We start from the raw sequence: 57671 nt of genomic DNA, 5'->3' as shown, positions 1-57671 counted from the left end.
AAATGTTGTGCAAACGTGACCGGGTCTTTTAGCATGTCCTTGACCGCTAGGCCGCGCCCGGGAACATGCTGGTGTCGTTTGAAAGTTGATGTATGCCTCCCTACTCGACCGGCTCTTGGATGCCTGTTGCCCTCTCTGATGACTTGCCGGCGGGAACCGTGATGCCAGCGCAATCCCCAGCCGGGCCGATTGCCCTTTGGCGAAGCCGCTCCGGCCGCGCAGCGGCCTTTGCCGACAGATGCCCTCATCGCGGCATGCGCCTCTCCCACGGCTTCGTGCGCGGTGAGACCCTATCCTGCATCTATCACGGCTGGAGCTATGCCCAGGCGGGAAACTGCCTGCGCATTCCGGCCCATCCGGCGCTGACGCCGCCTGACACGATCCGTGTCGCGACACAGCCCGTCGAGGATGGCGGGGGCATCATCTGGATTCCGGTTGGCGAACCCGCCGCCGGGCCGCCACGGTTCGACGGCGTTATCCCCCTGCGCTCAATGGTGGTGGAGGCCGACGTCGCCGCGCTGGAGTCGGCCGCAGGGACGAAGGCCGGCGAAGGCCTGCTCGACTACACGCATGATGGCCGCACCGTGCGGCTGCTTCTTGCTTCCAAAGGCAAAGCGCGGACGCTGATGCATGTTCTGGTGGACGAGGACAGCAATCCGAGCGAGCGTATCGCCGCGTCGAGGGCCGCCGAGGCGCTGCGGCGGGCGGCCGAGCAGGTTGCGGCCAGCGGGACCGCCCGATGACCCGCAACGCGATGATCGACGAATGGTATCCGGTCGGCCTTGCCAGCCAGCTTGATGCGCATGGACGCAAGACCGCCCTCATGGGCGAGCCGATCGAGGTGAGGCTCGGCGAGGACGGGAACGCCGAGGTCACCGGCGGCAACGGACGTGTTCTGCCCGCCTGTATCCGCTATGGCCATGTCTGGGCGTCGCTCGGCGATCCGCAAAAGCCGCTGTTTGCGATCCCCGAGGCCGACCAGCCCGGCCGCCGGCTCGTCGATGTCGGGGTGGTGCGCGTGCGCTGCTCGCCGCTGCGCGCGGTGGAGAACTTCCTGGACATCGCGCATTTTCCGTTCGTCCATACCGACATATTGGGAGCCGAGCCGCATACGGAGGTGCAGAACTACAAGGTCGAGATCCGCGAGGACGAAGACGAGGTCTGGGCGACCCAGGTGCAGTTCTACCAGCCGCAGGCCGCCAAGTCGGCGGAAGGTGGCATCACCACGCAATACATGTATCGCGTGCCCGCGCCGACCTGCTCGATCCTCTATAAGACCTGCCCGCCGCGCCCGGGTGAATGGGACGTCATCACCCTTTTCGTGCAGCCGCTTGCCGAAGACCTGTGCGACGTCTGGCCATGGATGGCGCTGTTCGACGACGAAACGCCGATGACGGACCTGATCCATTTCCAGCAGACGATCTTCGTCCAGGACCGCTCGATCCTTGAAAACCAGATCCCGGGGCTGCTGCCGCTCGATCCCGGCATGGAGATTCCCACGCGGGCCGACCTGACTTCGGTTGCCTACAGGCGCTGGCTGAAACGCCATGGCTACACCTACGGCGCGCAACTGGTGGCGCAATGAAGCTCTACGACTACGTGCTGTCACCGAGCTGCTACAAGGTGCGCCTGATGGCGGCGCTGACCGGTGTGGCGCTCGACATCCGCCCCGTCGACTTCCATCCCGGCGCCGAGCATCGCGGCCCCGAACTCCTGGCGCTCAACCCGGCGGGCTCGATCCCCATTCTGGAGGATGGCGACCTCGTCCTTACCGAATCCTCGGCCATGCTGGTCTATCTGGCCGCGAAGGCGGCGCCGCAATGGCTTGGCAACGATGCGGCCGGACCGGCGGCGAGCGTCCAGCAATGGCTCTCCTTCTCGCATCGGCTGACTGCCAGCCTGGGAGCGGCGCGCCTGCACGAGATGCTGCTGCGTCCGGGCAATATCGATGTGCTTCGCGCGCAGGCCACGGCGGCCCTGCGGGAACTGGAAGCCGGCCTCGTCGAACAGCGCATCCGCGGCCAGTGCTTCCTTGCGTCGGACCGGCCGACGGTCGCCGATATCGCCTGCTTTCCCTATGTCGCGCTGGCGCCCGACGGCGGCGTTTCGCTCGATCCCTATCCGGCGATCCGGCTATGGTCGCGGGCGATCCGCGCCATCGACGGTTTCATCGAGATGCCCGGCATCCACCGGCTGCACGAGCTCAAACCCGAGCCCGTCCTCGAAGGCGGCGAAGCCTGACATGGCGGGTTATCTGTTGAAGAACTGCGCTGCGGTCATCGTCGACGATGGCGACGGTCCGCGCGTCCGTCGCAATGTCGATGTCTTGACCGACGGCCCGGCGATACGGGCCATCGGCGAAGGCCTCGACAAGGGAGAACTGCCTGTCGGCACCGTCGCGCAGGACGCCGCCGGCTGGTTCGTCTATCCCGGCCTCGTCAACACCCATCATCACTTCTTCCAATGCTTCGTGCGCAACCGCGCCGACCTGGACTGGACGAAGCTGTCGGTCATCGAATGGCTCGACCGCATCTACCCCATTTTCTCGCGTCTGACCGAGGAATGCTTCTACCACGCGTCGGTCACGGCGATGGCGGAGTTGATAAAGCACGGCTGCACGACGGCTTTCGACCATCAATACTGTTTTCCGCGGCACGCCGGCAAACGGCTGATCGACCGGCAGTTCGAAGCGGCCGAACTGCTCGGCATGCGCTTCCATGCCGGACGGGGCGGCAACACGCTGCCGAAATCGGAAGGCTCGACCATCCCCGACGCCATGCTGGAAACGACGGACGAGTTCATCGCCGACTGCGCCCGGCTGATCGACGCCTACCATGACACCGGTCGCTTCGGCATGCGCCAGGTCGTCGTCGCGCCCTGCCAGCCCGTCAACTGCTATCGCGACACCTTCGTGGAATCGGTGGCGTTGGCGCGCGACCGCAACGTGCGCATGCACACTCATGTCGGCGAGGGCGAAAGCCCGGTCATGCAGGCCCGTCACGGCCTGCGCACGGTCGACTATTGCGCCGAGATCGGCTTCTGCGGGCCGGATGCCTTCTATGCCCATTGCTGGGAGCTGACCCACGACGAGCTGCGCAAGATGGCGGCGAGCGGCACCGGCGTCTCGCATTGCCCTGAGCCGGTCTACCTCGTCGGCGCCGAGATCACCGACATACCGGCGATGTCGGCCCTCGGGCTCAGTGTCGGACTGGGCTGCGACGGCGCCGCCTCGAACGACAATTCCAACCTGATGCACTGCATACATTCCGCCTACATGCTGCAATGCCTGGCGGCGTCGACGCGCGACCATCCGGTGCCGCCGCCGGCCGATTTCCTCGGCTATGCGACGACCGGGGGCGCGGCGCTGCTCGGGCGCGGCGACATCGGCAGGCTGGCGCCCGGCATGGCCGCCGACCTCTTCGCCATCGACACCCGGCGCATGGACTATGTCGGCACCAGGCATGATCCGCTGAGCCTGCTGGCCAAGGTGGGCATCGGCGCGCCGACCGACATGACCATGATCAACGGCCGGGTCGTTTGGGCCAAGGGAGAATTCCCGGGACTCGACGAGGCCAGGCTGTTCGCGCAAGCCGAGGCGGCGCTGGCGACCGTGCAATTCTAGCAACCAAAACCAAAAGCAAGGGGAACCGACATGCTAATAAATCTTACCCGCAGAACATTGATGAAGGGCGCCGCCGCTTCCGGCCTCGTTGCCGCGGTGGGCAGCCGCGCGCTTGCCGCCGACGAGCCGCTGGGCATCGCGCTGGTGGTCCCGTCGCCGGTCGGCGACGTCGGCTGGGGCCGCGCGCTCGCCGACGGGCTCGAGCCGGTGAAGGCAACCTACGGCGACAAGGTTAAGGTCACCATCATCGAGAACATACAGGAGGGACCCGACGCCGACCGCATCATGAACAAGGCGGTCGCCGACGGGAACAAGTTCCTCATCGCCGGCTCCTTCGGATACCAGAACGGCGCCCTTCAGATCGCGCGGCGCAATCCCGACGTCACCGTGCTGCATGCTTCCGGTTTCCAGGTGGCGCCGAACTTCTCGCCCTTCGCGGCCCAATATTCGCAGGGCACCTATCTGATGGGCATGGCCGCAGCCGCGCTTTCGAAGACCGGCAAGCTTGGCTCCGTCTCCGCCTTCGCCATCCCCGAGCTGATCACCTCCATCAACGCCTTCACCTTGGGCGCGCAGGCGGTTAGGCCCGATGTCGAGGTTTCGGTCGTATGGGTGAACTCCTGGTTCGACCCGGCCAAGGAGCAGGAAGCCGCCAAGGCGCTGCTGGCGCAGAAATGCGACGTCATCTTCTCCAACGCGCAGGACACGCCGTCCGTCATTTCGGCCTGCGAGGAGGCCGGCGTCCCCGCCTTCAACCTCAACTCGTCGATGAAGAAATACGCGCCCAAGACCTATCTCGGCTGCGTGGCGACCGACTGGTCGCCCTTCTTCAAGGCCTCGGTCGACGCCCACCTCGCCGGCACCTTCAAGGGCGGCAACGCTTTCCTGGGCGTCGGCGACAAGGTTGTCGAGGTCGTTGACTGGAACCCGGGCATCCCGGCCGACACGATGGCCAAGATCAAAGCGGTTGAAGCCAAGATCGCCGACGGCAGCTTCTCGCCCTTTACCGGTCCGATCGCCAAGGCCGACGGCGCCGAGGGCGTCCCCGCCGGCAAGACGATGACCGAGGCCGAGATCGTCGCCATGGACTGGCACGTCAAGGGTGTAACCACGCCGCTGCCCAAGTAACCATGACCGCCCCGCTTCTGTCGCTGCGCGGCATGTCTAAGAGCTACGGCCAGATCCATGCCAATCGCGACATCGATCTGGACGTGGCTCCGCGCTCGATCCATGCGATCCTCGGAGAGAACGGGGCGGGCAAGTCGACGCTGATGAAGCTGATCTACGGCGTCGAGCAGCCCGACGCCGGATCGGCGACCTGGAAAGGAGAACCCCTGGCCCTCGCATCCCCGGCGGGTGCGAGGGCCAAGGGGATCGGCATGGTCTTCCAGCATTTCTCCTTGTTCGAGACGCTGACGGTCGTCGAGAACATCCGGCTGGTCGTGCCAGGGGCCAAATCGGATCTTGCGCAAGGCATCCGCAAGCTCGGCCGTGACTTCGGCCTGGAGGTCGATCCGCTCGCCCACGTGCATGCGCTTTCGGTCGGTGAGCGGCAGCGGGTGGAAATCATCCGCTGCCTGATGACCCGACCGGAGCTCCTGATCCTTGACGAGCCGACTTCCGTCCTGCCGCCGCAATCCGTGGACAAGCTGTTCGAGACGTTGCGGCGGCTGCGCGATGGCGGCGTCTCCATCCTGTTCATCTCGCACAAGCTGGAGGAGATCCGCGCGGTCTGCGACCATGCGACCATCCTGCGCGGCGGGCGCATCACCGGCCACGTGGATCCGCGCGACCACGACGCGCACGACCTCGCCCGCATGATGATCGGCCGCGACATGCCGCAGCCCATGCCGGCGGTTGCCCATTCCGGCGGGGAGAAGCGCCTCGAGATCATCGGCCTCGACCATCGGCCCGACGATCCCTTCGCCGTGACGCTTTCCGACGTCAGCCTGACGGTCCGGGCAGGCGAGATCCTCGGTATTGCCGGCATATCGGGCAACGGCCAGAGCGAACTCGCGGCGCTGATCTCGGGCGAGACAGTGCTGCCGCGGGAAAAGTCCGAGCGTATCTTCATGATGGGCAAGGACGTCGGCGTGCTCGATGCGGCCGCCCGCCGCCGGCTGGGTTTCGCCTTCGTCCCCGAGGAACGGCTGGGCCGCGGCGCGGTGCCGGAAATGTCGCTCGTCCTCAACAGCCTTCTGACCGCCCATCCCTCCGGCCTCCTGAAACGCGGGCTGGTCGACACGCCCCGGGCGAAAGCTTTCACCGCAGACTGCATCCGGCAGTATGACGTACGCACGCCGGGCCCTGAAACGGAGGCCGGGGCGCTTTCGGGCGGCAACCTGCAAAAGTTCATTGTCGGCCGCGAGATCATGCTGTCGCCGAAATTGCTGTTCGTGGCGCAGCCCACCTGGGGCGTGGACATCGGCGCCGCGGCAGCCATTCGCCGGCGCCTCGTGGCCCTGCGCAACGAAGGCATGGGCATTCTCGTCATCTCGGAGGAACTGGAGGAGCTGTTCGAGCTCTGCGATTCCATCCAGGTGATCCATCAGGGCCGGCTCAGTCCGCCGCTGGTGACGCGCGACACCAGACCCGAGGAGATCGGCCGCTATATGATCGGTGCGCATACGGCCGCCGAAAAGGTCCCCGCATGAGCGCTCTGTCCCTGCGGTTCCTTCCCGTTCTGGTTCGCCGCGAACATGCCTCGCTTGCAATCAAGCTGCTCGCCCCGCCCGTGGCGCTGGGCCTTGCGACACTGCTCAATCTCGGGCTCTACCTGCTGATGGGTCGCAATCCGGTGGCCGTTTTCCACGCGATGCTGCTCGAACCTTTCCTGTCCTGGGCTTCATTCTCGGAGGTCCTGCTGAAGATGGGACCGCTGCTGCTCATCGCGCAGGGGCTTGCGATCGGCTTTCGCGCCAAGGTCTTCAACATCGGCGCCGAGGGCCAATTCATCCTCGGCGCAATCTTTGCGTCGGCCATTCCCATCTGGCTCCCGCAGGCGACGGGGCAGTGGATATGGCCCTCCATGCTCGTCCTCGGCGCGCTGGGCGGCGCGCTTTGGGCTTCGCTCACGGCGTTCTGGCGCGTGCGGCTCAACGCGAACGAGATTCTCGTATCGCTGATGCTGGCGCTCGTTGCCGCGCAACTGCTCAACTACCTGCTCCTCGGCCCGTGGAAGGACCCCGCCGGGTTTAACTTCCCGCAGTCGGTCATGTTCCAGTACGACGCGATGGTGCCGATCCTGATCCCCGGCACCCGCGTCAACGTCTCGCTGCTTATCGCCTGCGCGCTGTCCCTCGCGGCCTGGCTGTTCATGCAGAGGAGTTTCGCGGGCTATAAGCTGCAGGTCGGCGGCCTCGCGCCGCGCGCGGCCGCATACGCCGGCTTCAACGAAGGCCGTGCAATCTGGATTTCCCTCCTCATCGGCGGCTTCGCGGCCGGCCTCGCCGGGGCGGCGGAGGTGGCCGGGCCGCTCGGCCAGCTGCAGCGCTCCATCTCGACCGGCTACGGCTACGCGGCCATCATCGTCGCTTATCTCGGTGGCATTCATCCGATAGGCATCGTCTTTTCCGCGCTGCTCATGGCGGCCCTCTATATCGGCGGCGACAACGCCATGGTTTCGGCAAATCTGCCGGTCGCCGCGGTCCGGGTCTTCCAGGGCAGTCTGCTGCTCGCCTATCTCGTCGCCATCGCCTTCGTCCGCTACCGGCTCGAATGGCGCCATGCCGCCCAAGGAAGCGTTCCATGAATGCCCTCGAGTTCATCGTCGCCGGAATGCTGGCGGCGGCCACGCCGTTCCTTTTGGCGGCGCTCGGCGAAATGGTGGCCGAGCGGGCCGGCGTCCTCAATCTCGGCGTGGAGGGACTGATGGCCCTGGGGGCGGTCATCGCCTTCATCATCGTCTATCACGGCGACGGCCACCTCCTGGGTTTCCTCGCCGCGGGCCTAGCCAGCGCGGCTCTTTCCCTTGTCTTTGCCGTGATCGCGCTGGGGTTCCGCGCGAACCAGGTCGCGGTGGGACTCGCCATAGGCATACTCGGCCAGGGCCTCTCGGCACTGTTCGGCAAGACCTATGAGAGCCTCACGGTCAAAGGCCTTCCGAAGCTTTCATTGCCCTGGCTTTCAGACATCCCGGTCATCGGCGGCCTGTTCGCTCAGGACGTCGTCGTGTGGTTCTCGCTGGCTGCGACCGTCGCCATCTGGGCAATATTCGCCTACACCAAGACCGGCCTTGTCGTTCGCGCCGTCGGCGAGAATCCCAAGGCGGCCCATGCGCTCGGCTATCCGGTGATCGCCGTGCGCTTCGCCGCTGTCGCCTTCGGCGGCGTGCTGGCGGGTTTCGCCGGCGCCTACGCGGCCGTGGTCTACACGCCGCTCTGGGCCGATGGCATGATTGCCGGACGCGGCTGGATTGCGATCGCGCTCGTCGTCTTCGGCACCTGGCTCACCAGCCGTATCTTCCTCGGCGCCTGCCTCTTCGGCGCCGTCTCGCTGGCAAGCCTGGCCGCCCAGGCGACCGGACTGGACGTCTCTTCGCAACTTCTATCGAGCCTGCCCTATATCGTGACAATCGTCGTGCTGGGCATCATTTCTTCGAACCGGCGTCTGCTCAAGCTCAACGGCGTGGCTTCGCTCGGAGAGCCTTTCGAACAATAGTGTCGCTCGCCGCAAACCCGACATCTGAGCGCAGGCCTCCCACAAGGGGGAAGGTGAGGCGCTCAGCCCTCGGTCTATTCGAACGAGTAGGTGAATCCTTCCGGCGAGGCGCCGACGATGACTTTCGCCATCTTCTTGCCCTCGAGCGAGCGGTTGAGCACGCCCCGGCTCAGTTCGGGCAGCAGCGTGTTGGTGAGGATGGCGTCGATCATGCGGCCGCCGGATTCAATCTCCGTGCAGCGCGCCTTGACCAGGTCCATCACGCCGTCGCCGATCACCAGCTCGGCGTCGTTGGTTGCCTTGAGCCGGCGCGCGATCTTGCCGAACTGATGGCGGGCGATCGCCTCGATCATCGCATCCGAGAGCGGATAATAGGGAATGGTCACCACCCGGCCAAGGAAAGCGGCCGGGAATACCTTCAGCAACGGGGCGCGTAGCGCGGTATCGAGATCGTCGATGCCGGTGCGCACGGTGCCGTTCTTGGTGCGGTCCATGATGACGTCGGAGCCGACATTCGAGGTGAGCAGGATCAGCGTGTTCTTGAAGTCGATCCTGCGCCCTTCGCTGTCATCCATCATGCCCTTGTCGAAGACCTGGAAGAATATCTCGTGCACGTCCGGATGCGCCTTCTCGACCTCGTCGAGCAGGATCACCGAATAGGGTTTTCTGCGCACGGCCTCGGTCAGGATACCGCCCTTGCCGTAACCGACATAGCCGGGCGGCGCGCCTTTCAGCGTCGAGACCGTGTGCGCTTCCTGGAATTCCGACATGTTGATCGAGATCAGGTTCTGCTCGCCGCCATAGAGCGTCTCGGCCAGCGCCAGCGCGGTCTCGGTCTTGCCGACGCCGGAGGGGCCGCAGAGCAGGAACACGCCGACCGGCTTTTCCGGCGCGCCGAGGCCGGCGCGGCTGGTCTGCACACGCCTGGCGATCATCTCCATGGCGTGATCCTGGCCGACCACGCGCTCGGACAGGGTGGCGGCGAGCTTCAACGCCTTCTCGGTCTGGCTGGACAGCATGCGTCCGGTCGGGATACCAGTCCAATCCTGCACCACGGCGGCAACGGCGTTGCGATCGACCGACGGCAGGATGAGCGGGGTCTCGCCCTGCGCTGTAGCCAATTCCGCCATCAGTTCGCGCAGCCGCGCGAGATCGGCGGCGGCTTCATCCGCCGGCTCGGCGGAAACTGCTTCGGCCTTTGCGGCCTTTGCCCCTTTGGCCTTCGAGGTCTTGGCCTTCTTTGCCCCAGCAGCCGCGCCGTCGCCAGTCTTGCTCTCGGGAGCCTTTTGCCTGGGCGCCGTTGCCGCGCCCTCCCCGCTCTCGGTCCCGGCAGCAATCTCCTCAGCCGCCGCCTCGTCGAGCGGCACACCCTCGCCACGCAATTTTGCACGCAGGTCGAGGATCTCGGCCACCAAAGCCTTCTCCCGGTCCCACCGCGCCTGGGCAGCGGCTAAAGCGGTCTCGGCTTCCGCCAACCCCGCGTCGACACGGGCCTGCCGGTCGGCCACGTCGATGCCGATCGCCGCCTCGCGGCCGATGATGCCATTCTCCACTTCCAGCGCCTGGCGGCGGCGCAGAATGTCCTCGACCTCGGCCGGCGTCGCATGCTGCGAGACCGCGACGCGGGCGCAGGCGGTGTCGAGCAGGCTGACCGCCTTGTCCGGCAATTGCCTGGCCGGGATATAGCGGTGCGAAAGCGAGACGGCCGCCTCGATCGCCTCGTCCAGGATCTGCACCTTGTGGTGCTGCTCCAGCACGCCGGCGACGCCCCGCAGCATCAGCACGGCCACGGCTTCCGACGGTTCGTCGATCTTGACCACCTGGAAGCGGCGGGTGAGCGCCGGGTCCTTCTCGATATGCTGCTTGTACTCGGCCCAGGTCGTGGCGGCGATGGTGCGCAACTCGCCACGCGCCAGCGCCGGCTTCAGGAGATTGGCGGCATCGCCGGTTCCGGCGGCGCCGCCGGCGCCGATCAGCGTGTGCGCTTCGTCGATGAACAGGATGATCGGCACCTCGGAAGCCTGGACCTCGTCGATGACCGCCTTCAGCCGCTTCTCGAACTCGCCCTTGACGCTGGCGCCGGCCTGCATCAGCCCGACATCGAGCATGCGGACGCTGACATTCTGAAGCGTCGGCGGCACGTCGCCCTGGGCGATGCGCAGCGCAAATCCCTCGACCACCGCCGTCTTGCCGACGCCGGCCTCGCCGGTCAGGATCGGGTTGTTTTGCCGGCGTCGCATCAGGATATCGACGATCTGCCTTATCTCCGGATCGCGGCCGACGACCGGATCGATCTTGCCGTCACGGGCGCGCTGGGTGAGGTCGGTGGCGTATTTCGCCAACGCCGAATCCCCGCCCGGGCCGCGCCTGACCGGTGTCTCCGCGGCGGCCGCCGCGGGAGGTGAGCCGGCTTCGAGCGAGCCCTCCGTGACATCGGCGAAGCGGGAAATGACGCCATCGGCGTCGATCTTGTCGAACTGGCCGCTCATCTTCGACACCATGCCTTCCAGCGCCGGCGTCTTCAGACAGGCAAGCAGGATATGAGCGCTTCGCACTTGTTCTACACCGAACTCCAGCGTCGCCAGGCTCCAAGCATCGTGAATGGCCTGAAAGATATGCTCGGACATTTCCTCCACGGACGTGGCGCCATAGGGCAGCTTGTCAATCGCGCGGGTGAGATCGGCGGTCAGCCGGCTCGTGTCCAGCCCGGCGTCAGCGACGATCATCTGAACATCTGAACGATCGGATAAAAGCAGTTGCTCGATGAAATGGACGAGCTCGACATAAGGGTTGCCGCGCAGCTTGGCTGCACTGGCAGCTGCCATGAAGGCACGCTGACAGAGAGGATTTAGCTTGGCTACCAGTTCCTTACGCTTGAAGCTCTGCGATGACCGGCGCTGTTCCATCGAACCTGCTCCCGCGACCTGCCGACCATACCCTGCCATATAAGCGGCTGCTTGACAAAGCCGCGTGGCGGATAGGGCCTTTGAATCCATCCGGGCGGCACCGCCCGGTTACACAAGCCTTGCAAACTCGTGGCAGCAAACATGGATTGCCGTCCGGACTATGCGAGCCATTTCACATACCGGGTCCGACAATCGCGCAATGGGTTTCGCCGAAGAGAACGGCTGCGTTTAGCTTCCGTTAGTTTTTGCGCAGGTGCTCAATTGTCGTCGCGCGAGGCCGGTGATAACGTTACGTCACATAGGTCTCAGGGCCGCTGGCTGGGGGTTAGTGTGATTGATCTCGCACTCTGGCTGAATCCTCTGAACGGTGCGAATCCGTCGGGAGAGGACTTGCGCAACGACCCGGCCTTTCATGAGCTGGAGCGCCTGACGGAGTCCCAGAAAAAAGTCGAGTACGAAGGCAACAACAAATCGGAAGTAGAAGTCCCGATCGACTGGGACTCCGTGCTCGCCAAGGCGGAAGAGCTGCGTTCCCACGGTCGGGACCTGCGCCTTCTCGTCATCGTCACGCGTGCCCTGACCCATGAAAGCGGCCTAGCCGGACTCGCCCAGGGGCTGACGCTCATTGCGCAAACCTTCGACCGGCATTGGGATACGATGCATCCGGCCTTGCGGAGCGGCGCACCGCGAGAGGCCGCCTTGCGGCGTATCAATGCGCTGATTGACCTGCAAAACAGCCAGGATGGCCTGCTCAAGGACCTGCGAGGCATCGTTTTCTTTGCGCCACGCACGGTCGGGCCGATCAAGGGTAGCGACCTGGAAGAAGGCTCCCTCGACGAGCACGCCCTGATGCAGGAGGCCAAGTCAGGGCTGAGCACGGCCGAAAAGGCGGCATTGGTCAGCGCCCACAACCAGTTGGTGAACCGGGTACGGACTGGGTGCAAGGCGCAGCTCGACCAGGACGGTGAGGCGATGACCTCGCTAATTGCCGACGCGCGGGCGGTGATCGCGGCGCTTGAGACGGTAGATGTCGCGCTCAACGCCCGCATGGAAGGCAATGGCGCCACCGTCCCGGAATTGAAGAAGTTCCTGCAGCGTTTGCTGACGACGCTGGAGCGGAATTCCAGCGTCGGCGCCCAAGTGGCGAATGGTGCCGCGAAACCCTCCCCACAGCCGGCGCAGCCGGCATCGACGCCCGCCCGAAACGGTCATGGAGCCGAGCCGATGGCAAGTGTGGCAAGCCCAGTGGAAGCGAGCACCGGCCTGCCGGACCGGATCAACTCGCGCGACGAAGTCGTCAAATGCCTGGACCTCGTCGTCGCCTTCTACGACCGCACGGAACCGTCCAGCCCCATCCCGCATCTGGCGCGCCGCGTGCGCCGGATGGTGCACATGGATTTCGTGGAACTGATGGAAGATCTCGCCCCGTCGGGGCTGAAGGAATTCCGGCTGCTTGCCGGTGTCCCGGATCCCAAAAAGCCGGCCCAGAAGGATGAAAGGTAACAAGCATGCCAGCAGAGAGCAAAGCGAAGGTCATCGAAAGAAACCGCGCGCCGCGCGTGCAGATCGCCTACGACGTGGAAACCTACGGCAGCCCGACGACGATAGAACTGCCGTTCGTCATGGCCGTGATGGCCGACCTTTCCGGCGCTTCACAGACCAAGGAAGCGTCGAAATCGGTCCTCGACCGAAACTTCGTCGAAACCGACGCCAACCGCTTCCCGAAATTCATGGAAGCGATGGGGCCGCGCGTGAAGGCGCGGGTGAAGAACACGCTACCACAGGCCGAGGGCCAGGAGCGGGACGAAGAGCTCGCCATCGACCTCACCTTCTCCAAGATGGGCGACTTTGCGCCGGACAAGGTCGCCGCGCAGGTCCCGCAACTGGCCGAGATCCTGAAGATGCGCCGTCAGCTCGAGGAGCTGCTGGGCTTCATGGACGGCCGCGTCGACGCGGAAAAGCGCATCGCGCAGCTTCTGAACAACGAGCCGCTGCTGAGCAAGATCGCCAGCCAGGCGATGGATGACGGCAAGGGCGAGGAGTAAGTCATGGCCGAACAGCAAAAGACCGCAGCCGCCACCGCCGAGGCGGAAGCCATTGATCTCGGCGAATTCAGCGGACTCCTTGAAAAGGATTTCAAGGTCAAGAAGGACGACAGCGAGAAGCTGCAGCAGCTGGTGCGCAATCTGGCTTTGGCCGCGCAATCGCGCTCCGAGACCACGACCATCTCGTCCAACGCGATCAAGTCGATCAAGTCGCTGATCGCCGGCATCGACAAGATGCTGACCACGCAGGTCAACGAGATCCTGCACGCGCCCGAGGTGCGCGAGATGGAAGGCACGTGGCGCGGCCTCTGGTACCTGATCAACAACACCGAGACGGATACCAAGCTGAAGATCCGGGTGATGAATATCTCCAAGGAGCAGCTGGCCGACACGCTGGAAGACTATGAAGGCCAGATGTGGGACCAGAGCCCGATCTTCAAGAAGGTCTATACGGACGAGTACTCGATGCTGGGCGGCGAGCCGATCGGCTGCATCATCGGCGCCTACGAGTTCTCCAACCATCCTCGCGACGTCGGCCTGCTGCGCAACATTTCCGGCGTCTGCGCCTCGGCGCATACGCCGTTCATCGCGGCCGCCTCGCCGCGGCTGTTCCGCATGGACAGCTGGCAGGAACTGCCGAACCCGCAGGACCTGCAGATGATCGTGAACAACCCGGCCTATGCCTCCTGGCAGTCGCTGCGCGAGAGCGAGGACGCCCGCTATATCGGGCTCACCATGCCGCGCGTGCTGGCGCGCCTGCCCTATGGCTCGGAGACCGTTCCGGTGAAGGGTTTCACCTTCGAGGAAGAGGTGGGCGGCGACCACAACAAATATGTCTGGATGAACGCCGCCTTCCCGATGGGGGTGAACATCAACCGCAGCCACAAGCTCTATGGCTGGGGCACGCAGATCCGCGGCGTCGAGAATGGCGGCACGGTTATCAACCTGCCGGTGCACGCCTTCCCTACCGATGACGGCTCGATCGCGATGAAATGCCCGACCGAGGTCGCCATCGACGACCGGCGCGAGGCGGAGCTGGCCAAGCTCGGCCTGATGCCGATCCTGCACCGCAAGAACACCGACCTTGCGGCCTTCATCGGCGCGCATTCGCTGCAGGACGACGAGACGCGCGCCGGGCGTCTGGTCGACCCCGACGCGCAGTCGAACGAGCGGCTGTCCGCCAACCTGCCCTACCTGTTCCCGGTCTCGCGCTTCGCGCATTACCTCAAGGCGATCGCGCGCGACAAGATCGGCTCGTTCAAGGAACGCACCGACATGGAGATCTGGTTGACCGAATGGATCAACCGGTACGTGCTGGCCAACCCTGCCTTTGCCGACGACAAGGCGCGCGCCAAGCGCCCGCTCGCCGCGGCCGAGGTCCAGGTCGACAGCGTCGAAGGCCGGCCCGGCTACTACAATGCCCGTTTCTACCTGCGTCCGCACTACCAGCTGGAAGGCATCAACGCCTCGCTCCGGCTGGTGTCGGAACTGCCGTCGGTGAAGGGCTGAACACGTTAAGCAAAGTCATCTTGTTTCGTAGCGGTGGAGAAAGACAATGCCAGACAGAACCGATGCGCCCTCGACGAAAATCGACGGCTTCCTGAAAGTCCCGGACATCAAGGGCCCGAGCAAGCGCGACGGCCATGAAGACGAAATCGAGATCCACGGCGTCGATTACAAGATGATCGCGCCCTACGACCCGAATTCGCTGTCGCGGCGCGGCCGCGTATCGATGGGCATGATCAAATTCATCAAGCACTACGACAAGTCGTCGCCCTACCTGAAGAAGGCGCTGTTCGAGAACAAGGCGCTCGACGAGGTGGTGTTTTCGGCACGCCGCACCATCGACGGCGAGACAAGCGACTACCTGGTCGTCACGCTGACCGACGCCTCGATCATGGAATACGACATGCGGCAGGCGCACGACGAGCCAGACCTGATCGAGGAAGAGGTCAGCTTCGCCTACAAGAAGATCAAGTTCGTCTACGACAAGGACGACGAAATCGAAATGGACGTCTATGTCGGCAAGTGAGGCCAAGCGGCCCGGCGCGAAGGCGCAGCTCGCCGGCAGCTCCCGGGCAAAGCGCGAGGCGGTTCAGCCCTCCCTCTGGGACCGCCTTGTCAACGATTTGCCCGGGCTGACGTCGGAGATCGATGGGCTGCGTCGCCTGCTGGATGAAGAACTCGGCGCCGAGCGCGTCGAGGCTCTTCTTGCCGGCAGCGCCCGGGCCATCGATGCCGATCCGGAGCTTACGGCCGAGCAGAAACGGCGACTGCACAGGCTGATCTTCCAGACCGAGCATCGCGCCGAGATCGAAAGCCGCGGCGTGGTGGTGTCGGCGCGCGTGCTGCGCGAAGCCGTCCGCCGCGACATCGAGGCGCTGTTCAACACCGAGCGTTTCGAGTCCGTGCCGATGCTGTCCGATGCCGAGCACGAACAGCCCTTGGACGAACTGCCGCCGCTCGCCGATTTTCCGGAAGTGCGCCGCAGCGTCGTCAACTACGGCGTGCCGTCCTTTTCGGGCCGCTCGTCGCGGGATTTCGACCGCGATACGCTGGCGCGCGAGATCCGCGCGGTGCTCGCCACCTTCGAGCCGCGTCTCAAGGAGAGCGCGACGACCGTGAACGTCACGCTCGGCGACAAGAGCGTCGGCCTAAAGATCGAGATCGACGCGGTCCTGATCATGACGCCGACGCCGGAACGCATGCGGCTGCGCACCACGATCAATCTCGACAACGGCCTGGCGCGAACCGAATTCCGGGAGACCTGAGATGGATCGGGTCTTCGTGGAGTATTACGAAGAGGAACTGACCCATATCCGGGCGCTGGCCGCGGAATTCGCCGACATGCATCCGGCGGTCGCCCGCAATCTTTCCCTCGACACGGTCCCTTGCCCGGACCCCTATGTCGAAAGGCTGCTCGACGGCGTTGCCTTCCTTGCCGCACGCACGCGGTTGAAGGTCGACGCCGAACGCTCGCGCTTCTCGCGCGCCGTGCTCGACGTGCTCTATCCGGACCTGGTGACGCCGGCGCCGGCGACGGCGATGGCCGTGCTGAAACCTGGACAGCAGGTGCAGTCGATGATCGCCGGCCATGCCGTCGCGCGCGGCACGCGGCTGGTCTCGGGCCTGCATCCCGGGCTCTCGACGCGCTCGACCTTCACCACCGCGCAAGAGGTCACGCTGTGGCCGATCGCGATCAATTCGGTCGGCTATTTCCAGGACCGCAGCGCGCTGGCCGCCGCCGGCATCGCGCCGGTCGGCGGCGTGCGCGGCGAGGCGGCGTTCCGCATCGCGCTGGCGCGGACCGGAAAGGGCAAGCTCAGCGAATTGTCGCTCGACCGCCTCGACCTCTATTTCCCCGGACGCGCCAAGGCGCCGCTCATCTTCGACGCGATCTTCGGCGCCTGCTCGGCCGTCGGCGCGCGGGCGGAAGGCAAGACAAATCCGCTCACCGCCCTGCCCGAGCCCGAAATGATCGGCATCCACGACGATGAAGCGCTGATGCCGCGCACCCGCCCGACTTTCGAGGGATACCGGCTGCTGCGCGAATATTTCATGATCCCCGAGCGCTTCCACTATGTGCGGGTCGCCGGCCTGCAGCCGGTGGTCCGCAAGTGCGGCGGGGCAATGGAGGTCATCTTCCTGTTCCGGCGGCCGGTGCCGGAGCTCGCCGATGTGACGGCGGCCGATTTCGAGCTGTTCGCGACGCCGATCATCAATCTCTTCGAACGCGAATGCAACGTCGTCGAGATCGATCCGCGCCGGACGCGCCAGGTGCTGCACGCCGACCGTACCAGGGCGCGCGACTTCGAGATCTTCCGCGTCACCCGGGTGGAAGACGCCGACGCCGAAGGCAGCGAAGCGATCATTCCCGAATTGTTCAGCCTGGGGCAGAACCGCGGCAGCGGCTGGGTCTATTCGACCGAGCGGCGGCCGCGCCGGGCGACGGAGGACGAGCGGCGCGAAGGCCTGACCCGCACCTCCTATACCGGCGACGATGTCTTTATCGCGGTCTCGCGCCCGGCGGGGAGCCCGGCGAACCGGCCGCTCAAGCGGCTCGACGTGATGGCGCTTTGCACCAACCGCGACCTGCCGATCCTGGACGACACGCCGACGCTGACGCTGGAGACCGCCGATCCGGTGGAATCAGTGCGGCTGCTAGGCGCGCTCCGGCCACCGCAGCCGGCGATCCCGGCAGCGCTGCCGGCCGGCGCCGAAGGCGAATCCCGCGCCGACAATCTCGCCTGGCGGCTGGTGGCGCAGCTCTCGCTCAATTTCCTCAGCCTCGCCAAGGAAGGCCGCGGCGTCGACCCGCTGCACGCGCTGCTCGACCTTTACGCCGACCGCGGCGATCCGAGCCTTGCCCGCAACGTGCATTCGATCACCCGCATCGACTCGCGCCCGGTGATCGAGCGGCTGCAGATCGACGGGCCGATGTGTTTCGGCCGCGGCACCGAGGTGACGCTGCATGTCGACCAGTCGGTGCTGGCGGGTCAGAGCACACTGCTGCTTTCGGCCCTGCTGGCGCGGCTGTTCGCCCGCCATGCGGGGATAAATGGTTTCGTGCGGACGCGGACGCGGTTGCTGCAGAAGCAGGAGGATGTGCCATGGCCGATGACGCCCGGCAATCGCTACCTGATCTAGCGCAACCGGCCCCAACCGAAGCGGAGCCGCTGTCGGAGGGGTATGATTTCTTCGAACTGCTGCGCCGGCTGGAGCAGCGGCGCGGCCTCTTCGGCCATTCCGGAACCGCCGAGCGGGAACCGGCAAGGCTCGGCCAGCATGTGCGCCTGAGCTTCTCGGCCAGGGACGTGGTCAAATTCCAGGCTGCGGGCGACAAGGCTCCGGCGCGGGTGACCGTCGCCAATCTCGGCCTGCTCGGGCCGGAAGGGCCGATGCCGCTGCATCTGACGCGCTGGGTGCTCGACCGGCTGTCGCAGCGCTGGTTCACCGGCGTCGACGCCGAGCAGACCAGCGACACGACCTTCGTCGACTTCGTCAACATCCTGCAACACCGCATGATCGCGCTCTACTACCGCGCCTGGGCCGACGCGCATCCGGCGGTGCAGGTCGAACGTTCGGTCGGCGGGCGTGTGCGCGCCATGCTGGAAGCCATCGCCGGCATCGGCCTGCCCGGAACGCAGGATCCCGAGCTCGACACGGTGCGGCTGCGCCAGGCCGGATCGCTGGCCAACCAGGTTGACGGCGCCGAGCGGCTGACGCTGTTCCTCGCCACCGCCTTCAAGGTGCCGGTTGAGATCAAGGAATTCGTCGCCGCCTGGATCACCATTCCGAAGGCGCTGCAGAGCCAGGTCGGCAAGGCCTACGCGGCGCTGGGCGGCGGCGCAACGATCGGTCCGCGCGTCTTCAGCCGGCAGAGCCGGATCGAATTGCGCGTCGGACCGCTCAGCCTCGACGACTTCAAGTCCTTCCTGCCCGGGGAGCGGCGCCTCGCCCTGTTCAAGAAGGCTGTGCGCGACATGATCGGCGAAGCGCTCGATGTCGATCTCAGGATCGTGCTGGCGCGTGGCGCCGTGCCGGCGCCGCGCATGGGAACCATCCAGCTCGGCCGAACCTCCTGGCTCTCACGTCCAGCCGAAAAGGGCGACGCCGACGATCTCAGGCTGCGCACCATCGTCGGCTGGCGCCCGGACATGGCGGAGGCAGCCGCATGAGCCTGCTTCTGACCCTGGAACAAGGCCCGCGCTCACAGGCGGTCAGGCAGACCCGGCTGGACGAGGGCGAGTTGGTGATCGGCCGCAGCGCCGACGCCGGCTGGCAGATCGACGATCCGGACATGTTCGTCTCACGCGCCCACTGTAAGATCAGCGGGGGTCGCGACGGCTACTTCGTCACCGACACGTCGAGCAGTGGATTGTTCATCGACGATTCCGACAGCCCACTCGGCACCGGCAGGTCGACCCGCCTGCAAAGCGGCATGCGGCTGCGCTTGGGCGACTACGTGCTCCATGTCGAGGTCCAGCCAAGCGCCGGCCGCACGTCGGTCGGCCAGGCGCCGATCGCCAATCATGCGGCGCCGGCATGGTCATCGCCACAATCGCGAACGCCGCCCAGCATCGGCGGCGACGACTTCTTCTCGGCCAAGGTCGAGGAGGAGCCCCAGCGGCCCCGCCCGGCCGGGCTGCCCGATCCATTCGAGCAGCCTGTGCCCGGAGCTTACGATCGCGCCTCGAACCAGCGCAGCTCGCCGGCCTTCGACGATCCGTTCAGCCTCGATCCGGTGGCGACGCCGGCCTCGAACCACGAGCCCGCCACCGGCCGAGCGGACCCGTTTGGCTTTGGCGACATGCCAGAGCGCAACGACATGCCCGAGCCCTCGCCTAAAGCCGCCGGCTTTGACGATTTCAGCTTCGGGCCGGCCGCGACGCCCGCTTCCGGCAACAGCGGCGCGCCAGTTGGTCGGGACGAGCGGCCGGCCGAAAAGCCGAAGGCGGCACGTCCGTGGGAGATACCGGCGCAGGCTTCCGAACCACCGCAACCTCGCCCTGCTTCCGCGCCGCGGCCAGCGCGTCCAATCCAGCCCGCGCCGAGCGACATGGCGCTGCGCGCCGCATTCTTGCGCGGCATGGGCGTCGAGGAGGCCGATTTTCCCGGGCGCGACGCGATCGCCGAAATGGAGAAGTTCGGCCGTGAGTACCGGCTGATGCTCGACGGCCTGATGCAGCTGTTGCGCAAGCGAGCAGAAGAAAAGGGAAGCGCGCGCGTAGCACAGACGGTCGTCGGATCTTCGGAAGTCAACCCGCTCAAGTTCCTGCCGACGGTCGAGGATGTCATCGTCACCATCATCGCGGAGCGCAGCCCGGGCTTCCTCTCCGGCGAGGCGGCGATCGGCGACGCGGTCAAGGACCTTGCGCAGCATCATGTGCGCGCCTGGCGCGGCGTTCAGGCAGCGCTGCGGCGCATGATCGACCGTTTCGATCCGGCCGCGATCGAGGAAGAGCTCAAGTCCAATTCCGCGATCGGCAATCTGCTCGCCGGCGGGCGCAACGCCAAGCTGTGGGAGCTCTATCAGAAACGCCATCGCGACATCGCCCAGAGCGCGGAATCGAGTTTCCTGGGCGAGATCGGCGCAGACTTCAGGGATGCATATGAAGAGGAGTGAAGCATGATCGACAGACGCGAATTCATCGTTGCCATCGGCGCCACGGGGCTGCTTGCGGCTTGCCAGAGCGGCCCGCCGAAACCATCGGTCATCTCGGTCAACGTGACCGGCGGCGCCGGCATGAATCCGGGACCGGGCGGCGGCGACCGGCCGGTGACGGTGTTGGTGATGCGGCTTGCCAGCACCGGCAAATTCAACTCGGCCGACTATTTCGCGCTGCAGGGCGATGCCGGCTCGGCGCTCGGCGCCGACCTCATCGGCTCGGACGCGATCTCTGTGGCGCCCGGCAAGACCGCGGCCAAGACCATCACGGTCGAGCCGAACGCCACCGCGCTCGGCTTCGTCGCGCTGATCCGGGAACCCGGCGGACGCAACTGGCGCACGACCAAGTCGGTATCGCCGGGGTCGAAATTCACCATCAATGTCAGCCTCGGCAAAGGCGGCATATCCGCCTAGCGAAGCGTCAACAGGGCAGTGCAGAGAGTGGCAGCATGAGCGACGCAAACAGGGTGCTGTGGTCCGAGGGACTCTTCTTGAGGACCCAGCATTTCCAGCAGCAGGACCGGTTTTTCGAGGGGATGGTGCGCGGCGCCCTGCAGGCGGGCCAGTTCCATACGTTCGGCTTCCAGCAGCTGACGCTCGACCAGTCGCTGCTCGATGCCGGCCAGGTGTCGATCGTATCCGCCCGGGGCATCTTCCCGGACGGCACACCCTTCTCCATTCCGGAACTGATGGACGCGCCCAAGCCGTTGCCGGTCACGGCCGACACTGGCGCCGGGCCGGTGCTGGTGGCGCTGCCGCTGGAGCCGCCCGGCGGCGTCGGATTCGATCCGGCGTATGCCGCATCGACCGGCGCGCGCTACCACGGCAAGATCGTCCCGGTGCGCGACGCCGTGCAGGGCGGCGCCGATCCGGAAGAGATCGAGATCGCCCGGCCGCAAGCGGTGCTGCTGGCGCCCGGCAAGTCGGTCGGCGGCTACACCGCCTTGCCGATCGCCGATATCACGGGCTTGCGCGCCGATGGCGGCGTCTCGCTTGACCAGTCCTTCCTGCCGCCGACGCTGATCACCGGCGCCGTCCATTGGTACCGGCAATTGTTGCAGGAGGTCGTCACCGGCCTCGACCAGATCGCCGAGGCGCATGGCAAGATGGTGATGGGCGGGGCCGGCCGCAGCGTCGAGGACCTTTTGATGCTGCACCTCGCCAACGCCGCGCGGCCGCGGCTGGCGCATATGCTGGCGCAGGACGTCTTCCATCCGGCCGAGCTCTATCTCGAGCTTGCCGGTCTCGCCGGCGAGATGGCCACCTACGGCTCGAGCTCGCGGCGGCTCGGTGAATTGCCGGCCTATGACCACATGGCGCCGGGCCCCGCCTATATGGCGCTGGCGGACGCCTTGCGCTCGCTCATCCTCAGCCTGCGCTACATCGAGCCGAAATCGCGCGCGCTGCCGGTCATGCGGCACGCCACCAATGTCTGGAAGGTGCGCATCGACAACCCGAAGCTGCTGGTCGCCAGCCGCATCGTCATCCGCGTCGGCTCCGAGCTTTCGGAAGACGCGCTACGCAAGATCTTCGTCAACCAGGCGACGGTTGGCTCGGCCGATCAGTTCGAGGGCCTGTGGAAGTCACGTCTTCCCGGCATTCCGCTGAAGCCGCTGCATTCGCAGCCGCGCGAGATTCCCTATGACGGCGACCGGCTGTGCCTGGAGCTGGACCAGAAGAGCGAGCATTGGGCCTCACTGCTCGACGCCCCCGGCTTCGTCATCGGCGTTTCCGGCGTGCTGCCGAGTGAGCCGCAGGTCGACTGCTATTCGGTGAACAGGTGAGGCCATGAGCCGGGATGATCCTTTCGGACTGTCGGAGGATCGCGAGCGCACACGCATCCGACTGACCGGTGCTGCGCCCCGCCCGATGGCGCCGCTGGCGCCGGGCGCGCCGGTCAAGCGGGCGCGCGCCCATCCCAACACGCTGATCAACATCTTCGCGCCGCTGCTCGAATTCGCGCCGGAGCTCGAGAGCGCGCTGGCACCGGAGAACCCGGAAGTGATGCGCACGCGCCTGCTCGACGAGCTGGTGCGGGCCCGCGACGCTGCTGTTGCCGCAGGCTCATCGCTGGAGCGCGCGGACCAGGCCGCGTGGGCCGTGGCGGCGCTGCTCGACGACCTTGCGCTCAACACGCCGTGGGGCGGCGCCAGCGCCTGGCCGCGTCAGCCGCTGGTGGTCATGCTGCGCGGCGACGTCGATGCCGGCACCCAGTTTTTCACGCGCCTCGACGAGCTGGAGCGGCATCCCAACCGCGACCGCGAGATGCTGGAGCTGCAATATTACTGCCTGGCGCTCGGCTTCCGCGGCAAATACCGGGTGCCCGGCCGCGCCGGCGACCGTTCGCTCAATGCGGTGCGCGTGGCGGCGGCGCGCTTCCTGCGCAACGCGGACGCCGAGGATTCGCCGCTGTCGCCGAACTGGAAAGGCGTGATCGCGTCCGATGAGCCGCAGCGCTTCATCGTGCCGATCTGGGTGATGGCGCTTGCCGCGATCGTCGTGGCCGCGGCTGCCTATGTCGGCCTGTCGATGGGCTTGAGCAGCCAGGCGGTCGAGCTTTCCGCGCTGGTGCGCACGTTGCCGCCGGCCTCGCGCGGCGATGTCACCCGCGCCGCGCCCAAGCAGGATGCCCCCGAACCGGAAGCGCCGCAGCCGGTCGATTTCGCGCTGCTGCCCGAGTTCAAGGCCGAGGCGCCGGACGAGCTGAAGGGCGCGCTCAGCGGCACCGAGAGCGTCTCGCTGGCGAAGCTTGTCATCCAGTCCTCCAATCCCGAGCTGTTCCAGTCGTCGCGGCCGACGCTGACCGAGGGTTACGAGCCGCTGATCGCGTCCATCGCCAAGGTGATCCTCGACAACAAGGAGCTGATCGGAAAGGTCACCGTCGTCGGCCATACCGACAATGTGCGCCTGCAGAAATCCAACCCGCTTGCCAGCAACCAGCGTCTGTCGGAAGCGCGCGCCGAGACCATAGCCAAGCTTCTGGTGCAGGCGGGCGTGCCGCAGGAAAGCATCTCGTCAGAGGGCCGCGCCGAAACCGATCCGGTGGCCGACAATTCGACGCGCGAGGGCCGCGCGCTCAACCGGCGCGTCGAGGTTCTGGTCGAGAAGAGGCTCTGAGATGTTCATCCTGCGCTTCCTCTGGGCCGTCATCACCTCGCGTTTTCTGTGGACGCTGATCGGCATCGCCCTGCTTTCGCTGCTGATCTGGGTGTTCGGGCCGATCGTGCAGGTCGGCCCTTACGCGCCGTTCGAGTCCGACAATGTGCGCATCGCCATCATCGCCGGGTTGATCATCCTGTGGCTGATCTGGCTGATCATCGCGCAACGCCGCGCGATCCGCGCCAACCGCATGTTCGTCGCCGAGATCGCGGCGCCTGTTCAGGAGAAGCAACTCACGCCTGGAGAGGAGAGCGTCGCGGCCGTCGGCGCCAAGTTCGGCGAGGTGATGACCGAGCTAAAGCGGCGCAAGCTCGGCGGCCGGAAATTCCTGCGCGAGATGCCCTGGTATGTGATCGTCGGCCCGCCGGCAACCGGCAAGACCACGGCGCTGCGCCAATCCGGCCTCAATTTCCCGATCGACCTCACCGACGACCTGCAGGGCGTCGGTGGCACGCGCAACTGCGACTGGTTCTTTTCCGAGAACGCGGTGCTGATCGACACGGCAGGCCGCTACGTTCAGCAGGAAAGCCAGCCGGATGTCGACGCGGCGGAGTGGCTGGGCTTTCTCGACCTGTTGAAGAAACACCGGGGCCGGCGTGCGCTCAACGGCGTCATCGTCGCGTTGTCGATCGACGTGCTGTCGGAAGGCGACGAGGCGATCAAGGCGCATGGCCGGAAAATCCGCCGCCGGCTGGCGGAGCTGAACGACCGGCTCGAGATCCGCCTGCCTGTCTACCTGATGCTGACCAAGGCCGACCTGATCAAAGGCTTCGAAGCCTTCTTCGGCGGCCTGTCGACGACCGCGCGCGAGCAGGTGTGGGGCACCACCTTCCCGCTCGATGCCCGTGTCAACGCCGGCACGATCCAGACGGAACTTGCCAGGCTCGCCGCCGAACTGGAGCGGCGGCTGGTGCCGCGGCTGGAAGACGAGGACAAGCTCGGCCAGCGTGCCGAGATCTTTCGTTTTCCGGCGCAGCTTGCCAGCCTATCAGAGCCGATCCAGGTGCTGGTCGAGGCGATGTTCGGCGAGAGCCGCTACGAGGAGGCCGCCTGGCTGCGCGGCCTCTATCTGACCTCGGCGACGCAGGAAGGCGCGCCGATCGACCGGCTGACCGCGGCGCTGTCGTCATCCTTCGGACTGCCGCCGCGCCGCGCCATGCCGGCGTCGCGTGTCGAGAAGCGCAGCTTCTTCCTGCGCAATCTGCTCACCGAAGTGATCTTCAAGGAGGCCGGCCTCGGCACATTCGATCCGCTGGCGCAGCGCCGCCGCGCCTGGATCTGGCGCGGCGCGGCCGCGGCCTGCGCGCTCGCGGCTCTGCTGGCCGGCGGGCTGTTCACCTGGTCCTATCTCGACAACCGCAATGCGATCACCGAGCAGGCCGGCCAGTTCGAGGCGCTGCAGCAGCCGCTGACCGACGTCGCCGCCATGCCGGCCGCGGTCGAGCAGCCGACCATGGACGGCGCGCTGGCGGCGATGGATGCTGTGGCGGCGGCCCGCACCGCGCCGCCGGATGCCGTCCACAATTTGCTCGGCCCGACCGCTTCGGCCGAGCTCATGCGCGCGCAGACCGACACCTATGACCACGCTCTGCGCAATGTGCTGGAGCCGCATATGGTCGCGCTGCTGGAGGCCACGATGTGGCGGCAGATCCGCGATCCGGATTTCATGCTCGGCGCGCTGAAGACCTACCGCATGATGACCGGCCTGTCGCAGATGGACACCGATTTCGTGCAGAATTGGTGGGTGAACAGCCTGCCGCAATTCGCGCCCGCGCCGCCCTTCCCGACCGCGGATGCCGAAGAGCACCAGCTTGCCGCGATCCGCCGCATGGCGGTCGATGACAGTTATATCGCCCCGGACAAGGAACTGCTCGCCGAGGCGCTGAAGACGGTGTGCACGATCTCGCTGCCGGAGCGCGCCTACAAGCAGCTTCTGGCCGACCCGGAAGTGGCGGCGGTCAAGGAATGGGTGCCGGCCAATTTCGCCGGACCGAACGGCGCCAAGGTGTTCGCGCGCCGGTCCGACAAGACGCTGCGCGTCGGCGTTCCAGGCCCCTACACCTATGCCGGATTCCATGACGCGATCCTCGACCGGGTCGAGGATGTGGCCGGCCAGGCTGCGCTCGACCGCGCCGTGTTTGCCGGCGGCTGTTCGGAGAATTCGGAGACGTCGGTGTCGGCGCTGTCCGAGGACATCCTGAAGCTCTATTACGACGACTATATCGCGCAGTGGGATTCCTTCCTGCGCGACATGCGGCTCGCGCCGCTGACGGACCTCAACGTCGCCAGCGAGAACCTCAAGGATCTGTCCAGCGCCGACTCCGCGCTGAAGCGGCTGCTGACCGCCGTGGTGCAGGAGACGGATCTCACCCGCTCCGACGAGGCGCCGGCCGACGACAAGAGCGGCGCCGCCGCCAAGACGGGCTCGAAGCTGCTCAGCAAGCTCGGAAAATTGGGCAAGGTGGTGAAGACGGGAGCGAAATTGTTGCCGCGCGCCGGCTCCGCCAACCAGGTGGATATGACCGGCAGCCTGGTCGCCGACCATTTCAAGCCGCTCAAGGGCACGATCGCCCAAGTCGACGGCCAGCCGCCGGCCCTCGACGCCGCCGTCGTGGCGCTGACGGCGCTGTCCAACGTGCTGCAGACCGTCACCGCCAATCCCGACCCGCAGGATGCCATCAAGAAGCAGGGTGGCCTTGCCGAACTGACGGGCGCGGTTGCGAGGCAGGCGCAGATCCTGCCTTCGCCGATCAACGACTGGCTGGGTGGCATTGCCGGCGACACCAGCGGCCTGTCGCAGAAGGCCGTCACCAACGAACTCAACGCCATCTGGCGGGCCGACATCCTGCCCTTCTGCCAGGCCGCGCTCAACAACCGCTATCCGTTCAGTCCGGAAAGCGCCGTCGACGTCAATGTCCGCGACTTCCAGCGTCTGTTCGGGCCGACCGGCCTGATCGACGCTTTCACCAACGATCATCTGATCAACTATGTCGACACCGCCAGCGAGCCGTGGAAATGGCGCGCCGATTTCGGTCTCGATCCAGCGGCGCTGGCGGCCTTCGAGCAGGCGCGCCACATCCGCGACGACCTGTTCCCCGGCGGCACCGGACCGGTGATGAATTTTACGCTGGAGCCAAAGGACCTGTCTCCCAACGTGGCGCGGGTGACGCTCAATGTCGATGGCCAGAACCTGGTCTATTACAACAACGCGACCAGGCCGCAGCCGATGACATGGCCCGGCAAGGACGGCACCGGCGTGATCTCGCTCGCCTTCCAGCCGGTCGACGGCTCGCCCGAAGTGATGCTCAACGAAACCGGCAGCTGGGCGTGGCTCAGAATGCTGCGCGGCGGCCGCTTCAACGCGACCAAGCTCACCGACGTCTACAGCCTGCGGCTCGGCACCAAGGGCATGTGGGCCGATTTCGAGCTCAAGGCGGCCAGCGTCGAGAACCCCTACACGCTCGAGATGTTCAAGAAATTCACATGTCCACCGCAGATCTGATCCTGCCCGGCTTCTACGGCAAGATGCCCGCCGCCGGCGATTTCGTGACGCGGCGGCTGCCGGGCGATTTCGTGCGCGTGTGGGACCGCTGGCTGGCGCAACACATCGTGCCGCTGTTCGGGGTGGAAACCTGGCCGCAGAACACGGCGCTGCGTTTCATCAGCGGCCCCGCTTCCTTCGGCGCGGCGGCTGGCATCGTGCTGCAAAGCGCCGACAGGGTCGGCCGGCGGTTCCCGCTGAGCGTCGTCGCAAGGCTGTCGGAAGCGCCGCTCAAGCTGGCTTATGCTGACGCTTGGTTCGAAGGGATCGAGAATGCGGCGCTGGCCGCGCAACGCCGAGAGCTGACGCCCGACGAACTCGACGCGGTGCTTGCGGCCCTGCCCATTCCGCCCGTCGAGGATGAGGGCGATGTCATCGACGACCTCGTCATGTGGACGGCGCATACGGATATTTACGATGTCGATCAGCAAGCGCCGCAGCCGACGCTCGAACAGATCTTCGCCGCGAGTTGGGAGACCAGCTGATGCAGATCTGGAACCAGATGGCATATCCGCACCAGTTCACTGTGGTCGCGGACAAGGCCAGCCATGACTAAGTTGAGTTCACCATGTGGGCATTGAACAACTCCACGCCCTACAAGGCGAATCGAGCGTGGGTTCGCGACATGGACGGCCGCGAGATTTGGCTCGTCGCTTTGCGGGCGCGCTTCCTCATCGCCGAGGACGGCCGTCTTACTTTGCAGGATGCGAAATTTCAGTCAGACGTAAAACTGGCGCCAGAGTATGTCGGTGAAGGCGCTGCGACCTATCTGCGCGCCGACAGCGACCTGCCTCACCTCAAGCTCGCTACCGATGTGCTTGTAGAGGGACATGCGTGCCCCCCGGCGGGTCATGTGGCCGAACGCCTCCATGTCGCGATCCAGGTCGGTCCACTGCGCAAAGACTTGGTCGTCTTCGGGGATCGCACGTGGCGGGGCGGGCGACCTGGAACACCCGAACCTTTTGTGCGCATGCCGATTGATTGGACCCGCGCGTTCGGAGGCATGGATATCGCCGGAAAATCCGGTCCATACGGTCCAGTCTGGTATGAGCCGAACCCAGTCGGTGTTGGCTTCAGCACATCGGCCAGCGCGTTGACGGATACGCCAATTCCCAACATTGAGGATCCGCGGGCGTTAATCTCGTCTCGCAGCGATCGGCCCCCGCCCGCCGGGTTCGGCGCCGTTGCCGGACATTGGCCACAGCGCCGTCGCTACGGGGGCACCTACGATAAAGCCTGGGAAGAAGAACGGCTACCGCTGTTGCCTCTCGATTTCGATCCTCGATACCACCAGCAGGCACCGCCGGATCAACAAGTCCCCAGTCACCTCCGTGGTGGCGAACCCGTCTTGCTGCAGGGGCTGCATCCCTATGGAGTGCTGCGATTCAATCTACCGCAGGTTTCATTTGTCATGGAAACCGAATTCGACGACCTGACCGAAATACGGCATGAAGCAAGACTCCACACCGTTGTCTTCGAGCCAGACCTGCCGGCCGTATCGCTGGTCTGGCACTCCCATCTGGAGTGCCACAGTCGCGTTACGCAATTGCGCGAGACTCGTATTTGGGAACGTGAGCGCATACGTGCGACTTCAGACATGGTCATCGGACGATGAGGGAGGACCATCGCATCTGTGTCCTGTCGACCGGTGCGTGCACCGCGGTTGGCCTGAGTGCAGCGAGCTCGGCCGCAGCTGTGAGGGCAGGTCTTGCACGCTTCCTAGAGCATCCGACATTTCTCGATCAACTGGAGGAGCCGGCGATCGTCGCCCACCCTCCCGCCTCGCAACCGGATCTGTCGCTGGAAGAGCGTCTTGTCGAGTTCGCCATTGCCGCGTTCGCGGACGCCATCGAATCCATTCCGAATGCAGCCGACTTCGGCCCGTTACCCATGGTGATCGCCCTGCCCGAGCCACGCCCGGGGCTTGATCGCCAATTGGGCGAGCGGATCGTGTCGCGGCTATCGGAGAATCTGCGCGGCTTTGGTGTTCTGTCTGCCATGATGCTTGGTCATGCCTCTGGGGGCGCGGCAATCCGCCATGTCAGTCAGATGCTTGACAGCGGTCACTGGCGCTGGGCCGCAGTGGTCGGCCTGGACAGTTGGCTAGCCGCCGACACGGTTCGCTGGCTGGAGCAGAACCGGCAACTTCATGCCAGCTACAATGCCTGGGGTTTCATCCCTGGAGAAGCTGCTGGTGTATTGCTGATCTCAAATCTGTCAACGGCGCGCGAGCACAAGACCCGCCCACGCGCGCTGATCGAAGCGGTGGCTCTCGATCGCGAAGAAGTCCCCATCAAGACGGATGGCGTCTGTCTTGGCTGGGGGCTTACACGAGCCGTGAAAGCCGCCCTTTCGGCGCTGCCCGAGAACCAACAGGTCGACATGATCTATTGCGATCAAAATGGCGAAAGTTACAGAGCGGACGAGTTCGGCTTCATGCTGGCGCGGATGGGGCAGAGGTTTCGTGCTCCCGCTGATTTCATTGCCCCGGCCGACTGCTGGGGGGATACAGGAGCGGCGACAATTCCGCTGCTCGTTACCCTAGCCACGCAGGCGGCCGAACGGGCCTATGCGATCGGCACCCTAAGCATGATTCTGGCTGGCTCCGAATCCGGTCACCGGGCCGCGATCCTTCTACGCACACCGACTGCGAGCAACTGACACATGCCAGTTACCATACACGTGAACGGGACATCAAATTCGCTGGCCCACAAAGGATCGATGGGCATTGCCAAGTCCACGCTGCCGGATGTGTGCAAGACGCCCTCGCCCGGCGGGCCGGTGCCTATCCCCTACCCAATCATCATCTCCATGTCCTCGGATCTGACGGGGGGCACCACCACCGTCAAAGTCGATGGCGGCAACATGGCAGCCATCAAAGGTTCCGAACTCTCACGTTGTAATGGCGATGAGCCAGGTACTGCCGGTGGCGTCAAATCCAGCACGAACATGAAGGAGGCTGCGTGGATCCTATATTCATTCGACGTCAAGCTTGACGGCAAGAATGCCTGCAGATTGTCGGACAAACTGCAGATGAACCATGGAAACACCGCCTGTCTCGGCGGCTTTATCCAGGGGCCAGTGCCAGGTGAGGGGGAAATCTACCTCGAATGCGACCCCAACTGGAGTGACTGTCAGAAAAAGCAGATGCGCGCCAAAGCCCGCGAAATGAACAAGGTGATCAAGGACCGCGGCACTCCGACTAAGCTCCGTAAGCCCTCACCGGCTGCCGAGGCAGCCGCCGGCCGTGCGCAACGAAGATATGCAAACAACTGGATGAAGACGACTGTTACCGGTAAGTTCTCTCATCCAGACCAGGAACCTTGCAATCAACCGACGCAATTCTACCATCCTTGTGCTGAGAAACAGGCCAAAGGCGATCCGCTGGGCGCAGGCATGCAAGCTGACCACATCACCGAAAAGCAATTGGTGGGAGGTCGCGCCGATGGCCCCTTCCGCTGGCTCGACGGCTCGGTGAACGGGTCGAGCGGATCCCAGATCAAGGCCGTGCGGAAAGCACACGGAAACGTCACCGTAACCAAATTCAGCACGCGAGGGTGTTAGCATGGCCGAGATCGACGCCAAACGCCTGAAGGAAATGCTCGATCGCGGAGTTGCGATTCGAAATCGATATTTCGATGATGAGGATGACCCTGTTTCGGCGTTGCGGCAGGGCGCTTCCGAACAAGCGATCAAGGCACTTGAGAATCAGTTGGGACTTCGGTTGCCAGATAGCTATCGCTTGTTCTTGTCTCTTTCCAACGGATGGGATTTCGTAGACGCGCATGTCTCTTTGATGTCTTGCCAAGAGATTGCAAACGCCTACAAAAACAACACGTTTGCCCAGTGGTATCGGGATGTCTGGCTCGAAGAGCTTGAGTATCCGGAACACACACTGATTATCGGCACATCAGATATCACCCCAGCTAAATATCTTCTGGTTCTTCCTGATCCGAGCGAGAGTGAATCAAAGGACACCGACTGGCAGATCATGTATGTCAGCGACGACAATGAATTTTATTATGATGATTTTGTCGCCTATCTCAAACAGAGCGAGCAAACTTATCGCCAGTTGGTAGGTGATTGATCAGCGGGCAGCGGCGCGGATTGTCTTGCGCGGCAACATGCCTCTCTGATCCGCCCAATGCTTGATCCGGGCGGCCACAGGCAGTTCGCCCGACGGTGCATCGTCCTGTTGAAAAGCCTCCCCCAGCACATCCAAATCGGCGACGAATAGACCTTCCTCTTTGGCGGCTTCCGGAAAAAGTTGCAGGAATGCGGCGCCCGCTGCCGGCGCGAGCGCAGGGACGCTCATTTGACGAATGAGCCATGTCAGTACGCTCCGATCACCCAGCATACCAGCTCCCCGCACCGCAATCGCGCGAGTCGCTTCGACCTCAAAAAGACCGCCGAGCCACGCCCTTACGCTCGTTTCCGGTCCCGCCTCCACCACGGCCCGCAACGCTTCAAGGGAACCCTTCACCGCCGCCGGCTTCAGGTGCTCGGCCGCTTCGACGCCGAATCCCAGTTTGACACCGGCCCAACCTGACCAGAACCGCACTGCTTCGGAGGCATCGTCAAGTCGACCTCTGATCCGATCCGCCAAATCTCGTCGTCCGAGGGTTCCGGCCAAACGACAGGCTTGCGCTCGCACATAAGCGCTGTCGTGATCGATCAACCGCGCCAGCCTATGACCTGGATCGACCCTATATTCCGTCAAGATCGCTATCGCCAAGCCACACCTCGTCGGCTCAATGCCTGCCAGCCACGATCGGACCAGCGCGGCGTTCGGAGCGGGCGGCAGCCACCGGAATGCGCCGATCAGGCCGCTATCGGCATCCGGATGATTTCGTGCAAAGTCAACCGCCTGCTCTATGAAGTCGGCATCTCTAAACTCAAGCGCCAAAAAGCCTATGACGAACAATTCACCCTTCTCGGGGTACGCAATCCATTGTTCAATAGCGAAAGCCCAAGCGTCGCCACCTGCAATACGCAGCGCGTCGAGATTGCTTTCAAGCCGGATATCGATGCCAGCCACGACATCGGTAGCCGGGGGATCGGCCGCAGCTAGATTGTCGCGCTGAGCCCATTGAAAAGCCGCAAGCGCCGCATGCTCTCGCAGGACGTCCGGTACTATTCGGGCGCGTGCCGATGCCATGGTCAATTTAAATGAACCGAGCCGCCGCGGATACGATTGGCGACCGAGGCGTGACTAACGATGTTGGAACCGCGGATGGTAATACGACCGTCGGGATGCATTACAATTGAAGCCTTACCGCACCGCAATTCGATCCCGCCAGCCGCCTCAACGAGAACCTTACCTTCCTTGTGCGAAATCTCGGAGCGTGACCGCAACTTACCCGGCCCCACTATCCGCCCCACGATCAACGGCTTACCCGGATCGCCTTGTTCGAACAGGAGCGCCAGTTCAGCTCCGATACCGGCGTCCTCAAGCGCCACCAGGCTGCGAGCCGCCACGGCAACGTCCCGCCGGTTGCCGGCGAACACAACCAATGGCGCGTCACCTTCGAAACCCATCAGCTGCCCAATAACAACACCGTCGATCCGGTCTTTGACTTTCGACATTACTTTGTTCCTCAGTTTTCGACGATTTTGGAACCCTTCAGTACGATATCGCTTGATGCCTTTGCGGTTATCTTTCCGGATCCGTTGAAACCAATATCCTTGCCGTTAATGGAAATCGTGCCGTCCTTTTTCATAACCACCGTAGACGAGCCGCATTTCAAGGTTATGGAATCCCCAGCCTCGAGGACAAAGTTCTTGCCGACCTTCATGCCGCTGTCCTTTGCCACGGTAAGCAGATGTCCCGCACCTACGTCCGTGGCATCGTCCTCGGCTATTTTTGTGCTTCGGCCGGCGCCGATTTCCGATGCCTGGCTGGCTCCAATGGAGACAGTCTGATCAGCGCCGATCTGAATGCTCTGGCCAGCGCCAACCGTCCAACTGTCATCAGCCCCGATGCTATGGCTCTGCCCGGCCCCCACCGTCACGCTTCTCGTCGCCCCGATCGTATTCGTCTGAGAAGCTCCCACGGTTCTCGCCTCGGCAGCCCCCACCGTATCCACACGCGCCGCTCCCACGGTCACCGTCTGCACCAGCCCCACCGTTTGCGAATGGTTGGCGTCGATGTTCTCCGTCGAATTGGCGACGACGTGAATCGTCTCGTTGGCCATCACCGTCAGCGACCGATCTTTGCCCACCGTCTCGGTATCGTTGCTGCCGATATTCGTCGTCTGGTCGACGCCGATCTTGACCGTCTTGTTGTTGCCGACGTCCTCGTCGAGGTTGTGGCCGACGGAGTGCTTGGCGTCGTGGTCGATGCGGTCGGACTGGTCGTGCTGGACTGTCTTGTTGCGGTCGTGCTTGATCAGCAGGTGGTGGTCTTTCTGGGCCTGGAAATTGACCAGCTCGGAGCCGGCCTTGTCCTCGAACATCAGCTCGTTGTGGCCGCCGCCGCCTTTCGAGGAATTCGACTTCCAGCCCGACTGCGTGGCATTGCCCGGCAGCCCATAGGGCGGCATCTGCGAGGCGTTGTAGACGCGGCCGGTGATGATCGGCAGATCAGGGTCGCCCTCGATGAAATCGACGATGACCTCCTGGCCGATGCGCGGGATCTGGATGAAACCCCAGTTGCTGCCGGCCCATGTCTGCGAGACGCGCACGAAGCAGGACGAGTTCTGGTCCTTCTTGCCGAGGCGGTCCCAGTGGAACTGCACCTTCACGCGCGCGTATTTGTCGGTGAAGATTTCCTCGCCCGAAGGGCCGACGACCGTCGCGGTCTGCGGGCCGCGCATGATCGGCCGCGGCGTGATGCGCGGCGGGCGGTAGGGCAATTTGGTGGGCGCGACGCCGAGCACCACCTTGAAATTCTCGTTGTGGGCCTCGTTCTGGGTCCGGTAGCCCGGATCGAACAGCCGGTATTCGGCACTGATCACCAGATAGTCCTGGTTCTGGTCGTCACGCGGAAAGCTCTCCAGCGTGAACTTGCAGCCGGAAAAAAGGCCGCGCACCGTGCCAACCGCCGTGCTGTGCTGGTGCACGGCCTGAAGCTCCTCGCGGCGGATCCCGGCGATCTTGTCGCCGCGCCCGACATCGAGATGCGCGCCCGGCTGGCGATAGTTCTCGCCCGAGGCTTCCTTATGGGCGAAAGGTTGGGCGGATTTCGCCATCAGATCGGCGCCGGGCTTCTCGAAATCATAGTCGGTGTGGGCAAAGGCGCCCGGCCGAACCGCGCTGCCAGGTATCCATTCGGTGATGTATTCGACGTCGCGCCGCGAGGCCTGGCCCTCGAAGTTGTAGAGCACCTTGTCGTAACCGGGCGCCGGCTTCAGCTTGCTCATCGCGTCACAGAGGATGAGCGTGTGCTTGCCCTCGTCATGCTCGAAGAAATAGAAGATGCCTTCGTGCTCGAGCAGCCGCTGCACGAAATCGAGATCGCTCTCGTCGTACTGCACGCAATATTCGCGCTGGGGATAGGAGCCCTGCAGCCGCTTCTCGAATTTGGCGATGCCGTATTTCGAGCAGATCTTCTCGACGATCTCCACCGCCGTCATGTTCTGAAAGATGCGGCAATCGGTGGTGTTGCCGAGGAACCAGAGCCACGGCCTGACGGTCGCCTCGTAGAAAGCCAGCCGGTCCTCGATGCGGGTCAGCTTGAAATCCGACACGAGGCCACTGAACCAGCGCTTCGGGTCGGATTCGCCCTCGACCGAAACGACCCCGCCCAGCATCTTCAGCGGGTCGATGTCGCGGTTCTTCGAGACGAAACCGACCGTATAGGCAAAACAGCGGCTGATCTCATCGCGGCCGATGAGATGGGTGAAGGTCAGGTCGGCGCCAGCCGGCGTCTGTACAACCGTGGCACGTTCGTTCGGCATGGGTCGTGCCCCTCCTCGACGCGGCCGCAAGTGTGATGGTTTGAAACCCCCGCTCTATTAACTGCATCACGTTCGGGAGCGTTCCAGTTCACCGCACCGTACCGCGTCAGCCTAGCACATGTTTGAGGGAGGCCAAATAATAGCGATGGCTAAAGCGTGCGGATGCGCCGGTGTGAAACGCTCCTCTCCCGCTCGGCTTGCAAGCTGCTAGAATAGTAGAGCAATTCCGGAAGGGCGCTCAATGGTTTTCCGCCCGGAATTGCGCGACAGATAAGCATTTGTTGACCAAGTTCGGCGACGCTTCCGGATGTTCATCTCTCTCCAGATCAGTAATGTCGACAGGCTGCAGGCCGGCACGGCCGCCAGCTATGCCGCCCGCGACCGCAGCTTCGAGATCGGCCGCGAGAATTGCGACTGGACGCTGTCCGATCCGGACAAATTCATCTCGGGCCGGCATTGTGAGGTCCGCTACCAGGCGGGTTCGTTCTGGCTCTACGATGTCTCGCGCAATGGCACGTTCGTGAACGGTTCGAGCCAGCGCATGGCCGGGCCGCACCGGCTGGCCCAGGGCGACCGGCTGTTGATCGGCCGCTACGTCGTCGGCGTTTCGATCAAAGACGAGAGAGCCGCGACCGGCCATCCCCAGACCAGGACGGGGTCGACGCAGCGCGAGCTGCCGCCCTCGACCGGGCGCCCGCTGGACCCCGGCCATGGGCCGTTCCTCAATCCGCCGGAACAGCAACCGGCCAGGGCGGCGCCCGTCTCGACATCCTCGGCGTTACAGCCAGGCCCAGCAGTGCCAGCCAACCTGCCCGCGGAGAGGGATGCGATATTGCGAGAGATCGCCAGGGCGGCCGGCATGCCGCCGGACTTGCTGCAGGCGCGCGACCCGCATGACGTCGCGGCCGAGATCGGCGCGGTGCTGAGGACAACGGTCGAGCAACTGTCGCTGCTGCTCAAGGCGCGCGCAGCGGCAAAGGTGCTCGCCAAGAGCGCGAACCGCACGATGATCGGCGCCGAGGACAACAACCCGCTGAAATTCGTGCCGGGCGCCGACGACATATTGGAGATCATGTTCGCCAAGCGCAGGGCCGGCTATCTCGATGCCAGGCGCAGCATCGAGGACGCGTTCCGCGACCTGAAGGCCCACGAGATCGCGACCTATGCCGCCATGCAGACCGCGCTGTCGCGGCTGCTCGACGACCTGTCGCCGGAGGCGATCGCCAAGAAGATCCCGCCGGCGTCCTTCTCGTCCAGGAAGAGCCAGGCCTGGGATGCGCTCGTCGCGACATGGCGGACGATGGAAGACAAGCACGAGAACGGCATGCTGGATGTCTTTCTCGCCTATTTCGCCGAAGCCTACGCCAAGGCCGACAAGCAGAAATAGCCGCACAGGCCTAGCGCATTTCACCGTTTCACGGAAACGGTGAAATGCCCCATCTTCTTGTTTTCACGCAATTCCGGACGGAAACCGCTCACACTTTTCCTGGAATTGCTCTAACCGCGCCGGCCGTATGTGACGGGTCTCATAGAAGAAGCCGCCTCTTCCAGCATCTTGCTTCCCGATTTCAATCGGCGGCCCGTTTCAATTGGGTATCCGGGCGACTAGAATGCACGAGGACGCCAGCCCGGCGGGCAAGGCGGCGAGGCTTGGGGCGTGTGCAGCAATGTCATGTTTCGGCGAGATGAGCCTTTCCAAGCGGCCCGCCGCCGAGGTTCAGCCTGAAACGCGTTTCCCCAATCGAAAACATGCCTTTTGCGCCGAGAAGGCGAGGCGCCGCCGATGAGCTCGAACGACCATCCTTCCGGGCCGGCGGACAAGACTGTCATCCGCGCGCCGCGACCGAAGCACAAGCCGCTTGCAGCTGCCGAGGAGTCCGGTCCGGAAAGCGGGCGGCCAGCCCCATCGCCTTCGCGCGTAGCGACGGTGTTCGATCCCGGCGGCGGCCAGCAGATGCCCACCGGCTGGTCGTCCGGAACCGTGCTATTTCAAGCACCGACACCGGGGGTAGCCGCGGCGCCGGGTATGCAGCAGGATGCCCTGCTCGATGCCGCCTCCGGCGTGAAATACGTTGCAGCAAATCCGATCCTTGCCGCCTCCGCGCCGCTGCTGATGCTTCTCGGCCAATTGCGGCTGATACCGGTCGACCGGCAAGCCGCACCCTTGGCGGAGCATATCGCCGACGCGATCGAGACCTTCGACCTTGCTATGGCGAAGGCAGGCGTAGCCGAGGAAGACGCTCGGATCGCCAAATTCGCCCTTTGCGAAACCGCCGATGATCTCGTCGGCAATCTGCCATGGCCGAGCAAGGACGGCTGGCTTCAGCACAGCCTGGTGGCGCGGTTCTTCCACACCCAACCAACCGGCGCAGGTTTCTACGAAGCCCTGAACAACATACTCGCCACGCCGGAAGCGCATTACGATCTGCTGGAGCTGATGCATGCCTGCCTGTCGCTGGGCTTCGAGGGCCAGTATCGGGGGCTGGCCAGGGAACGGGACACGCTCGAACGCGTCCGGCGCGACGTCTACGACACGCTGCGCTACTTCAAGCCGCGCGCCGCCGACGACATATCGCCGCGCTGGCAGGGCATGGCGGCGGCGTTGCCGAAGCCAAGGGCGCGGCTGCCGCTCTGGGCGGTCGCCGCCGCCGCGGCGACGCTGGTGACAGCGGCCTTCTTCGGGCTGCGGGTGCTGATCACCGATGAAGGCGACGCGACCGCCGGCGAGTTGCTGGCGCTCAACCCCTCGACGCCCGTCACGATCGAGCGCGCCAGCGTGGTGACGCCCGCCGAACCCGCGCAAGCCAGCCCGCCGCCGCCAGCGGTTCCGGACACCGCCCAGATCGACCGTATCCGCGACGCGCTTGCCAAGGAAATCGCCGGCGGCGGACTGAGCGTCGGCGAGAAGGGCGCGTTTATCGTCGTCGAGATCAACAACCAGCTCTTGTTCGCGCCCGGCCAGGCGGAGCCGAAGCCGCAGTTCCTGCCGATTACTGCCGATCTCGCCGCGGCGCTCGATGCTGAGCCCGGACCGATCCAGATCGTCGGTCACACCGACAATGTGAAGCCGAAGAAATCGAGCCAGTTCAAATCGAATTTCGACCTCTCGGTCGCTCGCGCCAAGGCCGTGCAGGCGATGATGACCAAGCAGTTGAAGGATCCGTCGCGGCTCAGCGCCGACGGCAAGGGCGAGGACGAACCGATCGCCGACAATGGCACGGCGGACGGCCGCGCCATGAACCGCCGCGTCGACGTGATGATCCCGAAACAGGAGAGCTTGCAGACCAGTGCTGCGGAGAACGGCGGCTGATGCGCTGGCTGCTGCGGATCTTCAGCCTGGCTGCGCTCGCTGGCTTCTCGGCGGCGGTCTGGTACGCCGGGCCGCTGATCCGCTTCGCCGATACACGCCCGCTCGGGCCTGTGTGGCTCAGAGCCACGATCATCGGCGTCAGCGTCGCCGTGCTCGCGCTGTTCTACGGGATCCGCTTCTGGCGGCGGCGGAAGGCGCAAAAGGCGCTGGAAACGGCCATCGCGCGCAGCGACGAGCGCAACGACGATTCGCAGGTGCTCGAAGCGCGCATGAGCGAAGCCATCGCAACGCTGAAGCGGACGAGCGCCAAGCGCAATTTCCTCTACGACATTCCGTGGTACATCATCATCGGCCCGCCGGGCGCCGGCAAGACGACGGCGCTGGTCAATTCCGGGCTGAAATTCCCGCTTGCCGGCTCCGGCAGCGCGCAGCCGGTGGCCGGCGTCGGCGGCACGCGGTCCTGCGACTGGTGGTTCACCGACGAGGCGGTGCTGATCGATACGGCCGGCCGCTACACGACGCAGGAGTCGGACCGCGAGCGCGACAAGGCAAGCTGGCTGGCGTTCCTGGGACTGCTGAAGAAGCACCGCACCAGGCAACCGATAAACGGCGTCATCCTCGCCATCAGCCTCTCGGATCTCATCGGCTTCGACGACCGGCAACTCGACGCGCATGTCACCGAAATCAGGAGCCGCCTGCGCGAATTGCACGAGACGCTGAAGATCCAGTTCCCGGTCTATTTGCTGTTCACCAAGGCCGATCTCGTCGCCGGTTTCATGGATTATTTCGGCGATTTCGACGAGGCGCGCCGGCGCAAGGTTTGGGGCGCGACGTTCCAGACCGCCGACCGCACCAGGAACATGGCAGGCGAGGCGCCGGCGGAATTCGACGGGCTGGCGAAGCGGCTCGCCGAGGAGGTCGCCGACCGTCTGCAGGAAGAGACCGACCCGGTGGTGCGGATCGCGCTGTTCGGTTTTCCGGCGCAGTTCGGAGCGCTGAAGAGCCGGATCACGCAGTTTGTCGGCAGCCTGTTCGACACCTCGCGCAGCCAGGTCAATGTCAGCCTGCGCGGGCTCTATTTCTCGTCGGGCACACAGGAAGGAACGCCCTTCGACCAGGTGCTTGGCGCGATCGGCCGCAGTTTCGGCAGCGCTTCGCAGGCACACCTTTCCGGCGCCGGCAAGAGCTTCTTCCTGCATGATCTCCTGACCGAAGTGATCTTCCCGGAATCGGGCTGGGTGTCCTTCGACAGGGCCGCCGAGCGGCGCATCCGGCTCGCCAGGTTCAGCGGCCTTGCCGTAATCGCGCTGGCGGCCTTGGCGGCGCTCGGCTTGCTGGGCCTCAGCTTCTTCGCCAACAGAGAGCTGATCGCCTCGACACGGCAAGCGATGGCGCATTATCGCGACAGCGCCGATAGCCTGCTGAAGGCCACGACGGTGACCGACGTTGACCTCGAAAACGTCATCGGTCCGCTCGATCAGTTGCGCAACCTGCCGGCCGGGTTCGAAAAAGGCGACCAGGGAAAGCCTATCGAGGAGACGTTCGGGCTCAGCCAGCGCGAGAGGCTGCTGTCGGCCTCCAAGACGGCCTACCGGCAGGCGCTGGAGCGGACCTTCCGCTCGCGGCTGCTGGTGCAGGCCGAGCGGACGATCCAGGCCAGGATGGCCGATCCGATCGCGCTCTACGAGCCGCTCAAGATCTACCTGATGCTGGGCGGCAAGGCGCCCAAGGTCGACGACGAGCTGATCGTCTCTTGGATGAAGCAGGATTGGGAGGAGAACCGCTACCCCGGCGAGAACAACCGCGAAGGCCGCGAGCAGCTCGAAAAGCATCTGCGCGCCATGCTTGCGCTCGACGACGCCTATGATCCGGTCTTCGCGCTCAACCAGCCGCTGGTCGAGGCCGCGCAGCGCTCGCTCGGCCGCATGAGCCTCGCCGACCGCGCCTCGGCGCAGATCAAGTCGGCTGTCTACGCGGCAAGGCTGCAGGATTTCTCCGTCGCCGCGAAAGCCGGTCCGGAAGCGCAGCTGCTGTTCGAGCGCATGGACGGCAGCGAGCTCGCCGACCTCCACGTTCCCGGCCTCTACACGCGTGCCGGTTTCAACCGCTTCTTCCTGCCGCAGCTGTCGCGAATCGCGCAGATGCTCGTCGACGACCAATGGGTGCTCGGCGGCGGCGGCGAACAGGGCGGCATCGACCAGGATCTGCCCAAGCTCGGCCCCGAGCTCATAGACCGCTACGGCAAGGAATTCGCCGCCGCCTGGAACGGCATCCTCGACCAGTTGAAGCTCAAGGCGATGCTGAAGGACAAGCCGCAATATCTGGCGCTCTCCGCCCTCGCCGCGCCGGACTCGCCTGTCGATCAGCTGTTCACGGCGATCGCCGATGAGACCGCTTTGACCAAGGACGCTGCCGCCGCCGGGGCCGATGCCGGGACGGCTGAGCAGGACCCCGCGAGCATGGCCAAGGGCCTCGCCCGCATCGGCCTGCAGATCGCCGGCGGCAAGTCGCAGAGCCGCGCCGGCGCAAGCTCGGCCGTTGCACAGAATGCCGGCGCAAGCGTCGAGGCGCAGTTCCGCTCGTTCCAGTCGCTGGTCAGCGGCGCCGCCGGCCGCAGACCGCTCGATGCGTTGACGCAGAATTTCCACGACATCTTCCAGAGCCTGAAGCTCGCTGCCGATGTCCCCTCGCAGACCGAGCGCGTCAACGCCAACCTGCAGCTGCAGATATCGACCTTGCGCGCCAATGTCTCGCGCCTGCCCAAGCCGCTGGCGCGCATGGTCAATGCCGCGGCGGACGAATTCGAGGGCAATGTCGCGGAGACCTCGGTCGCCAATCTCAACCTGACCCTCGATCAGACGGTGACGCGCGCCTGCGAGGAGGCGGTCAACGGCCGCTATCCCTTCGCCCGCGACAGCAGCGAAGACATCCCGATGGCGGATTTCGCCAAGCTGTTCGCGCCGGGCGGCCTGATGGACCGCTTCTTCGCGCAGAACCTTGCGCCGCTGATCGACATGACCGGACAGGAATGGAGCTGGAAGCAGGATGCGCGTTCCAGCAAGGACCTTGCAAAATCGACCTTGAAGGCATTCCAGGCGGCGGCGGAAATCCGCGCCGCCTTCTTCCCGTCGGGCGGATCGACGCCGTTGGTGTCGATCACCTTCACACCCACCTCGCTGAACAGCGAAGCCGACAGCGCGGTGCTCAATGTGGACGGGCAGACGGTGCAGAGCGCCCAGGCCGGCAACGCGCCGAGCATCTTGACATGGCCGAGCGGCGCCGCTTCCGGATCGGCGAGCCTCAGCCTTGTGCCGGAAATGCCTGGACGCGAGTCCGCGCTCAAATTCGAAGGGCCGTGGGCGTTGAAGCGGCTTTTCGACAAGGCGACCATCACCGGCGACGGCGCCAACACCGAAGCGCGCTTCGTGATCGGCGGGCGCGATGTCGCCTACACGATCCAGGCCGGCTCAGGGGCCAACCCCCTCACCCTGCCAGCCTTGTCAGGCTTCAGCTGTCCGAAGGCGTTCTGATATGGCTGGATCGCACCTTCATTTCGATACTCTAATGTACACGCTTATGGCAGAGTGGCCTGGGCACGCGGCCCATGGCTGGTCACAGAGGACGCTCGCTGAGCGCTTGGTGGCAAATTGAGCACTGTCGCCCTCCCCATCGACAGCTTCGGCGTCAGCCACCAGGGCTGCGTGCGCGACCACAATGAGGACAATTACCTCATCGAACCGCAGACCGGACTATGGGTGGTGGCCGACGGGATGGGCGGGCACGAGGCCGGCGAAGTCGCCTCCGCCAGCATCGTCGATCACCTGGCGATGATCGGCATTGCGAGCTCGGCGCCGGATCTTCGCGCGCGCTTCGAGGACCGGCTCAGCCGCGCCAATGCCGAGATTCGCGGCATATCGCGCTCGCGCGGCATCACCATCGGCTCCACTTTCGCGGCCCTGCTCGCCATGGACGGGCGCTTCGCCTGCCTGTGGGCCGGCGACAGCCGCATCTATCTCGTGCGCAACGGCTCGATCTTCCAGGTTTCGAAGGATCACACCGAGGTGCAGGAACTGCTCGACCGCGGCATGATCAGCGCCGAGGAGGCGCGCACCTGGCCGCGCCGCAACGTGATCACGCACGCGGTCGGCGTCAGCGATGAGCTCGAGATCGATTTCCAGCAGGGCGAACTGATGCCGGGCGACGTTTTCGTTCTGGGCACCGACGGACTGACGGCGCATGTGAGCGATCCCGAAATCGAGGCCGCGGTCAGATCCGCCACGCCGCGGGCGGCATGCCAGACCCTCCTGGATACGGTGCTGGCGCGCGGCGGTACCGACAATGTGACCATCGTGCTCGTGAAGATCGGCGGCGGGCGCAACGGCTCGCCCCATCCGGATCGGTCCGCAGTGGAGGGCCTGGCCAGATGAGCGACGACGACAAGACACGGATCGCGGCGAACGTCGCTTATGCCGGTGTCGGCACGCAGCTCAGCGGCATCTACGAACTCGACGAGCGCATCGCGTCCGGCGGCATGGGCGAAGTCTATCGCGGCCACAACATCCAGACCGGCGACCATGTGGCGATCAAGATCGTGCTGCCCGAATTCGCCCGCGACCAGACGATCCTGTCGCTTTTCCGCAAGGAAGCATCGATCCTCAACCATCTCTCGCATGACGCGGTGGTCCGCTACCACGTGTTCACGATCGATACGGGGATCGGCCGCCCCTATCTCGCGATGGAGTTCGTCGACGGCCAGTCGCTGTTCGACGTCATGCGGCGCGGACCTATGCCGGGGGAAGATGTGCGCCGGCTTTGCCATCGACTCGCCTCGGGCTTGAGCGCCGTGCACCAGGCGGGCGCCGTGCATCGCGACCTTTCGCCCGACAACATCATCCTGCCGGGCGGCCGGGTCGATCGCGCCAAGATCATCGATTTCGGCATCGCGCGCTCGGCGACCGGCGGCGAGACGCTGATCGGCGGAAGGTTCGCCGGCAAATACAATTATGTTTCGCCGGAACAGCTCGGCCTCTATGGCGGCGAGGTCAGCGAGCAATCGGACATCTACAGCCTCGGCCTGGTATTGGCGGCGGCGCTGCGCGGCAAGCCGCTCGACATGAGCGGCTCGCAATATGAGGTCATCGAAAAGCGCCGGACGGTGCCTGACCTGTCGGATATCGATCCCGATTTCCAAGAACTCATCGCCGCCATGCTGCAGCCGGATCCGCGCGACCGGCCTGCCAGCATGGCCGAGATCGCCAGGGCGACGCGGGGCGAGGATCTCGAGGCGACGTTGCCGCCGCCGGTGGCGTTCGGTGCACGCGAACGCTCGGGCCTGCCGCGCGCCGGCTGGACGGCGCTGCCGGATTCCAAGCCCCAGGCGCCGCCTTCCGGCGAGCCGCGTTTCGTCGAGCATGTGCGCCCTGCCTATCTGTCGGAGCCACGGCCCGCGCCGGCTGCCGCCCCGGCCAGCACGTCCGCACCGGCCGCGCCCAAAAAGGCTTCGCGCACGCCCGCCATCGCCGGCGGCGCCGCGGCGATCGCCGTCCTGGCGGCGGCAGGCGTCTATTTCAGCGGCGTGCTGGCGCCCGCGCCGGTTGCGGAAACATCCAAGCCGCTGACGCCGAAGCCGCTCGCCGAAGCCACCAAGCCAGAGGCCGAAGCGCAGCAACCGGGGGCGCCGAAACCGCAGGCGCAGGCGCCGGCCGCGACTCAGCCGGAAGCACCAAAACCCGACAGCGCGAAGCCATCCGCCCAACCTGATGCGGAGGCCAAGAAGCCGGTCGAGCAGCCAGCCACCCAGCCGGAAAGCGAGGCCAAAAGCCAGACGCCTCAGGTCGAGACCAAACCCGTGCATCCTCCGGCGCAACAGTCGCCGACGCCCGCACCAACGGCGGCTGAAAACCAGCCGGCGCCGGAAACAAATAAGCCGGCGGCCAAGCTCAGCGTGAAAGACCTCGTGGACAAGCTTTCCAAGTTGCCCAAGCCGGCGGCTTCCCCGCCCCCGGCTCCGCAAAGCCAGGCATCGACGCAGCCGACTGCTTCGCCGTCGGAGCCGAAGACGCAGACCCCGGCAGCCAGCCAGCCGGAAACACCGACCGCGCCAACCCAGCCGCAACCCCAGACGCCGGCGGCCAAGCAACCGGGCACCGATGTCGCCATCAATGTGCCCAAGCCGGCGCTTCCGTCAGCGGAAGATGACATGGCCAAGTGGAACGACCAGCGCTCCTGGGTGCGCGATTTCAGCGGCGGCAACTGTTTCTACGCGAATGTAACGTCGGGACCCGGCGCCACCCCGACGATCGAGGGGTACGGAACGGCGGTCCAGCCCTTCGAACAATTGCTCAATGGTTTCCAGACCAGGTTCCATATCGAGCCGGACATCAGCGTGCGCCTCATCACGCTCTCCCAATGCGGCGTGCCCACCTTCCTTCGCTTCCTCGACCGGAGCCCGGCCGCGAAGCCGCAGCTTGTCCTCGACAAGACCTCGATACCGGATGGCTCGCCGGTCAGCGGCGCGTTCTATACGGGCAGTGGGCTGATCTCGAACGTCGTGCTGATCGATCATAAGGGCGTCGCTTTCAACCTCGACGACCGCATGGTGGCGCAAACCGACAAGGTCACTTTCAACATTCCGATCGGGCTTGCCGCCGCCGACAAGGCGGCCGGCAAGGCGGTGCCGCAAATCATGCTGGTGATCACCGGACCCAAGGACATCCAGGCCGCCATGTTCTCGAGGCCGACGCCGGCCTCGGAGCTGTTGCCAAAGATCCTCGAGGAGATCGAGGCCAACGGGTCGCAGTTCTCCGCCACGGCCAGCTATTTCCGGCTTGGCGGATAGCATGAACGCCGATGGACCCTCGCACCTTGCGTTCTTTGCAACAGCCCCCGCCACGCAAGCTGAGTAGCCGGCTCCGATTGCCGTTTCCGGACCGCATGACGCTTGCCGTCTTGCTCGGCGCGGCGCTGCTCTCGATGCTTTCGCCCGGCAAGGCGCATGCCGAATTCACCGTCTGCAACCAGACGCTCGACGTCGTCAATCTCGCCGTTGGACAGAAGGTCGACAATGCCGACCAGACGGACGGCTGGTGGACGATCGGCGGCAACCAGTGCGTCAACGTCATCCGCGAGGAACTGACCAACCGCTACATCTACCTCTACGCGACGGACGTCTTCGGCCACGCGATCCTCAACGGATCGACCGAGATGTGCATCGACCGCAGGCGCTTCTCGATCCGCGGCATCGAGGAGTGCTGGCAGCGCGGCCATATCGCGGCGCGCTTCGTCGAGGTCGACACCCTCGAGCAGGTGCGCTGGACCTATTTCCTGACCGGAAACAGCCCGTGACGCACTCGATCGACACGAGTTTCAGGCAGAAGAAACAGGCCCGCCTGGCCGAGCGTCGGCGCAAGCTCTGGCGCCGGGCTCTTGCCGGGCTTGGCGCGCTCGCCATCGTTGCCGTCGCCACCGGATTCTATCTGACGAAGGACTATTGGTCGTTCGGCGACGAGGACGAGGAGTTGCATCCGGTCGAGGGCATGGAAGACGTGCCGCCCGACGCGTCAGTCTATGTGCCGGCGATCATCGATCTCGCCGGCGACCCGATGTGGATCACGCTCGCGCCCGATGCCGACACCGCCACGAAGGGCAAGACCGTCGCGCGTCCGGCCGAGCTCGACAGTTCCGGGGCTTCGCCGCAGATCGAAATCCTGACCGACGTGATGCTGAGCGCCAGCGAAAAATTCATGACGACGATCCCCTCGACGCAGGAGGATTTCGCCTTCTTCCAGGCGCAGCGGCAGGCCGCTCCCAAGCCTTCGGCAACGGCGCCCGACGACCAGCAACCGGCACCGCCGGCCGTGGCGCCGAACGATCAGCAGGCCGATCAACAGGGCGATCTGGAGAACGACCTGCAGGCGGCGCCGGACGAAAGCGACGCCGGCTCGGCGCCCAAGGCCGACGCCGACGATCCCGAGGCCGGCTGGGGCGAGACCATCGATCAGGGAGAAGCGGCGCTTCCCGCTTTCAAGAAAACCGCGATCGAGAACAACACGACTGTTGCGACCGTTACCAGCGAATACCAGCGCTTCGAGGCGACCGAGGACACGTTCGTGAAAATCCTCAACGACCGCAGCCTAGACTCGGTGGCGCTCGACGCGCATTTCTCCGCCGATGACGCTAAGCTCGCCGGCGAGGCGCTGAAGACGCTGTTCAACCGCGACGGGCTGGAGTCCGGCTTCGTCGTCGCGATGCGTGGGTTCCGGCCGAACCGCGAGACGACGGCCATGTCGCTGATGCAGGTCTCCATCTACGCCAGGAACGTCTATGTCGGCACGCTGACGCGCAATGCGGCCGGCGCCTTCGTGTCGGGCGTCGACCCCTGGGTCCGCGAGGACCTGTTCAACTATTCCGGCGCGTCCGACCAGGGCGGGCCGAAGCGGCAGTACCGCCTGCTCGACGCGATCTATTCGACCGCCGCGCGCAACAAGGTGCCGACCAGCGTCATCGGCGAGGCGATCATGTATCTGTCGCGGGGGCAGGACCTCGACGCCTTCGCCAGCGAGGACCAGCGCCTGGTGCTGATCTATTCGCAGACGCCGCGCGGCCAAGGCGAGATCTCCGGACGGGTGCTCTATGTCGGCGTTCAAGGCGCGGACACGAGCCTCGACTGCTTCGTCTTCCAGCAGAGCGACGGCCAGTATGCCTGCGTGACCGGCGACGACCAGGTGCGCTCGCTGACCGTCACCAACGGCATGGTCACGCCGGTCGCCGGGGTGATGACCTCGACCTTCGGCCCGCGCAAGCATCCGATCCTCGGCACGGTCCGGATCCACAAGGGTGTCGACTGGGCGGCGCCGCTCGGCACGCCGGTGATGGCCGCCTTCGACGGCGAGATCTCTTTCCAGGGCGACGGCGGCAGCTATGGCAATCTGGTAAAGATCACGCATGCCAATGGCCGCGAGACGCGTTACGCGCATATGCAGAAATTCGCCATCGCGAGCGGCGTCGGCACCAAGGTGAAGGCCGGCGACGTCATCGGCTATATCGGCACAACGGGGCTTTCGACCGGCCCGCATCTGCATTTCGAGCTCTACCTGAACGGCGAGGCGATCGATCCGTTGGGGACAGTCACCACCGTCGCAACTGCCGTTGCCGTCAGTTCCGGCGGTTCCGGCGATGCCGCCGTCGAAACGCTGACGGACCGGATCGTGCATGTCGAAAGCGGCGGCAGCGCCCGCGCCAAGAACCCGCTTTCCTCGGCGACCGGCGCCGGCCAGTTCATCTCCAAGACCTGGATCCGGATGATGAACACCTATCGGCCCGACCTTGCCCGCTCGCTGTCGACCGCCGATCTGCTCGCGCTTCGCTACGACGCGACGCTGTCGCGCGAAATGGTGCGCAACCTGGCGCGCGAGGGCGAGGCCTATCTGCGCGCGCGCGGCCACCAGATCACCGCCGGCCGGCTCTATCTTTGCCATTTCCTCGGCATGGAAGGCGCGGCCCAGATTCTGGCGGCACCGGGCCCGACGCAACTGAGCGCCGTGCTCGGATCGGCCGTCATCCAGGCCAACCCGTTCCTCACCGGCAAGACCGCGAGCTACGTCGTCGACTGGGCAGAGCGGAAAATGGGACAGAAAGTGCCGCGTGTGGCGACCGGCCAGGGCCAGCCGACGACGACCACGACCGAAGTGCGGCAGACGTCGCCGGAATTCGAGAAATACAAGCAGGCGATCACCGCGCTGATAGGCTCCCTCCAGGAGACGCTGGAGCCCGGTTAGCCGGTTCACCAAACCTCGCATGGCTGGATGGGCCGATTGGTTTTCAGGCGCGCGAATGATATATTCGCGGACATTCACGGAGGAAATTTCAAGTCCCTCGTGAACCAAATCTGTGGCCGAGATCACAGACGCCCAAGAGACGATTTTGGCAGAAGCGACGTTGTCGCTTACGACGTTCAGCATGCGCAGACATCGATAACGCGCCCCAAGGGGCGGAGGGCTGATCCCATGAAAGCGTTCGCCATTCTTTTGGGCGGGTTGATCCTGCTTTTCCACGCCGCGTTCGGCGCCCAGGCCGCTGCGCCCGACAGCAAGCGTGTCGCGCTGGTCATCGGCAACAGCAAATATGTCAATGCGGTCGCTCTCCCCAACCCGGCGAACGACGCCCGCCTCATCGCGTCCACGCTGCGCAACGCCGGCTTCGAGGTGATCGAAGGCGTCGACCAGGACAATGCCGGCATGCACAGCCTGATCAGCAAGTTCACCGAAGAGTCCTACAATGCCGACCTCGCCGTCATCTACTATGCCGGGCACGGCATGCAGGTCGACGGCAAGAACTACCTCATTCCGGTCGATGCCGAGCTGACGGCGCCGGCCTATCTCAAGACCCGCACCGTGCAGATCGACGAGTTCATGGCCGCGCTGCCGGCCGACCCCGCCGTCGGCATCATCATCCTCGATGCCTGCCGCGACAATCCGCTGGCGCGCACGCTGGCCGCGGCGCTGCCGAAGAGCCGCTCGCTCGGCGCCGGGCTGGCGCCGGTCGACGCAAAGGCCGACGGCATGGGCACGGGTGGCGTGCTGATCGCCTATGCGACTGACCCCGGCGCCATCGCCTTCGACGGCAACGGCGTCGACAGCCCCTATTCGCTGGCCCTGGCCAAGCACCTGACCGAGCCGGGCGTCGAGATCCAGAGCGCCTTGACGCGGGTGCGCGGCGAGGTGACGGAAGCCACGCAGGGGAGGCAGCGGCCATGGCACAATGCCTCGCTCGGACGCGAGGTGTTCATCGGCAAGCCCGCGGCAGAAACAGCCTCACCCTCCGCGACGCCGGTGGCAGACGCGGCCAAGGCGTCGGCAGCCCCTGCCCCCGTGGCGAGCGAGCCGCCGTCCTGGGAGGTCGAGCAGCGGCTTTGGGACGAGGCTTCGAAGAAGAACGCCATCCCCTATTACGAGGCCTATCTCGACCAGTTCCCGAACGGCCGTTTCGCGACTGTGGCGAAGCTCAACATCGACCAGCTGAAGGACCCGGCGGCGAGCAAGCAGGTCGCGGCGCTCGGCGCGGACGATGCCAGTGCCAATCCAGGCTCGGCAGTCCGCACCTCGGTCGGCATCACCGACGAGATGAGAAAGACGCAAGGCAGCGAACTGACGGAAAGCGCCATCGGGCTCGACCGCAACGGCCGCATCGACCTGCAATTGCGCATCGAAGCGCTGGGCAACGAGCTCGGCCAGGTCGACGGCAATATCGGTCCGAGGACGCGCCAGGCGATCGGCGTCTGGCAAGGCAAGAACGGGCTGCCGCCAACCACCTATCTGACGCGCGAGCAGCTCACGTTGCTGGTGATCCAGACCGACCCGATGATGGATGCCGTGCGCGCCAGGAACGCCGACGACCAGGCGCGCGCCGCGCCGGCCAAGAAGCAAGTGCAGAAGACCCGCACGCTGAACCCGGTGGCGCAGCAAAAGCCGCGCCGGAAACAGACGCAGGTCGTGCAGCGCTGGCGCAACAGCGAGACCGTGGTTCGCGAGGACGCGCCGCCGCCGAGAGAAAACAACGACTTCCTGACCAAGGCATTGATCTTCGGCAGCGGCGTTGTGATCGGCAACGCGATCAAGAATTGATCGTTGAGCAATTCCAGGAAAAGTGTGAAGCGGTTTTCCGCTTTGGGATTGCGTCGAAACAAACAGAAACAAAAAGGGGAGCCGGTGTTTTGACCGAGCTCCCCTTGACCTGTGTCGCTGTTAACGGGTCGGCTTGCTCGCCACCCGTCTATTCCGTCCTGATGCGCATTTCCACGCGGCGGTTGACCGGATCGTATGGATTGGCGACGCGCGGGTGCGATTTGCCGAGGCCGATCGCTTCGAGCCGCGCCGACTGAACGCCGTTGGCTTCGAGGAAGGCCGCCACCGATTGCGCTCTCCGCTGCGACAGGCCCTGATTGTAGCTGTCCGTGCCGGTCGCATCGGTGTGGCCTTCGACGACGAAGCTGAACGTGCTCAGCCGGTTGTCCTTAAGCGCCTTGGCGAACTCGTCCAGCTCCGCGCGGGCGGTCTGGTCGAGCTGGGCCGAATCCAGGGCGAAGTTGATCATCATGTCGAGTCCGGCCTTCTGGGGCGGCGTAGCGTTCTTCCCGGCCTTGCTCTTGCACTCTTCCTCGGTGCCGACACAGATGCCTCGTGACGCGCCAAGACTACCTTGGCCGGCGAAGAATTTTACGATGTCTTCCGATTTCTGAAGCGGATCGGCGTAAACGTGCGTTGAAAAAAGCACGGCCGCCAATGCCAAGGCTGAGCTGCCCCACCGCATGACCGTCACTCCTGTTTTGACCTGTTTTGAGCGGGTTTTCGCTGGCGCGGACTATATCAAATCCTGAAGCGAATGTCTGTGAACAAGCGCACGTTGCCGATGGCCGGCGCCTGATAAGGTTGAGGCTTGACCGGCGCTTGGCCGCGGGTTTCAGTGCTATTTGTGCCGATGCTCGGGGTGTGGCAGCGATGGCCAATGAACTCGGATACAGAACGGCAAGGGATCTGTTTCTTGCCTGCCCCGCGATCGCCCGGGACATGAAGTCGCCGGCCGCCGCCCAACCTCCGCTGGAATTCTGCCGCACGCTGCTTGCCGGGCGCGTGCCGGAGGAAGCCGTCACGTTCTGCGCCTATCTGCTGCCCGAGCGTGCCGCGGTCTGGTGGGGGCATGAATGCCTGAGTCATCTCGCCGAGCTCCTTGCCGAAAGGGACCTCGAATTGCTGGCGCTCGTCAGCGACTGGGTGGGCGAGCCCGGCAATCCCCGCCATCGGGCGGCGCTGGGCAGCGCTGCCGATCCGTCGCCGGCAACGCCGGCTGCCTGGATCGCCCTGTCGGCGGCGTGGCGTGACCCGGCCTTCGATATGTTGTCGACCGGATTTCCCGCCGCCCACGCCGTCAACGCCGGGATCCTGGCGGGGCTGGCGCGCGTCTCGACCGCCGACCGCTTCGCCGTGCTTTCGGCCTTCGTCGAAATGGGCATCCAGATGGTGGAGATGGAGGCGCAGCGGCAATCGGTCGACGCGTATTAGCAGTCCCCAGAAGTGGGTTTCCCAAGCGAGCGACTGGTGAGCGGTATCATGGCCAAAGCAACGTCGACGGGCTTACTTGCCTTTGATTGCTTACCCACCCCAGCCACCGCCGCCGCCACCGGCGCCCCCGCCTGCGCCTCCGCCTCCCAAAGTAGGAGTGACGACCGGTGGGGTTTCGTTCTGAACAGGCTTGATTAGCTTTTTGGCAGTGACCTTCTGTTGCTTGACAACTTGTGGCGTCGTGGTGCGGACGACCTTCGCCTGAGGTCTCACCGCCACCGGCGTCGGCTCTGGTCCGGGCGGCAACAAGGACGTACAGCCCATGAGCGTCGCCAAAACGGTGAAGACAGTTGTCCCGACGATTGCCTGTTTCAATGCTATGCCCACCATCGCCTCCCTGTTGATCAGAACAAGTCCCGGCGCGGATTGGCTTGTTCCCAGACCGCCCTGGCCGTCTTGACCAGTTGATCGTCCAACGAGCCGCCCGCCGTAATCTTCGATTTGAGTTCTCCGCGCATTTGCTTCAGGGCCGCCGTCTTCACCTTCGCCCCGAATTTCGTCAGCGTCGCCCTTGCGTCCGGAATCTCGTTGCGAAGATCGAGGGCGGCCGCGAACGCAAGATAACGCACGGCCACCGCCTGATTGGCCTTGTCGCCCCTTTGCATCTCCAGCGCCGCGCGATCATAGGCGGCCGACTGATCGCCGCGGTCGGTCGCAAGCTCGAAAAGCCTTTGCGCTTCGGCCAGATCTTGCTGGACGCCGACTCCATCCCGGTACATGCGGGCAAGGCTGCCGGGCGCATAGGGCTGGCCGAGATCCATCGACTTCTGGAACAGCGAGAGCGCGGTCTTAGGGTCCTTCTCGACCCCCGTGCCGGCGAGATAATTGCGGCCGAGCAGGTTCATCGAATACATATCCTGCCGCTCCACGCCAGCTTTGAGGAAAGCCACGGCGCGGGCCGGATCGGCCGGCACACCATTGCGACCCTCGGTGAAGATCGCCGCAAGATCGTTCATCGCGTAGGTATGGCCCATCGCCGCCGCCTTGAGCAGCAGGTCAAGCCCCTTGCCGGTATCGCGGTCTACACCGTAGCCGTTGAACAAAGCGCGGCCCCATGAGGTCATGCCATAAGGATCGCCCTTGTCGGACGCTGCCGCATAGAAAGTGTTGGCCTGCTTGCGGTTGGCGGGCATACCCGTCCCGGTTGCGTTGAGGTAGCCAAGCTCGAACACAGCGCGGACATGTCCCTGGTCGGCAGCCTTCTGGATCGCCTTCTTCGCCTCCTCGACCTTGCCGGCGGCGAGCAGCGCCCGCCCGAGCTCGTAGTGGAAGCGCGCGACATCGGGATAGGCCTTCACGGCCGCCCGACAGGCCTCCACCGCGTCGGCGCCGATCTCGTTCGGCAGCAGGCCGGGGACGACGCCCTGAAGGTCCAAAGGTTCGCCTGCCTGCGTGTCGCACGGATCGACGCTGGGCGACAGCTTCATGGTCGCCGGCTTCGCTGACGTGTTGGCGGCACTGATCTCGAAGCCGACGATCAATGGTTTGGCAGCACCTATCTGCGGTTCGTAGCGCAGCTGGTCGACTTCATCGGCCATCAGGCTCGATTGAGGCGACAGGGTCCTGTCCGGGAGGGACAGCGTCCCGGTTGCCGGATAGCTCGCGAGCTTCAAGCTGACGCCTGGATCCTTCGCTGGGAAATCCAGCTTCAGCGGCACGGGGCCGACACCGACGGCCACCTGGACATCGCGGTTCTCGATCGCCTCGGCGGCGCCGGCTATGTGAATGCCGCGCTCCACCACCTGCTGCTTCTGCTCGGACTCCAGCGAGGCCACGAGCTGCTTGCCCGCGGCAGCGTCGCCGTTCTTGACCCGGAACACCAATATGCCCTGCGACCCGCCGCCCCATTCGTCATGCGTGGCATAGGCCAGCATGTCGACCTGATCCTCGGCGTCGGCGCCCTTCGGCACATCCATCTGGAGCCGGGGCAGGTCCTTGCCCTCTATCGGCTGGCCTGTCGCGACCGGCTTGCCGTCCAGGATCAGGCGCCCCATCGCCGGCGGCCTTTCGATGCTGATGGTGACCGCGCCGCCGTCGACATCGACCGGCACCGGCAGGTCGAGCGCGACCGGTCCGACGCCCGACGGCACGGTTTTTTCCAGCACTGGCGGCAAAGCCGGCCGGTTGGCGCGGCGCATCAGCACCACCTCGTCGATCAGCGAGGAGTTTTCCCACGGAACCTGCGCCCCCTTGGTGGCCTCGACCACATCGCGGCGCACGGCCGCCATCACCGAGCGTATTTCCTGGTTCGGCGCCAGCGCGCGCCGGGAGAAGGCGGATGAGAAGGGGCTGAGCTCGCCGGACCCGTCATAGGCAACGGCGCCCGGTTCGGTGGCGAAGGCGATCAGCGTGTTAAGCGAGCTTTTCACCTGGGCGAGGCCGGTGCCGCCGGCCGCGATCAACTGGTCGCGCAGCCAGTAGTCCTTGCGCGGGAATGGGTTGTTGCGGCAGGCGTCGAGGATGATCACCTGGATCTTCGATTTGGCGCGCAATTGCTGCAGGACATCGTCGAGCTTGACCGCCTGGACCTCGATGTCGGCCGCACCTTTGAGCGACGCATCGACCGGGATCAGAAAATTCTCGCCACCGATCTGAAAGCCGTGGCCCGAATAATAGACGACCGCCAGATCGGCGCCGTCCGCTGCCGCCAGATAATTGCGGAATTCCTTCTCAAACTGGAGCTTGGTGAGGTCCTTGGCGACGAACACATCGAATCCGGCCACCCGGAACGTGTTCGACACATCCTCGGCATCCTTGTCGGGATTTTTGAGCGCCGGGATTTGGCGGTATTCGGAATTGCCGATGACAAGGGCAACTCTTCGATCGGCCCGCGCCTGCGCCGTCGTGAGGCCCACGACGATCAAGGCTGCAATCAGCGCGCAGCGTCGCAGCATGGCAAAATCCCCAACCGCTATAACCTGTCGGCCACAAGAATTCAGCTTGCGACGCGGAGGTCTGTTAAAGAGTTCACAATCCGATAAGGCGGGATGGAACCCTTGCACTAACGACAGGATGCATGCGTATCGTCCAATCCAATTGAGATTACCGCAGTGGCTTCGACACCGCAATGACGGAGCGGATTCGATCGCGATGATCGTCATCGGCGACCTCGGCTCGATATGGGGCCGCTGCTCGGCGCCGCCGTGCTGATGCTGGCCGACGAAGGCATGCGGGAATTGTCCGACTACCGCAACATCGGCCTTGGGCTGCTGCTGGCGGTCTTCGTCATTGCGTGGCCGAACGGGCTGAACGGCTGGCTGTAGAGGAGCCGGGCCAGCCGCGGTTGAGCAGCCGTTTCACCCAGCGCTGCTTTCTGCTTAAATAGGCCCATAGCTATCCTGGAGAGCGCGCCAATCGCAAACGATCCCTTCGCCCCGTTGCGGCAACGCTTCCTGATCCGGTGTGCCGGTCAGCTGGAGGAGTTGAAGGCCGTCGCTTGTCAAAGCAGCCCCCTGCCCGGCAGTGATCCCCTGATCAAGATCGCGCATTCGCTGGCGGGAGCGGCCGGAACGTTCGGCTTTGCGGAGATCAGCGCGCGGGCGTCGGCGCTGGAGACGCTGCTCATCGAGCAAGCGGATGGCTCGACCGTCCGCGCGGGGCTCGATGCCTTGATCGGGGAGATCGAGCGGACGCTGGCGTGACATGGGCTGGCCTGACGCCGGCGGTCGGGCTCACTTCTTACCAGCGCCGCCAAGGCCGGTCCTGGTCATTTCGCCCCAACCCTGGTTGCCGCGCAAGAATTGCCACCAGCCTTTCACCCGCCAGAAATTGTTCAGCTGGCGGTAGCCGAAATTCTCGATCACGGCGGCCACCGTAAGCACCGCGAGGTCCCTGGCGCGCGGAAAGCGCTGCAGCTCGGCTTCCTCGAGGATCAGCGAGCAGACGCTGACACAGACGCCATAGGTGAAGATGAGTGCGGTGAAGGCCAGGAGGTATTCGGCCGACAGGATACCGAGCAGCCAGAAGGCCGGGATCAGGATATAGCCCAGCACCTCCGCCACCGGTCCCAGCACATCGACGATCAGGATGTGGCCGAAGCCGAGGAAGCCGACGCGGCCATAGCGCGGGTTGAACAGCATCGAGCGGTAGCGGAAGAAACATTCGAGCGCGCCGCGCTGCCAGCGCGAGCGCTGGCGGGCCAGCACGCTCAGCGTTTCCGGCGCCTCGGTCCAGCACACCGGCTCGGGAATGAACTGAATGCGATATTTGCGTCCTTTGTCCCGCATATGGCGGTGCAGCTTGATGACGATGTCGAGGTCCTCTCCCATCGAGCCCTTGGTGAAGCCGCCCACCGCCACCGCTTCGGCGCGGCGGAACATGCCAAAGGCACCGGACACCAGCATCAGCGTGTTTATGCTGCTCCAGGCCAGTCGCGCCATCAAGAACGCCCTGAGATATTCGACCACCTGGAACAAAGGCAGCAGGCGGCGCGGCAAATGGATCTCGCGCACCCTGCCCGCCTCGATCCTCGAACCGTTGGCGATGCGGATCGTGCCGCCAACGGCGATGGTGCGCTCCGGGTCGTCGATGAAAGGCTGGGCGGCGCGCATCAGGGCATCGGGCTCGAGGATGGAGTCGCCGTCGATGACGCAAAAGAGCGGCGCGCGGCAGACATTGATGCCGGCGTTCTGGGCATCGGCCTTGCCGCCATTTTCCTTATCGACCACGAACAGCCGTTCGGTCATCGGCGAGGAATAGAGGCCGCGGATCGGCTGGTGGGCAAGCGCCTCCTCGTAAGGCCGCTGGAACTTCACCAGCCTGAAGGCTTCGATCAGGCGCTGCAGCGTGTCGTCCTTCGAGCCGTCATTGATCACGACCACCTCGAAATTCGGATATTCGAGAGCCAGCATCGAGTGCACGCTCTCGACCACATTCAACGCCTCGTTATAGGCAGGCACCAGCAGCGCGATCGGCGGCGCGACGTCACCATAGCGCTGCCACAACAGCGCCGAGCGCGCCACGGGCGGGCGCTTGGACAGCGCATAGCCGGCGACGACGAGCTGCAGGAGGTAGATCGTCGTCTGCGCCAGCCCTGCGCCGATGATGAACCAGGACAGGATGGTGGCGGCCAGAACGACCTCGTGGCTCCAGTCAGCGATCATAGGGCCGGCCCCTCGGCAAGAATGAGCGAGGCGGTGCGCTGGCTGCGCGAGACTTCCGCCGAAGCGATCTCTCGCAACAGCCGCTCTCCCGGCTGGCCGAAGGAGCGCAGCGCGTTGGCGGCGGCGTAGCGCACGGTCCAGAACTCGTCGTCCATCAGCCTGGAAAGCGGCGCGGCGAGCTCGGGCAGGCCGAGGCGGCCCGCGGATTCGGCGGCGGCGGCGCGCACGTCCCAGTCGTCGTTGGCCATGGCGCGCTTCAGGATCGCCGGCGCCTCGGCGTGCCCCGTCAGGCCCAGCGCCCGCACCGAGGCGGCGACAACCTCGGGCGCTGCATCGCCGGCCAGGTTGGCGAAGAAATCGGCGAAGCCGAAGCCGCCAGCGTGGGCAAGCGCGTCGATCGCGGCCGCCCTGATGAAGGGCGAGGCGTCCACCCGGGATGCGTGGACCGCAAGCTCGTTGAAGCGCGAGCGTGGAAAGCGCCTGAACAGCTCGATCAGGCGCCGCGAGCGCTGCCCCGCCACGCCGATAAAATCCAGCGCGGTGCCGAGCAGGGGCAGGCTGCCTAGATCGCAGAGCGCGATGGCCGCCGCGATCCTCACTTCGCGCGAACGGTCCTGAGTGAGCGCCGTTAGCAGGCTTGCCGACGCGTCCTCCGAACCCAGCGCCGCCAGCATCTCCGCCGCGTGGATGCGCTCGGCGACGTTGCCTTTCCGGAGCTGCCTGCCGACGCGGTCCGGCAGTCCGCATTCGATGAAGGCGACAAGCGCGTCGTCCCTCTCCTCGCCGCGCAGCAGCGAAATGAACTCGAAGCCGGCATCGATGACCACGCCGGCCGGCACGCCAAGTACCGTCGCCTTCAACGCCTCGCGATCGCGGTTTTCGGTGAAGGCGATCAACGCGGTCAGCAATTGGCGCCGCTGGTCGGCCGCCGCCCTGGCCCGGCGCTCCTGCAGCAGGCGGCGCGCGATCAGGAACAGCATGATCACCAGGGAGAGGGCGCTCAGCAGTATCGACAGGTCCCAGATGTACCACATGGTCAGAACCGCGCCGTCAGGCCGAGGCCGAAAATGTTGCGGTCGAAGGTCGGGCGTTCTTCATGCGCGATGCTGGTGCGCAGCGTCAAAGGATCGCTGACGTCGAATGAAA

General features: G+C 65.0%; 45 protein-coding genes (1 of these 45 only partly in view). 36 read left to right on the top strand and 9 right to left on the bottom strand.

Annotated features, from left to right (window positions below):
- Window positions 1-92: 92 nt before the first annotated feature.
- Genes CK230_RS24480 through CK230_RS24445 form a run of 8 tightly spaced genes read left to right on the top strand, consistent with a single transcriptional unit; the run spans window position 93 to window position 8281 of the window.
- Complete coding sequence (locus CK230_RS24480) at window positions 93-743, top strand: Rieske 2Fe-2S domain-containing protein (protein WP_095819701.1); 651 nt, start codon at window positions 93-95, stop codon at window positions 741-743.
- Window positions 740-1585 (top strand): aromatic ring-hydroxylating dioxygenase subunit alpha, encoded by an 846-nt coding sequence (locus CK230_RS24475; RefSeq protein ID WP_095819700.1) that lies wholly within the window; start codon window positions 740-742, stop codon window positions 1583-1585. Before CK230_RS24480 ends, CK230_RS24475 begins: the two co-directional genes overlap by 4 nt.
- A complete protein-coding gene (locus tag CK230_RS24470; RefSeq protein WP_095819699.1) occupies window positions 1582-2241 on the top strand; it encodes a glutathione S-transferase family protein in 660 nt (219 codons plus the stop codon). The genes CK230_RS24475 and CK230_RS24470 overlap by 4 nt, the downstream gene beginning before the upstream one ends.
- 1 nt (window position 2242) lies before the next feature.
- Complete coding sequence (locus CK230_RS24465) at window positions 2243-3622, top strand: amidohydrolase (protein ID WP_095819698.1); 1380 nt, start codon at window positions 2243-2245, stop codon at window positions 3620-3622.
- Window positions 3623-3652: 30 nt separating this feature from the next.
- Window positions 3653-4750, top strand: coding sequence for a BMP family ABC transporter substrate-binding protein (locus tag CK230_RS24460; protein ID WP_095819697.1), 1098 nt, complete (start codon window positions 3653-3655; stop codon window positions 4748-4750).
- A gap of 2 nt (window positions 4751-4752) precedes the next feature.
- The gene (locus tag CK230_RS24455) at window positions 4753-6276 is read left to right on the top strand and encodes an ABC transporter ATP-binding protein (RefSeq protein ID WP_095819696.1); all 1524 of its coding nucleotides are present in this window, start codon (window positions 4753-4755) and stop codon (window positions 6274-6276) included.
- On the top strand, window positions 6273-7373 hold the full coding sequence (locus tag CK230_RS24450) for an ABC transporter permease (RefSeq protein WP_095819695.1): 1101 nt from the start codon (window positions 6273-6275) through the stop codon (window positions 7371-7373). The genes CK230_RS24455 and CK230_RS24450 overlap by 4 nt, the downstream gene beginning before the upstream one ends.
- A complete protein-coding gene (locus CK230_RS24445) occupies window positions 7370-8281 on the top strand; it encodes an ABC transporter permease (RefSeq protein WP_095819694.1) in 912 nt (303 codons plus the stop codon). Before CK230_RS24450 ends, CK230_RS24445 begins: the two co-directional genes overlap by 4 nt.
- Window positions 8282-8355: 74 nt before the next feature.
- Here CK230_RS24445 and tssH read toward each other — a convergent pair whose 3' ends face one another.
- Window positions 8356-11187 (bottom strand): type VI secretion system ATPase TssH, encoded by a 2832-nt coding sequence (tssH, locus tag CK230_RS24440; protein WP_095819693.1) that lies wholly within the window; start codon window positions 11185-11187, stop codon window positions 8356-8358.
- A 330-nt stretch (window positions 11188-11517) separates the two neighbouring features.
- Here tssH and tssA point away from each other — a divergent pair, with 330 nt between their 5' ends.
- From tssA to CK230_RS24355, 17 genes are all read left to right on the top strand, one after another.
- Window positions 11518-12690, top strand: coding sequence for a type VI secretion system protein TssA (gene tssA, locus CK230_RS24435; RefSeq protein ID WP_095819692.1), 1173 nt, complete (start codon window positions 11518-11520; stop codon window positions 12688-12690).
- A 5-nt stretch (window positions 12691-12695) separates the two neighbouring features.
- Window positions 12696-13232, top strand: coding sequence for a type VI secretion system contractile sheath small subunit (tssB, locus tag CK230_RS24430; RefSeq protein ID WP_095819691.1), 537 nt, complete (start codon window positions 12696-12698; stop codon window positions 13230-13232).
- 3 nt (window positions 13233-13235) lie between these two features.
- Window positions 13236-14741, top strand: a complete 1506-nt coding sequence (gene tssC, locus CK230_RS24425) for a type VI secretion system contractile sheath large subunit (protein ID WP_095819690.1) — start codon at window positions 13236-13238, stop codon at window positions 14739-14741.
- 46 nt (window positions 14742-14787) lie between these two features.
- Window positions 14788-15264 (top strand): Hcp family type VI secretion system effector, encoded by a 477-nt coding sequence (locus CK230_RS24420; RefSeq protein WP_041006627.1) that lies wholly within the window; start codon window positions 14788-14790, stop codon window positions 15262-15264.
- Window positions 15251-16003: a type VI secretion system baseplate subunit TssE gene (gene tssE, locus CK230_RS24415; RefSeq protein WP_095819689.1), complete on the top strand. Its 753-nt coding sequence runs from the start codon at window positions 15251-15253 to the stop codon at window positions 16001-16003. The genes CK230_RS24420 and tssE overlap by 14 nt, the downstream gene beginning before the upstream one ends.
- Window position 16004: 1 nt before the next feature.
- Entirely contained in the window at window positions 16005-17879 is a 1875-nt protein-coding gene (gene tssF, locus CK230_RS24410; RefSeq protein ID WP_095819688.1) for a type VI secretion system baseplate subunit TssF, read from the top strand.
- The gene (gene tssG / locus CK230_RS24405; protein ID WP_095819687.1) at window positions 17843-18910 is read left to right on the top strand and encodes a type VI secretion system baseplate subunit TssG; all 1068 of its coding nucleotides are present in this window, start codon (window positions 17843-17845) and stop codon (window positions 18908-18910) included. Before tssF ends, tssG begins: the two co-directional genes overlap by 37 nt.
- A complete protein-coding gene (gene tagH / locus CK230_RS24400) occupies window positions 18907-20358 on the top strand; it encodes a type VI secretion system-associated FHA domain protein TagH (RefSeq protein ID WP_095819686.1) in 1452 nt (483 codons plus the stop codon). Before tssG ends, tagH (CK230_RS24400) begins: the two co-directional genes overlap by 4 nt.
- Before the next feature lie 3 nt (window positions 20359-20361).
- On the top strand, window positions 20362-20814 hold the full coding sequence (gene tssJ, locus CK230_RS24395; RefSeq protein ID WP_095765815.1) for a type VI secretion system lipoprotein TssJ: 453 nt from the start codon (window positions 20362-20364) through the stop codon (window positions 20812-20814).
- Window positions 20815-20849: 35 nt separating this feature from the next.
- A complete protein-coding gene (gene tssK, locus CK230_RS24390) occupies window positions 20850-22184 on the top strand; it encodes a type VI secretion system baseplate subunit TssK (RefSeq protein WP_095819685.1) in 1335 nt (444 codons plus the stop codon).
- Window positions 22185-22188: 4 nt separating this feature from the next.
- On the top strand, window positions 22189-23517 hold the full coding sequence (tssL, locus tag CK230_RS24385) for a type VI secretion system protein TssL, long form (RefSeq protein ID WP_095819684.1): 1329 nt from the start codon (window positions 22189-22191) through the stop codon (window positions 23515-23517).
- Between the two features lies 1 nt (window position 23518).
- Entirely contained in the window at window positions 23519-27061 is a 3543-nt protein-coding gene (gene tssM / locus CK230_RS24380; RefSeq protein ID WP_095819683.1) for a type VI secretion system membrane subunit TssM, read from the top strand.
- On the top strand, window positions 27043-27585 hold the full coding sequence (tagF, locus tag CK230_RS24375; protein WP_176480197.1) for a type VI secretion system-associated protein TagF: 543 nt from the start codon (window positions 27043-27045) through the stop codon (window positions 27583-27585). Before tssM (CK230_RS24380) ends, tagF begins: the two co-directional genes overlap by 19 nt.
- 83 nt (window positions 27586-27668) lie before the next feature.
- Complete coding sequence (locus CK230_RS24370; protein ID WP_095819682.1) at window positions 27669-28715, top strand: DUF2169 domain-containing protein; 1047 nt, start codon at window positions 27669-27671, stop codon at window positions 28713-28715.
- Window positions 28712-29761: a hypothetical protein gene (locus tag CK230_RS24365; protein WP_095819681.1), complete on the top strand. Its 1050-nt coding sequence runs from the start codon at window positions 28712-28714 to the stop codon at window positions 29759-29761. Before CK230_RS24370 ends, CK230_RS24365 begins: the two co-directional genes overlap by 4 nt.
- Before the next feature lie 60 nt (window positions 29762-29821).
- Window positions 29822-30664: a DUF4150 domain-containing protein gene (locus tag CK230_RS24360; RefSeq protein WP_210201492.1), complete on the top strand. Its 843-nt coding sequence runs from the start codon at window positions 29822-29824 to the stop codon at window positions 30662-30664.
- Window position 30665: 1 nt separating this feature from the next.
- Window positions 30666-31187, top strand: coding sequence for an SMI1/KNR4 family protein (locus CK230_RS24355; RefSeq protein WP_095819679.1), 522 nt, complete (start codon window positions 30666-30668; stop codon window positions 31185-31187).
- Here CK230_RS24355 and CK230_RS24350 read toward each other — a convergent pair whose 3' ends face one another.
- Genes CK230_RS24350 through tssI form a run of 3 tightly spaced genes read right to left on the bottom strand, consistent with a single transcriptional unit; the run spans window position 31188 to window position 34998 of the window.
- The gene (locus tag CK230_RS24350) at window positions 31188-32258 is read right to left on the bottom strand and encodes a HEAT repeat domain-containing protein (protein ID WP_095819678.1); all 1071 of its coding nucleotides are present in this window, start codon (window positions 32256-32258) and stop codon (window positions 31188-31190) included.
- Window positions 32259-32260: 2 nt separating this feature from the next.
- Complete coding sequence (locus tag CK230_RS24345) at window positions 32261-32686, bottom strand: DUF6484 domain-containing protein (RefSeq protein WP_095819677.1); 426 nt, start codon at window positions 32684-32686, stop codon at window positions 32261-32263.
- A gap of 11 nt (window positions 32687-32697) precedes the next feature.
- The gene (gene tssI, locus CK230_RS24340) at window positions 32698-34998 is read right to left on the bottom strand and encodes a type VI secretion system tip protein TssI/VgrG (protein WP_095819676.1); all 2301 of its coding nucleotides are present in this window, start codon (window positions 34996-34998) and stop codon (window positions 32698-32700) included.
- A 307-nt stretch (window positions 34999-35305) separates the two neighbouring features.
- Between tssI and tagH (CK230_RS24335) the strand changes: the two genes are divergently transcribed.
- The 8 genes from tagH (CK230_RS24335) (at window position 35306) to CK230_RS24300 (ending at window position 49929) form a co-directional block, all read left to right on the top strand.
- Window positions 35306-36385, top strand: a complete 1080-nt coding sequence (gene tagH, locus CK230_RS24335) for a type VI secretion system-associated FHA domain protein TagH (RefSeq protein WP_095819675.1) — start codon at window positions 35306-35308, stop codon at window positions 36383-36385.
- 396 nt (window positions 36386-36781) lie between these two features.
- Window positions 36782-38308 (top strand): type VI secretion system protein TssL, long form, encoded by a 1527-nt coding sequence (tssL, locus tag CK230_RS24330; RefSeq protein WP_095819674.1) that lies wholly within the window; start codon window positions 36782-36784, stop codon window positions 38306-38308.
- Window positions 38308-41838 (top strand): type VI secretion system membrane subunit TssM, encoded by a 3531-nt coding sequence (gene tssM / locus CK230_RS24325; RefSeq protein WP_176480196.1) that lies wholly within the window; start codon window positions 38308-38310, stop codon window positions 41836-41838. The genes tssL (CK230_RS24330) and tssM (CK230_RS24325) overlap by 1 nt, the downstream gene beginning before the upstream one ends.
- A 117-nt stretch (window positions 41839-41955) precedes the next feature.
- Complete coding sequence (locus CK230_RS24320) at window positions 41956-42735, top strand: PP2C family serine/threonine-protein phosphatase (protein ID WP_095819672.1); 780 nt, start codon at window positions 41956-41958, stop codon at window positions 42733-42735.
- Window positions 42732-45146 (top strand): protein kinase, encoded by a 2415-nt coding sequence (locus tag CK230_RS24315; RefSeq protein ID WP_095819671.1) that lies wholly within the window; start codon window positions 42732-42734, stop codon window positions 45144-45146. The genes CK230_RS24320 and CK230_RS24315 overlap by 4 nt, the downstream gene beginning before the upstream one ends.
- A 95-nt stretch (window positions 45147-45241) precedes the next feature.
- Window positions 45242-45652, top strand: coding sequence for a DUF1036 domain-containing protein (locus CK230_RS24310; RefSeq protein ID WP_245430047.1), 411 nt, complete (start codon window positions 45242-45244; stop codon window positions 45650-45652).
- Window positions 45649-48084 carry a M23 family metallopeptidase gene (locus tag CK230_RS24305; RefSeq protein ID WP_095819670.1) on the top strand — a complete coding sequence of 812 codons (2436 nt, stop codon included), beginning with the start codon at window positions 45649-45651 and terminating at the stop codon, window positions 48082-48084. Before CK230_RS24310 ends, CK230_RS24305 begins: the two co-directional genes overlap by 4 nt.
- Before the next feature lie 228 nt (window positions 48085-48312).
- The gene (locus tag CK230_RS24300; RefSeq protein ID WP_095819669.1) at window positions 48313-49929 is read left to right on the top strand and encodes a caspase family protein; all 1617 of its coding nucleotides are present in this window, start codon (window positions 48313-48315) and stop codon (window positions 49927-49929) included.
- 148 nt (window positions 49930-50077) lie between these two features.
- Here the strand turns inward: CK230_RS24300 and CK230_RS24295 are convergent, their stop codons facing one another.
- Complete coding sequence (locus tag CK230_RS24295) at window positions 50078-50614, bottom strand: OmpA family protein (protein WP_176480194.1); 537 nt, start codon at window positions 50612-50614, stop codon at window positions 50078-50080.
- Between the two features lie 188 nt (window positions 50615-50802).
- Between CK230_RS24295 and CK230_RS24290 the strand changes: the two genes are divergently transcribed.
- Window positions 50803-51363, top strand: a complete 561-nt coding sequence (locus tag CK230_RS24290) for a hypothetical protein (protein WP_245430046.1) — start codon at window positions 50803-50805, stop codon at window positions 51361-51363.
- Between the two features lie 404 nt (window positions 51364-51767).
- Here CK230_RS24290 and CK230_RS24280 read toward each other — a convergent pair whose 3' ends face one another.
- Window positions 51768-54317, bottom strand: a complete 2550-nt coding sequence (locus CK230_RS24280) for a caspase family protein (RefSeq protein WP_095819666.1) — start codon at window positions 54315-54317, stop codon at window positions 51768-51770.
- A 225-nt stretch (window positions 54318-54542) separates the two neighbouring features.
- Between CK230_RS24280 and CK230_RS33210 the strand changes: the two genes are divergently transcribed.
- Window positions 54543-54686, top strand: a complete 144-nt coding sequence (locus CK230_RS33210) for a hypothetical protein (protein WP_176480193.1) — start codon at window positions 54543-54545, stop codon at window positions 54684-54686.
- A 114-nt stretch (window positions 54687-54800) separates the two neighbouring features.
- On the top strand, window positions 54801-55064 hold the full coding sequence (locus CK230_RS24275; RefSeq protein ID WP_245430045.1) for an Hpt domain-containing protein: 264 nt from the start codon (window positions 54801-54803) through the stop codon (window positions 55062-55064).
- Window positions 55065-55094: 30 nt separating this feature from the next.
- On the opposite strand, the gene CK230_RS24270 is transcribed toward CK230_RS24275, so the two are convergent.
- The 3 genes in view from CK230_RS24270 to CK230_RS24260 are tightly spaced (at most 2 nt apart) and all read right to left on the bottom strand, a layout consistent with a single transcriptional unit that may run on beyond the window.
- The gene (locus CK230_RS24270; RefSeq protein WP_176480192.1) at window positions 55095-56525 is read right to left on the bottom strand and encodes a glycosyltransferase; all 1431 of its coding nucleotides are present in this window, start codon (window positions 56523-56525) and stop codon (window positions 55095-55097) included.
- Window positions 56522-57559 carry a HEAT repeat domain-containing protein gene (locus CK230_RS24265; RefSeq protein ID WP_095819664.1) on the bottom strand — a complete coding sequence of 346 codons (1038 nt, stop codon included), beginning with the start codon at window positions 57557-57559 and terminating at the stop codon, window positions 56522-56524. Before CK230_RS24265 ends, CK230_RS24270 begins: the two co-directional genes overlap by 4 nt.
- A gap of 2 nt (window positions 57560-57561) precedes the next feature.
- A protein-coding gene (locus tag CK230_RS24260; protein ID WP_095819663.1) for a YaiO family outer membrane beta-barrel protein crosses the window boundary here: on the bottom strand, window positions 57562-57671 show its 3' portion. The gene runs 1642 nt beyond the window's last position; 110 of the gene's 1752 nt are visible here — the last part of the coding sequence; its start codon lies off the right edge, out of view; the stop codon is at window positions 57562-57564.

The sequence above is a fragment of the Mesorhizobium sp. WSM3859 genome (assembly GCF_002295065.1).
GTDB lineage: Bacteria > Pseudomonadota > Alphaproteobacteria > Rhizobiales > Rhizobiaceae > Mesorhizobium.
This window is presented reverse-complemented; position numbering and strand designations above follow the sequence as displayed.

Coding starts and splice junctions, on each gene's coding strand:
- CK230_RS24480 (WP_095819701.1), top strand. CDS start 93: ATGCCTCCCTACTCGACCGGCTCTTGGATGCCTGTTGCCCTCTCTGAT.
- CK230_RS24475 (WP_095819700.1), top strand. CDS start 740: ATGACCCGCAACGCGATGATCGACGAATGGTATCCGGTCGGCCTTGCC.
- CK230_RS24470 (WP_095819699.1), top strand. CDS start 1,582: ATGAAGCTCTACGACTACGTGCTGTCACCGAGCTGCTACAAGGTGCGC.
- CK230_RS24465 (WP_095819698.1), top strand. CDS start 2,243: ATGGCGGGTTATCTGTTGAAGAACTGCGCTGCGGTCATCGTCGACGAT.
- CK230_RS24460 (WP_095819697.1), top strand. CDS start 3,653: ATGCTAATAAATCTTACCCGCAGAACATTGATGAAGGGCGCCGCCGCT.
- CK230_RS24455 (WP_095819696.1), top strand. CDS start 4,753: ATGACCGCCCCGCTTCTGTCGCTGCGCGGCATGTCTAAGAGCTACGGC.
- CK230_RS24450 (WP_095819695.1), top strand. CDS start 6,273: ATGAGCGCTCTGTCCCTGCGGTTCCTTCCCGTTCTGGTTCGCCGCGAA.
- CK230_RS24445 (WP_095819694.1), top strand. CDS start 7,370: ATGAATGCCCTCGAGTTCATCGTCGCCGGAATGCTGGCGGCGGCCACG.
- tssH (WP_095819693.1), bottom strand. CDS start 11,187: ATGGAACAGCGCCGGTCATCGCAGAGCTTCAAGCGTAAGGAACTGGTA.
- tssB (WP_095819691.1), top strand. CDS start 12,696: ATGCCAGCAGAGAGCAAAGCGAAGGTCATCGAAAGAAACCGCGCGCCG.
- tssC (WP_095819690.1), top strand. CDS start 13,236: ATGGCCGAACAGCAAAAGACCGCAGCCGCCACCGCCGAGGCGGAAGCC.
- CK230_RS24420 (WP_041006627.1), top strand. CDS start 14,788: ATGCCAGACAGAACCGATGCGCCCTCGACGAAAATCGACGGCTTCCTG.
- tssE (WP_095819689.1), top strand. CDS start 15,251: ATGTCGGCAAGTGAGGCCAAGCGGCCCGGCGCGAAGGCGCAGCTCGCC.
- tssF (WP_095819688.1), top strand. CDS start 16,005: ATGGATCGGGTCTTCGTGGAGTATTACGAAGAGGAACTGACCCATATC.
- tssG (WP_095819687.1), top strand. CDS start 17,843: ATGGCCGATGACGCCCGGCAATCGCTACCTGATCTAGCGCAACCGGCC.
- tagH (WP_095819686.1), top strand. CDS start 18,907: ATGAGCCTGCTTCTGACCCTGGAACAAGGCCCGCGCTCACAGGCGGTC.
- tssJ (WP_095765815.1), top strand. CDS start 20,362: ATGATCGACAGACGCGAATTCATCGTTGCCATCGGCGCCACGGGGCTG.
- tssK (WP_095819685.1), top strand. CDS start 20,850: ATGAGCGACGCAAACAGGGTGCTGTGGTCCGAGGGACTCTTCTTGAGG.
- tssL (WP_095819684.1), top strand. CDS start 22,189: ATGAGCCGGGATGATCCTTTCGGACTGTCGGAGGATCGCGAGCGCACA.
- tssM (WP_095819683.1), top strand. CDS start 23,519: ATGTTCATCCTGCGCTTCCTCTGGGCCGTCATCACCTCGCGTTTTCTG.
- tagF (WP_176480197.1), top strand. CDS start 27,043: ATGTCCACCGCAGATCTGATCCTGCCCGGCTTCTACGGCAAGATGCCC.
- CK230_RS24370 (WP_095819682.1), top strand. CDS start 27,669: ATGTGGGCATTGAACAACTCCACGCCCTACAAGGCGAATCGAGCGTGG.
- CK230_RS24365 (WP_095819681.1), top strand. CDS start 28,712: ATGAGGGAGGACCATCGCATCTGTGTCCTGTCGACCGGTGCGTGCACC.
- CK230_RS24360 (WP_210201492.1), top strand. CDS start 29,822: ATGGGCATTGCCAAGTCCACGCTGCCGGATGTGTGCAAGACGCCCTCG.
- CK230_RS24355 (WP_095819679.1), top strand. CDS start 30,666: ATGGCCGAGATCGACGCCAAACGCCTGAAGGAAATGCTCGATCGCGGA.
- CK230_RS24350 (WP_095819678.1), bottom strand. CDS start 32,258: ATGGCATCGGCACGCGCCCGAATAGTACCGGACGTCCTGCGAGAGCAT.
- CK230_RS24345 (WP_095819677.1), bottom strand. CDS start 32,686: ATGTCGAAAGTCAAAGACCGGATCGACGGTGTTGTTATTGGGCAGCTG.
- tssI (WP_095819676.1), bottom strand. CDS start 34,998: ATGCCGAACGAACGTGCCACGGTTGTACAGACGCCGGCTGGCGCCGAC.
- tagH (WP_095819675.1), top strand. CDS start 35,306: ATGTTCATCTCTCTCCAGATCAGTAATGTCGACAGGCTGCAGGCCGGC.
- tssL (WP_095819674.1), top strand. CDS start 36,782: ATGAGCTCGAACGACCATCCTTCCGGGCCGGCGGACAAGACTGTCATC.
- tssM (WP_176480196.1), top strand. CDS start 38,308: ATGCGCTGGCTGCTGCGGATCTTCAGCCTGGCTGCGCTCGCTGGCTTC.
- CK230_RS24315 (WP_095819671.1), top strand. CDS start 42,732: ATGAGCGACGACGACAAGACACGGATCGCGGCGAACGTCGCTTATGCC.
- CK230_RS24310 (WP_245430047.1), top strand. CDS start 45,242: ATGACGCTTGCCGTCTTGCTCGGCGCGGCGCTGCTCTCGATGCTTTCG.
- CK230_RS24300 (WP_095819669.1), top strand. CDS start 48,313: ATGAAAGCGTTCGCCATTCTTTTGGGCGGGTTGATCCTGCTTTTCCAC.
- CK230_RS24295 (WP_176480194.1), bottom strand. CDS start 50,614: ATGCGGTGGGGCAGCTCAGCCTTGGCATTGGCGGCCGTGCTTTTTTCA.
- CK230_RS24290 (WP_245430046.1), top strand. CDS start 50,803: ATGGCCAATGAACTCGGATACAGAACGGCAAGGGATCTGTTTCTTGCC.
- CK230_RS24280 (WP_095819666.1), bottom strand. CDS start 54,317: ATGCTGCGACGCTGCGCGCTGATTGCAGCCTTGATCGTCGTGGGCCTC.
- CK230_RS33210 (WP_176480193.1), top strand. CDS start 54,543: ATGGGGCCGCTGCTCGGCGCCGCCGTGCTGATGCTGGCCGACGAAGGC.
- CK230_RS24270 (WP_176480192.1), bottom strand. CDS start 56,525: ATGATCGCTGACTGGAGCCACGAGGTCGTTCTGGCCGCCACCATCCTG.
- CK230_RS24265 (WP_095819664.1), bottom strand. CDS start 57,559: ATGTGGTACATCTGGGACCTGTCGATACTGCTGAGCGCCCTCTCCCTG.